Source organism: Nitrospira sp. NS4 (assembly GCF_049546785.1).
Classification (GTDB): Bacteria; Nitrospirota; Nitrospiria; order Nitrospirales; family Nitrospiraceae; genus Nitrospira_D.
On the sequence record NZ_JBMWAN010000004.1, the window covers coordinates 230,687 to 275,000 of the forward strand.

The following is a 44,314-nucleotide window of genomic DNA, read 5'->3' on the forward strand; positions in this document are numbered from 1 at the left end:
GCTCACCCTCCTGCTGGCCGCCGCCGGATGCCAGCGGGAAACCCCTCCGCAGGAAGCGGCGCCGGAGGCGCCTTCCCCGACCGGAAGCTCCGAGCAGGCCGTTCCTGTCCCGGTCGATGACCGGCCGGTGGATGTGCAGGTGACGAAACCGGCCAGACAACTGCTGGTCTACACGATCGCCCTTCCGGCCAATATCTCGCCGCGCTACCAGACAACGCTCTACGCGAAAGTCTCCGGCTATTTGAAATGGATCGGCCCGGACAAGGGCGACCACGTGAAGAAGAATCAAGTCGTCGCCATCATCGACGCCCCCGAGGTCGAAGAGCAGTACCAACAGGCCGTCTCCGACTACAGGATCAAGAAGCTCACGTTCGAGCGGCTGCACAAGGTATGGAAGGAATCGCCGGACGTGATCGCGAAGCAGGACGTGGACGTGGCCGAAGCGACATACCAGGGATCCAAGAACCTCATGCAGCAGCGGGCGGCGATGCGCGAATACACGAAGGTGCGCGCCCCCTACGACGGCATCGTGACGGCGCGGTTCGCCGACCCCGGCGCCTTGATCCAGGTCGCGACGTCCTCTGCCACCAATGCGATTCCCCTCTTCACGATCATGGACCTGGACACGGTGCGCGTCTATGCGAACGTGCCGCAGGACGATTCACCCTGGATCACGCCGGGCACAACCAAGGCCGTGGTGAAGGTGAAGGAATTGCCGGACCGGTCGTTTAAGGGAACCGTCACCCGATCGACGCTGGCGCTCGATCCCTCCACGCGCAGTCTGCTGGTGGAGATCGACCTCCCGAATCCAGACCACGCCCTCCGCCCCGGCACCTTTGCGGAAGTCTCGCTGAGTCTGCGCGAGATCCCGAATGCGCTGGTGCTGCCGCCGCAGGCCATCGTCAGCGGCCCCAAGGGGAAATCCGTCTTCATCGTGGACCGTGGCAAAGCGAAGTCCGTTCCCGTGCAAACCGGCATCACGGACGGCAAGTGGATGGAAATCACCGCCGGCCTGAGCGGCGACGAGGAGGTGGTGGCAGTCGGCAAACGGAAACTCCTGGAAGGAAGCCCCGTTCAGGCGTCTCCTTTCAAGCTGCCGGAAGCCAAGCCCTCGCAGCAAAAATTCGAGCGGAAGTCCGCCGGCACGCCGCCGTCCCCGCCAAGCCAGGAAGGAACGAAACCATGACCTCCCAGACATTGACGTCGCTAGCCCTTCTCACGGCCCTGGCCCTTCCTGCCCTCGCCGGAGCCCAACCGTCCGGATCCCCCGAGGCCCCGGGCGTGGGGCGTTTCCTCGGCTTGCAGCAGGCCATCGAAGCCGGATTGCAGAACCATCCGATCGTGCAGGAGGCCAACGCCGGACTTCTGGCATCGACGGCCAGGACCGATCAAAGCAAATCGCTCTACTATCCGCAGGTCTATGCGAATGCCGACGGATCGGCAGGATCCGGCCGCATCAATCCCCGCTTCCTTATCGGCGGCGGCCTGCTCCAACCCAACTTGAGCACCTATACGGCCGGAGTGCTCGCCAGCCAACGGATCTACGATTTCGGCTTCACGAAGAACCTGGTCGAATCCTCGCAGTACGGCGAGCGGGCACAGGAGCAGGACGTGAACGCGCGCCGCGCGCTCGTCATCGTCTCCATCCAGCGGAGTTATTTGAATAGCCTCAAGCGGCAACGGCTCGTCCGCATCGCGGAAGAAACCGTGCGGGAGCGCGGCATCATCACCGGCCAGATCGAGACGCTGTACCGGCAGCAGTTGAAGTCAAAACTTGACCTGGACCTGGTGAAGGTCGAGCTGGTTAACGCGGAATCACTGCTGGTCCGCAGCCGGAACGACCTGAAAGCCAGCTTTGCCGATTTGAACCGCGCGATGGGCATTGCGGGACCGGACGACTATACGCTGGAAGATGTCATGACGGACGTGAAGGCTCCGCGGGCATTGGGCGACCTGATCGCCGACAGTCTCGCGCATCCGGAACTCAAACGCGCCAAGGAACAAACGGCCTCCGCCGGAGCCAAGAAACGGGCGATGAAAAGCCAGTATCTGCCGACCGTCTCGGCCGTGGCCAGCGGCGGCTATTACGACACCTTCGACACCACCCGCAACGTCGCCACGGGCGGCTGGTGGTCGGCCGGCGGTATGGTCTCCATGCCGATCTTCACGGGCGGCTTGATCGAGAATCAGGTGAAGGAGGCGGCGGCTCAAGAGGCGGCGGCTCAGGCCCAGAGCACCAACATCGAACAGGCCCTCACCCAACAGGTGACCAACGCCTACCTCGACACGGTGACCTTCACCCAGCAGATCAAGCTGGCGGAGGAGCTGGTCAAGACAGCGCAGGAAGCCTTAAATCTGGCGAAACAGCGGTACAAGCTCGGGCTTGGATCAATCGTGGAAGTGACGCAATCCGAAGTGGGGCTCACGGCCGCCCAGACAAAACTGGCCGAAGCCCAGTACGATTACAAGATTGCCGAGGTCACGCTGGCCTACGCATCCGGCGGGGAAGCCCGGTTGGAGATCGATCCAACTATTCGGTAGGCTTGGGCGGAGCCCCTGCGGACAGAGCAGCCAGCGTCGTGAGATTGATGACCACCTCATCGGCCCCGTTGGCCAGCACGCTGTCGATCCAACTGCTCTCCGTTCGCCGCATCGCTTCATGCGGCTGGAAGTAGAGATCGAATCCCTTGGCGGCGGTGGGACGCATGGGGTACCGGCGGTCGTAGATCATCCCGTAGGTGGGAATCCCATAGACGATCTGCCAGTTCCCCAGAATCAGGTGCAGCTCGTCATCTTTCATGTAGAGCCCGCCGGAGGTGACCACGCGCTTCACAGAAGTCTGCGGCAGACTCAGGTAAAACGTCACCCGCTCGTTGGGCTGAGCCCTCGATAGCGCGTCGGCCACATGCACCGACAACAGGGCAATGTCTTCATCCTGAAAGGCCGGGGTAAAGGGCGCTTCGCCTTGGAGCCAGTTCTGCAACCAGATCCGCCGCTCCTGGATCATCAGTCCCTGGAAAATCAGGCGCAGCTTCTCCGGTCCGATGATCGCGGGATGACTGTGATGGGTCGGCGGCCACTCGGGCAGAAAATGCTCCTCCTGCTCCAGCCGCACATAGTTGACGGGATCCTCGTAGATCGTCCGCGACGGCACATGCGGGATGGCGCAGCCGGCGAGAAGCAAGAGCAAAACGAGCAGTGGGCAGTGATGCGTGAAAAGTGATCGGCAAGCCATCGAACATGCTCTTGTCTCTGACGCCTCCCCCCTCTTCACACATCACCCATCACTCATCATGGCTATTCGGAAACCGTGACCGTCATCTCCACGCGCTCGAAGGGATTGTCGTTGCCGTCGCGTTTCATGCTCACAATTTTGTCGGCCACGTCCATCCCGCTCACGACTTCGGCGAACACGGTGTATTGCCAGTCGAGAAAGTTGGCATCCGCAACGCAGATGAAGAACTGCGACCCGGCGCTGTTCGGGTCGTTGGCCCGCGCCATCGAGACGATGCCCCGCTTGTGGGGCTTGCTGTTGAACTCGGCCTTGATCTTGTAGCCGGGCCCGCCCATGCCGTGCGTGGATCGATCGGGGCTCTTGCTGTTGGGGTCGCCGCCCTGAATCATGAATCCCGGAATCACGCGATGGAAGGTCGTCCCGTTGTAGAAGCCGTCCTTCGCCAGCTTCATGAAGTTCTCGACATGTCCGGGCGCGACATCGGGAAAGAATTTTAGCACGATCTCGCCCAACGGTTGCCCCTTGCTCGCCACCGCGATTGTTGCCTTGGTCTTCTCACTGACGTCAGCCATGCCTCTAGATCCTTTCAATTGGTTAGTTTGCCGGTTATTGAACCGCTTAGATGCTCCACCGCGATCGCCTGGACACTCACGGACTCGCTCAGAATCCTCGCGGGCTGTTCAGAACGGCCGTCCAGCAAGGCCGCAACAAACGAGGAGGCGACGCATACGTTCCGCTTTACGTTGAGCCTCTGAGCGCCGTGAGAACGCCGCTGGCGGACTTTATCAACAGTCTGCCGTTATCGGAAACGGAACGGAGGCGGCGCCAGGCCCGCCTCCAGCCCTTGATTGACCGGCACCCACGTCACACTGTCATCGCTGCGAAACACGCCCGAACTGGTCCCGGCATACAGAGCCCCGTCGCTCCCGCCGATCATGGCCTGGATGGACAGGTTGGTGAGCCCCTTGTTGACCGGGGTCCACTGGCGGCCCTTGTCGATCGTCTTGAAGATGCCGTTTCCGGTCGCCACAATCAAACCGTCTTCGATGGTCACAATGCCGCGAATGGAATCGTTGGGCAAGGCGCGGCTGATCGGGCGCCAGGTCGTCCCGCCGTCCGCGCTCCGAAACACACCACCGTCGAACGTACCGGCATAAAGCCCCTGATCACGATCGATGGCCAGGACCCGGATAAAGTTTTCAATCATGCCTTCATGGTCTTTGAGGCCATGCCGCATGCGGTCCCAGCCGGTGGCGTTCTGCTTGAACCGGAGCACCCCTTTCCCCGACGTACCGGCGTAGAGCGTGCCGTCGGCGGACCGTACCAGCGCATGGACCAGAATATCGGTGAGCCCCGTCGTCACGACGGTCCAGCGGTCCCCGGCCTGATTCAGCCGGTAGACCCCGTCGCTGGTCCCCGCATAGACCCCCTCGCCCGTGGCGAGAATGGCTTTGATCTCCAACCGTTTGAACCCGGCATTGATCGATTCCCAGGTCTTGCCTTCATCCTTCGAACGGAAGACGCCGCCGCGAAACGTGCCGGCATAGACGACGCCGTCACGGCCGGTCGCCAGACTCAGGATGAAGGGGTCGGTCACCCCTGCTCCCACAGGCGCCCAGGTGCCGCCCCTGTCGCCGCTGCGAAAAATCCCGTTCCCGAACGATCCGGCATAGACGATCTCCTTGCCGGACAGGGTCAGGGCCTGCACGCTGGCAATAGTCTGGCCGAACGGACCGTCGGGGGCGAAAGCGCCGGTCGCCGGAACTTCTCCATGGGGCGAGGGCATGCCCGACGGCGATGCAGGCGTCTCGGCCCATGCCATGCCGAACAGCAGCGCGCACAACACGGATCCTGCCAGGACGAGTCGCAGGTGTGAATTCATAGCTGTACCATCCTTATCGGACCCTGGTTCCCGCAGTCCCCATCGGCACATCCGGATCCAACGGCAAATCGATGCTGCCGCCGTCCTGTCCCCTTCCGAAGAGCCGGGCTCCCAGAATGCCGATCTCATACAATACCATCATCGGCACCGCCATCAGGAGCATCGTAAAGAGCGTGGCATCCGGCGTGACGATCGCGGAAATGATCAGCGTGGTCAGAATCGCATGCTTGCGATATTGCGCGAACACCTTGCCGGTCACCACACCGGCGCGCGCCAGCAGCGTCATCGCCAGCGGCAGCTCAAACGCGCAGCCGAAGATCAGGAGAAACTTCACGTTGAAATCGATATAGGTCCCCACGCTCAGCTGCGGAGTGATATCCCGGTCCATGCCGAAGCTCACAAAGAAATCGATGACCAGGGGCAGGATCACGAGATTGCAGAACACGAGCCCGAGGCCGAACAAGCCTCCGGCCAGCAGAAACAAGGGGATGGCCCACCGCTGTTCCTTCGGAAGCAGCGCCGGCTCAACGAACTTCCAGCACTGATAAAAAATGACCGGCAGGCTCAGAATGATGGCCGAGAGAAACGAAACTTTAATCGAAGCAAACAGCGCCTCGGTAGGTCCATAGAACACCAGTTGATTCGGAAACGGCCGGTTGAGCCAGGCGACCATATCGGCGGAAAATGAAAACGTGACAATCAGGGCCGTGAGGATCGTGGCCCCGACGACGATCAATCGCCGCTTGACGGTCTGAATATGGGCGGCAAGCGGATTGATGAGTTGGGCCATGGTGCGTAGACCGGCCGCCGGCTGAGCCGGCGGCCCGGGTGGTTCCTTCGTCTTAGACCGGCTGACGTCCTGCCTGATAGACGCGGATCAATTCCGCCATCTTGTCTTTCATCGCCAGTTTCTCTTTCTGTAACTGCTTCTTCACGAGTTCTTCCTGGGGCGTGAGCACGTGGCGCCTCTGCAAATCATTGAGTTCCCCGTCCAACCGATGATGTGTTTCCTCGAGCGTCCGGAACTCATGGCTGGATCGACGCAACTGCTCTGCAATGACCTGTTCCGTCTGCATGGCCACACCTCCAGATTTGGTTAGTGAGCGGGAATAGATCCTCCGTCAATGGCTGACGCACGGTCGTGCCGGGAACCGGTTTCGGCCCTCATCGGCTCCAGTTCCATCAGCACGGCATCTTCGATGGGGTTGGTGTAATAATGGCGGCGCGTCGAGACGTCCACAAACCCGAACCGCCGATAGAGCGAGCGGGCGGCATGATTCGACGCACGGACTTCCAGCACCGCGCGGGTCGCGGTTTGCGCGCAACCGGTTCGCAGGGCCTCTTCGACGAGGCGGGCTGCGATCCCCCGGCGGCGCATGCTTTCTACCACGGCCAGATTCATCAGGCGCACTTCTTCAAACACGATCCAATAACAGAGGTAACCCACAATCGCCCCGCCGTTTCCGGCATCGCGCGCGACCAAAAAGTGGGCGAATTGATTGCCTGTCAATTCAGCTGCCAACATTTTGCTCGTCCAGGGGGCCGAGAAGCAAGCTTCTTCCAGCCGCACCAGATCAGCCAGGTCATCGAGTGTGGCGGGCATGATCTGGAGGGGGCTACTCATGCGACTTCCCGGCTCCTGGACGTTGGAGGGCCGCGCGGGCTGTGGTCTTCAGCGCCACACGGGCCTGCCGGCGGGCCACCGGCGAGAGCCCGCCGGATTGCTCATATTTCACTTCCGCCTCGGCCCGCTGTACATACACCGGTGCCACCTCCTCGCCGGCAATCTCCCCGCGCCGCAGGCGTTCGATCCCCGCCAGGCCGACGCTGACAGCTGAAGCCTTTGACCGGTCCGGAGACGCCGTGATCACCGTTACCGTTGGAGACAGCGCGGCACGAATGTCCGCCTCCATCGAAATCCAGCCTTCCCCGAACATCATGGTTGCGCCAGTGAGACTGTGGGCACAGGCCTGGGGGGGGCCGACCTGATCGGGGACGATTCGCTCAAGCGTCGCACCGTTGCGCCAACGAAACACCGCCCAGTACACCTCCCCTTTGCGGCTCGTCAGGACAGGGCACAGCGGAGACTCGTTGCCTTGTAGATTCCAGGCCATGGCTTCCAGCGTCGGCACCAGCACCAACGGCAGATCCGTGGCGGCCCGCAAACCGAGCAGCGTGGCGGTGCCGACCCGTAGCCCGGTGAAGGAGCCCGGTCCGATGGAGCAGGCCAGCCCGTCGAGCTGCGCCAAGCCGAGTCCCGCCCCGGCCAGGACCGCCTCGATCGCGGGCAGCAGCAACGCCCCGTGAGAGCCGGCAGCCTCTTGGTCCCGCCGCGCCAGGACCGTCGTGTCATCAAGAAGGGCCACGCTCTGCCAGGAGGTCGCCGTATCGACCGCCAGGACTCTCATGAGGCCGGTCCATCCGGAGAACGTTTGAATGACACCTGACCGAGATCTCCGTTCTTCAACTCCTGATTAGGCAGAATTTCATGAAAGGTCACCTGCACACTCCCCTGGCCACGGCCATCCTCCAGAGAAATCTTGAACGGCCGGAGCAAACGCGCATCGGCCCCGCCGTTTGTCGGAAGTCCCGTCTCTCCGATGGGCCGGAAATCCTCGTACCGAATCGAGGCATCGATCTCGCCGTTCCCGTTGAGCCGGTCTTCCTGCACGACCAGCAACGTCCGCCGGTCGAACCACATCCGCCGAAGCAGCTGCGGCCCGGCCTGCCCGGCATCCTGACGAGCGCCATATACGTCCAGCCGGTACCGGTCGCCGTCCTCGGCCAGTTGCGTGGACTCCTCGGTTCCAATCGCGCTCGTGCCCAGGACTCCGCCCATCGCCCACACACTGAGCTGGAACGGCCTGGCCAGCTTGCCCATCTCGCTCATCTCCGACTGGCGGCCGGTCAGGACCCGGCCCATGGTCGGGAGCCGCAGCATATACAGATCGTCCGCCTGCACGAATTCAAACAGCTCCCCTCCGACCGGAGTAAACCCGCGCAACCGCATGTTGTTGGGCCGCCGGTAATACAGGGCGCCTTCGACGCGCGTCGTAATCGGAATGAGGCCGCCGCGCACCTTGGCACTGAAGAGCCCCTTCATCGTGTGGATCGCGGATTCGCGCTGGCGAAGTAAAGTCGTCAATTCCTCAGCCGTCGCCCGCTTCAGCGTGACCTCCTCCTGGGAAGGCACCGTGGCGCAACCGGCAGCCAGGAAACATAAGAGCGTCATCAGTGACGCGTAACGAGCGGCGCGACCGAGCTTACTATGCCAAGACGACATCGAGTGCGTCTCCCACTTCGTTGATCCCGATCAATTCGATGCCGTCCACCGGCTCGATCTTGGCGATGTTCCGCTCCGGCAGAAGGCAGCGTTTGAATCCCATCTTCGCCGCTTCGCGAATGCGCAATTCGGCCTGGCTCACCGCCCGGACTTCTCCGCCCAGCCCCACTTCGCCCAGAACAAGCAACCCCGGCTCGATCGGCACCTCGCGAAGACTGGATGTCACGGCGGCGACGATGCCGAGATCGATGGCCGGTTCATCGATATGCATCCCACCGACGACGTTCACATAGACGTCCTGCCCGGAGAGGTGCATACCCAGCCGCTTCTCCATCACCGCAAGCAAGAGCGAGACCCGGTTCAACTCCACGCCATTCGCCATCCGTTTCGGCATGGCGTAGCTGGTAGAGGACACCAGCGCCTGCAGTTCCACGAGAATCGGCCTGCTCCCCTCGAGGCTCGAGACCACGACCGAGCCGGTGCTCCGTTGTGGCCGCTCGGCCAGAAACAATTCGGAGGGATTGCTGACTTCTTCCAGCCCGCCGTCCTTCATCTCGAAGACACCGATTTCGTTGGTCGAGCCGAAGCGGTTTTTCACCGCCCGGAGAATGCGATAGCTGTGCCCCTTGTCGCCCTCGAAATACAGCACGGTATCGACGATATGTTCCAGCAGCCGGGGTCCCGCAATTGCGCCTTCCTTCGTGACGTGGCCGATTATGAACACCGGCACGCCCGCCCGCTTGGCAAACCACATCAACTGCCCGGCCACTTCCTGCACCTGGCTGATGCTGCCGGGCGCCGAGGTGATCTGTTCGGTATAGACCGTCTGGATCGAATCGACGACGACAGCCGCCGGCTGGATCTCCTGGATGGCTTTGAGCATTTGTTCGAGCGAAGTTTCAGCAAGAATCAAGAGGTTGGGATGTTCGATCCCCAAACGTTGTCCGCGCATCTTGATCTGGCGAGGAGACTCCTCCCCGGACACATAGAGCACCGGCCCCTCCTTCGAAGCCAGCCGCGGTAACGCCTGCAAGAGCAGCGTGGTCTTGCCGATGCCGGGATCGCCGCCGATCAGAATGACGGCGCCGGGAATCACGCCCCCGCCCAGCACCCGGTCGAATTCGCCGATGCCGGTGAGCCGCCGGTCTTCTCCGACCACTTCAATGTCCGCGATCGGGGTCGCCTTGGGCTGGGCGGTCTTCATTGCAGCGGGACGACCCTTGCCGGTCGGCGCCTGCCGCTCTTCCTTCATAGTGTTCCAGCCGCCGCAGTCCGGACAACGACCGATCCACCTGGGCGATTGATGGCCGCAGGCCTGGCAGGAAAAACTGGTCTTGGCCCGCATGTGTCAGCGCCTCACAACAGAAACACGACAGACTTCATACTAATCGAAAGGGGAGGACAAAAGGAAGGCGACGAAGCGACCGGTCCGAGCCTGCACCGGCCGGATAGCCGCGACAGATTGGAGTGAATCCGGAATGAGAGATGACGGCACCAGACATACCCTACCGGACCGCCGATAGGCCGCCTGCTACAGCTTCTTTCGAATCTCTTTCCACTCTTTCGCAATCATCGCTTTGCGGGGAATGTCGCCCTTTGCCGGCTCGGGCACCATCACCGCATCAAGCCGCCGCTGCAGAAAGGCTTCAGCAAAGGCTCTGGTGCGGCCGATGCCTGTCTTGACGGTTTTCCACCCGGCGGCATGCCACTCATCGATCTTCGCCCCCAGCGCCTGCTCGCCCGGAGGAAGCACCACGACATACCCGGTCGGGAACTTGTGGGTCTTCAGCCATTCTCTTGCTGCAGTCTGTTGTTGAAATCCATCCTCCCCGGGCGCCGAAGGGACCACATAGATGACGCGGTAGTAGAACTGCGTCAGTTTGGCGAGCTCGTCGGCCGCATCGGGCATCGGCGTCCGGTCGGACTCCCCCTGGATGCCGAAACCTGGCAAGGGACTTGGCGCCTGCGGCTCTTCCACCAGCGCCGACATTTCAATGGCAATGATCGGATTCCGCCGTTCCCAGACCACCAGGTTCGCCCGGCCCTCCGCCGGTCCGACTCGCGGACTGTCGCCGACTCGAACCTGCACGGCCACAACTCCCTGCGCCTTCGGGGTGTAGGACAGGAAGGCCGTCCCGTCTCCGCCGGTCATCCCCGTGGCTGCCACATGCCCGTTGACCACCAGCTCGAGCGGTTCTCCCCCCATTCCCGCATTCATCACGAATCCCTTTGAAACCAGCCTGGCTTCGATGGTCACAGGCTGATTGGGCGAGGCCAGACCGTCTTTCACGAGCACGGTCGCAGCCAGCTTCTCCGCGGCGGCGCCGTCATACGCGGGCCATGTGAGAATCAGGAATGAGAGAAGGGAGGCCCTGCGGAAGAGGGACATCATGGGCCTCATTACCATAGACATGACTGTGAGAAGGACAGGAATTGCCCAACCAGAACCGGTCACGCCTTCAAGGCGGCCAGGACTTCATCGACGTGCCCCGTAACCTTTACCTTCCGGAAAATCGCCTTGAGCAGACCTTTTTGATCGATCACAAAGGTGCTGCGCTCGATGCCCCAATACTTCTTGCCGTACATGCTTTTTTCTTTATAGACCCCGTAGGCGTTCGCCACGGTCTTCTGTTCGTCGCTGAGCAGCGTGAACGGCAGGCTGAATTTCTTGATGAACTTCTGGTGAGAGGCCTGCCCGTCAAAACTTACCCCCACGACAACGGCCCCGGCCTTCTTGATCGGCGCCATCGAATCCCGGAAATCACAGGACTCCTGCGTACATCCTGGCGTATCGTCCTTCGGATAGAAATACAGCACCACCTGCTTCCCCTTGAAGTCCTTCAAGGACACCGTCTTGCCGTCCTGATCGGGCAATGACAACTCCGGGGCCTTCTCTCCGATCGCCAATTCCTTGTTCATCCTGAGCTCCTCTAATCCGCTCCGCGCTCCAAGTGTCGACAATCCACCCACCCACCCTTGCGCTATCGCCCACCCATTCCACCCATTCCGCCACGCCGATTGGGGTTCTGAGGGGCGGCGACTTTCTTCTCTTCCGACTCGGGATTGCCATACGGCGACAGCGCCGGTGAGTCCCAGATGATCTTATCACCCGGCGCGAAATTCGCCGCCTCGATAAACTGCCTCCGCGCCGCCTCGGTCTCGCCCAGCGCATTGAGGGCCAGGGCATAGTTGTAATGAGCCGGGCCCGACTGAGGCGCCGCCGCCACCGTCTGCGCGAAATACTTCTTGGCTTCGTCGAACTCGCCGGCCTGATAGGCGTGAGTTCCCTGCTCGTTCAAGCTGATGGCCTGCTGAGGGGCGCCGGACTCCAGAGGCAGGGGCACCAGCTGCTTGACTTTGCTCTTGGTGCAGGCGCCCGTCCCAAGCAGCAACACGAGGACGCCCAACAGAGCCAGATAGCTTGTCACCCGCCCCCGCACCATCATGCCCTCAACCCCTGCTGTGTTTCCGCAGCTCTTCTTCGAAGGTTTTCCGATACAGCACCTCCCACTCGGAACTGCCTTCAACAATCCCCCGCGAATAGGAGGAGAGCTTGGCTCTGACCTTCCGGTCGATCTCTTCTTCCTGCGCCAGCTCCGCCGCCAGAATCTTCTTGATGTCCTTCAGCACCGGCCCGTCCGTGCTGTTCATCTTAACCAGGGGGCTTTTCTTCACCGCCTGAAGGATAATGTGCGAGAGATGGCTGACTTTATCTTCACTCAACATATCTGCAACTCGCGTGATGGGTGATGGGTAATCCGTGGCAGGCACTCAGGAGGCGGCCTCAACTTAACACCGTTCACCTATCGCTCCTCACAAGATAATGCCCCGCTCGCGAACCAGCTTTTGCTTAATCATCGTGAACATCTTGTGATAATCGACCTGCCCCTGCTCGATTTGCTTTTCGTACGCCTTGAGCATCTGCCGCACTTCCGCATTCAACCTGTCTTCAATCGACAGCTCACCGGTAATCGCCTGATCAAGGGCGTCGACGAAGGCCTTGCGATCCCCCGCGATCTCCAGATGGCCGTCCTGCTGCAACCGTGTCGCGAGAGATTCGGCCATATGCCGGACTCGTTCTTTCGAGAGCCGCATCGGTTTACACGCGCTCCACACGAATGGTCGGCGCTTCCATGACCCGGCGCAATTGCGTCGCATCGCCGACGATCTTCCCGATGACATTGACGCGATCAGCCGGCACAGGGTCCGGCCCCATGCTCATCGGTGTCCGGCCGAAGAAAATCGCCAGCACCTGCCCCGCTCCCCAGAAGGCCACATCGCCGATCTTGACCTGATTCGTCGCCGTCTCCCGATAATCCTTCACACCGGGAAGCTTGAAATAGAACTCTTCCCCCCACGTATTCATTGGCGCGTCGACCGGCAGCGCGGCAAAGACCTCGCCGGCCGTTTTGGACGACTTCAGTTCCGCTTCGAGTTGAATCCCCCCGACCGTGATGCGAATCCGCCTGGCTGGTTCTGTCATGACGTGCGCCGATCCCGATGTGATATAAGGCAATCGCGGCGGAAACCGCCGACGAAAGCGGACTCTAACCGGTCTCCTCTTCTGAAATCAAGGCGACGGAGTAGCACCGCCATTGCGCATCCTGCTAGAATCCCGGCGGATGTTGACCTCTACCTTTGTCCTGTTGTCAGGTGTCGGACCAGCGACCGAACGCCGTTTCTGGCAGGACGGCCTGTTGACCTGGGAACACTTCCTCCGGCAGCCCCGGATCGCCGGTCTCTCTCCGCACCGTAAACAGTGGTACGACGCCGAGCTCACCCTGGCCCAGACCCAGTTTGATGCCGGCCATCTCCCCTATTTCGCCTCCCGCCTTCCCGGCCGGGAACATTGGCGGTTTTTTCCGCTCTATCCGTCGCGAACCCTGTACCTCGATATCGAAACCACCGGCACCTCGCCCCAGGACGGCGAGGTCACGGTCGTCGGCCTGCATCGCAACGGAGAAACGATCAGCCTGGTCCGGGGAGAGAATCTGACCTTGGACCGGCTGCAAGCCGAACTGGACCAATGCGATCTGCTGGTGACATTTTTCGGATCCAGCTTCGACGTCCCCTACCTGCGGGCGAAATTCCCCCGGCTCAGGTTCCCCCTGCCCCACTTCGACCTTTGCTTTGCCGCCCGCCGTGTGGGACGCCGAGGCGGGCTGAAACAGATCGAGCAGGAGGTCGGCATCGAGCGGGCCTCGTCGTTGCGCGGGCTCGACGGCTGGGACGCCGTTCGCTTGTGGGCCGGCTGGTGCGCCGGGGATGCGGCAGCCCTTGAGTTGCTGCGGGCCTACAATGCCGCCGACACCGCGAACCTCGTCCCGCTGGCCCATCTGCTGTATGACGAAATGCTCACGCGTTTCGGTCCACCCTCAGCCGACGGATTTACTTCACTCGCCAGCCTCCGGCAGGGATCACCCGCATGAGCGCGTGGGTGGGAGCCGCACGGAGCGAGATCGGCCTGGTGCGCCGGATGAATCAAGATTGTCTTGCCGCGATCGATCCGCTCGGTTTCTGGGCCGTTGCCGACGGCATGGGCGGGCATGCCGGAGGAGAGATTGCGGCACAGGCCGCGATTGCGACCGCAAGCGCACACATCGAACAGGTTGCCGCCAACGGCCTCGGTTCGCCGCAGGACACACTGAGGGATCTCATGACCGCGGCCCACCAGACCGTGCGGGACCGGGCACAACGAGATCCGGCCCTCAAGCATATGGGGACCACGCTCGTCGCCCTGTTGCTCACACCCCACCCGACGGCGGTCGCCCACATCGCCCACCTCGGGGACAGCCGCGCCTACCTCTACCGCGACACGATCCTGACTCCGCTGACACGCGATCACACGATGATCGAACGCTATCTCGCCCGCGGGATTCTGACACCGGCCGCCGCCAGGACTCATCCTGACCGTCATGTCCTGACCAAGGCCATCGGGATCTCGCCCACGGCCACGCCTGACATTACTTCACATCCACTTCAGCCTGACGACCTTTTGGTCTTATGCTCCGACGGATTGACCAAGATGATTGAGGACCAGGATATCGCCGCACTCATGGCCCGATCCGGCGGCGATCCTGTTCGGGCCTGCGACGCGCTGATCGAGGAATCCCTCGCGCGCGGCGGCGAAGACAATGTGACAGTCATCGTCGTCGGCCAGCGCCGTTGACAACGTTACAGCCCGCGTGTAGCCTTCCAACGATGCTGGTGACGCACACATTCCCGCTCATTTTCCTGTAGAAGGCCGTTCATGCCGGACAACTCTTGGCCCATCGTGGCCGGTACAGGCTTCCTGTGCTGCATGCTCGCTATCGTCGTCCCTTCTTCCGCGACGGCTCAGTCTTCTCCGCCCGTCCGCCCGCCGGCGAACGCGGCTCCGGCCTCAACCGTCCCCGACCTGAGCGGAGAATGGGACGTGCTCGAAGTGGAAGACGACAAACGCTACAAGGCGACGCTGGACAAAGCCGGCAATGGCCCCTATACCCAGCATGGCGGGCGCTTTACGACGACGAAGATTGCGGATCGCCTCTGGCAAGGGACGTGGCAACAGCCCGGCAATGATCGTGAAGGCGGATTCGAACTCCTGCTGTCGGAAGACGGGACTCAGGCCAAAGGCGCCTGGTGGTACACCCGAGTGGGCACCCACAAGAACATTCCCCCTCGTGAGCATGGAGGGTCATACCAGTGGAAACGGCTGACTCCGGTGCCGCCGGCTCAATGAACCCGGCATTCCATCCTTTCGATTCGACCTTCCCCGCTCCAGTTCCCTGCTCTCAACTCGACCCGGCACATTGTGCTAGAGGTATGATGTTCTGGATTCTCACCATACTTGTTTCCCTTGCGTTTAGCCCGGCTGCGCTGGCCGATGGAGGGCATGATTCCCAAGCCGTCCCCACGCTCAAGAACCAAACGACCACCAGCGCGATTATCACCGATAACACGGTCACGTTGACCTTCGGGCCGATCGACCTCCCGACAAGCCACGATGGGGAACTGGCGGCCTCCATGCCGAAGCATCAGTTTCAACTGCCGAAGGATATGTACATGATCGGGTACAAATCCGCCGTGTTCACGAAGGACGGCCGGGAACTGCCGAGAAATTACCTCCACCATATTCTGATGCTCAACAACGACAAGCCCAACGTGTCCTGCCCGGGCGAGCCGCTCTTCTTTGCCGGCGCGGGGCTGGAAATGACGGAGACCCACTTTCCAGACGGCTATGGCGTCAAACTCGCCAAAGGCGAGCACTTGATGTCGATTGTGGCCTTCTACCACAAGGCGCCGCCGACCAAGGATGTGATGGCCACGTTCACCATGTACATGGCACCGGCTGATAAGCCGGTGAAGGAAATGGACGTCTATCAAGTCGGCGTCAATGTCGTCTGCTATAGCAAGTTCGGCCAGCGCGGCGCCGACCAAACCGACGAAGGGATCGAGATCAAGCCGGGCGTGCAGGTCCATCGCGCGCCGCTCAAGTTCCTCATGGACGGCTGCGTGAAGTTCGCCTACCCGCACGGCCACGACGAACTCCTGATGATCGCGCTCGAAGACACAACGAACCAGCAGACGTTATTGCGAACGGTCCCCGACGTCGATCTCACAGGCGCCTTCAGGGAGTTTCACCCGCACCAGGTCTATACAAGCAGCAGCGGCTTCTCCGTCCTGCAGGCGAACGACTATGAAATGGTGATGGTCCATCATCATCCCCTGCAGAGTACGGCACTCCAGCACGGCATGGGCAACTACCTCCTCTACATGACGCCGGGGGCCTGTCCGTCACCGAAGACCGCCCCGTCTCCACAGTAGGGAGGATCGTTTCAGGGGGAAGGCCCCAGATGGCGTACCGGCCCCCATGGGTCCCTGCCCGTTCCCCTCATACCGTCCAAAATTGTTCGTCCAGGAACATCCACTTCCCCCTCATCCCCCTACGAAAGAAGAGCGGATTCCCCTGCAGTGATGCTGTGATTTTGACGCATGTGTATGGTATTTAGGACCCTGGGCCGGCACGGAACAAGGGTATGCGCCGGTCATGGATCATGCGCGCGAGATCGTGCAGACCCGCCATCCGCGCGCAGAGGAGTCGGAGGACTCTGCATGCCTCTGGGACTCGGCTGATTCGGCTTACCCAGAAACACGGAATTAGTACATGCCGCAACCCGAGCCCGTCACCATCCTGATTGTCAACGAGCAGGCGGACGACATCAAACTCGTCACCATGAGTCTGCGCGGATTCTTCCCTGATTGCCGTGTCGACTCCGTCTATTCCGTTGAGGAAGCCCTGCAATGGGCCGGCCGTGCCGACTGGCACCTGGTGCTGATCGAGGAACGCCTGGGCCTTCAAGGCCATCCCCCGCTCGTATCGGAACTGAAGCACCGGCTTCCCGCGGCAGCCCTCGTACTCCAGACAGAGAAGGCCGATTCAGGCGCCGCCGTGAGCGCCCTTCAAGCCGGTGCCGACTTTCTGCTGCACAGACAGTCTCCCGCCTTTCTGACGGAGTTCGTGCTCTACGCGAAGGAAGCCATTGAGAAACGGGCCCTCCGGACCGCCCTGGAGCGGATTCAAGTCCGCCATGGACGGCTCATGGAGACACTCACCGATGTGGTCTACGAACTGGATGCGGATGGGCGGTTCGTGTATGTCAGCCCGTCGGTGACAGAACTCCTGGGCCATCGACCGGAAGAACTGACTGGCACACTCTGCACGAAACTGATCCCGCCCGATCAACTCGACCGCGCACAACATCGCATCAACGACCGTCGCTCGGGACCGCGGGCGGCCCGCCGGGTCCTCCTCGAACTGCTTCCCAAACCGCAGCCGGGATCGGCCCCGGGCTCGCGCGTGCTCACGGAGATCAGCGCCACAGGCTTGTACGACGCCGGGCGGCGCTTCGTCGGCTCTTTGGGCCTCCTGCGCAACGTCTCGGCTCAGGCCATCCAAGCGCAAAGGATTCAGTCGCTCGAGGCGGCCCTCCGTGAGACCGGCCAGCTGTTGGACATGGCCCATCACGTAACCGGTCTGTCGCATCACTTGCAGGCTCCCCTGACGGCGGTCCTGACTCAATCGCAACAGCTTCTGCAAACCATCCGCGAGACGCAACTCGACGCCCGCCTTGAAATTCTGGCGCTCCACGCCACCGAAGCCGCGCAACGGGGAGAGGAGATCGCACAAACCGTGCAGCAGGCCGCACGGCGCCGAGATACCGTGAATACGATCCTCGACGACGCGCTCGCCACCTTCACTCCGCCCTTGCTCGAGACCGGCCTCGTCGAGCGGCTCTACACCCCGTCCCTTCCGGCGTTTGCAGGGCCGCGCGAGACCTGCGTGCGCCTTGTGGAGCTGTTGCTCGCTCATGCTCTGCGCCACATGGCGGCCGTCGGGTCGATCCATAGGCTGCAACTCTCCACCTGCGCGCTCGATCGCGCCGGAGCCCGCCTTGATCCGGCCCCTTCGCTCCCTGTCGATCCGGCCACGGCAGCCGTGGAAATCCTCTTCCAAGAAACCCAGCACCCGGCGGCCTTCGACACCGACGCCCTGACTATGTCCTCGGACCTCGCCCGCGTGTACGAACTCCTCCCTCCTCTTGGAGCCCGTCTTGATTTCCTGGCGCCGGCGGAAGGGAGGTTGTCCATTCGTCTCCGGCTGCACCTACCTGACCGGATGCCCCCGGCATCGACTCCGACACCGGCCGCCCCCCCGGCGCCTCAACCCTCGACGGCGCAGAAACTGTCGTCGCCCGCGGCTCCGCCCGCTGAGTCACAGCCTCAGCATCCCGCACCCGTTGTCCCTGCGCTCCCAGACCGTCGAACGGCGACGCGCGCGACCGTCCATCTTCCCGCACAGATCACCGTCGGCAACATAACCAGGGAAGGCACCGTCTCAAGCCTGAGCGCGACGGGCGCAGCCGTCGTACTGGCCGGACTACTCCCGCACCTGGACCATCAACCCGCCTATCTCATTTTCAAGACCGAGGTAGGCATCCTGGAACTTCAAGCCAGGGTCCACACACGGGGAACCGCCTCCGGGCAGGAATCCGGTCGGCCGGGCAGCTCACTGCTGGCCTTCCACTTTGCCCCCGCCGGAACGACCGAAAGCAGAGTGCTGGCGTCCTTCGTCGAGGCCGCGAGCGAACGAGCCGTCTCCTTCACGTTTGAAGCCTTGCTCGTGCCTCCGGAAGACGCCGAGGAGCTGCCTCCGCCGACAAATGAACCTGCCCCTCATGGGCTTGATCATCGTGAAGCGCTCCGGGTTCGCGTGGCTCTCCCTGTGCACATCGAGGTCGAACCGGAGGGGACTACCGTGGCAAGAGCCTTCGGCTCCCTGGCGAATTTGAGCCGCGGAGGCGCATGCCTGCAGATGAAACAGGCGCCCGGTCGGATCGGTCAGACCATCCTGCTGCAGTTCCCTCAGACCGGACTCCTGGGGCAGCCACGGATCCACGAACCGGCGGCGCCCGAGGCCGTGCTCCCCGCCCGCATCGTCTGGACCCCACCCGCCGCGCCCTCGACACTACGACCGGACTCGACGGATGCCGGACAGCGCGTCGGCCTCTGCTTTGTCCGGCTGACGCCTTTTGCGGAACGGGAAATCAATCGTGTGGTCGCGCAACATCTCAACTCACCGATGGATCTGGACGGCGTTACGGAAGCGTCGCCCGTCGTCAGCACGCAACGGGAATGCCGGAATGCGCGCGGTCAGGTCATTGTCATGAGAGACGATCATGCCCGGCGCCAACTGTCTCCCAGCACCCCCATTGTCATTATGTCACCGGGGTTTGGGTGCACCCAGACAGACTATGTCGGCCTGGCTCAGTTCCTCGCGCTTAATCGTATGCGCGTGCTGCGGTACGACCACAGCAATCACGTGGGACATAGCGACGGCGATCTCCTCCAGATAACGCTGCGCAGTATGCAAACCGATCTTCAGGCTGTCCTTGAATTTGCCCATACCACCTGGCCTACCGCGCCTATCGCGCTTCTGGCAGAAGATCTCGCCGCGCGCGTTGCGCTGAAAGCGGCCGCACAGAGCCCTGCGGCGGACTTATTGCTGCTTGTCAATCCGGTCGTCGATGTCCAGACAGCCCTGTCTGCCGAGCACCACCGCGACCTGGTCGCCGACTATCGGAAAGGACGCCGCAAAGGAACGGCCAATGTGTGGGGTCTCAATGTCAATGTCGATCAATTGCTCGGAGACCTCATTGCGGGACAATATGACACACTCGCGACGACGGTCACCGACCTCGCCGGCCTCACGGCTCCGATCGTCATGCTGACCACACCCGAGACGGGTCGGACGCCGGCGCACCCTTTTCCCCCGTTCGCCCCCTCGTTGCGCGCACTCGGCACGCCTCCCGCGGTTGTGCCGCTTGCCGCCCCGCTTTCCGTTCCCTCCATGCCGCTGGATGACCGGCATCTGGCCGCCTGGACCACGATCCTCAGACACATTGCCACGGCGCTCTTCCCGAGAGAGGCACCAGGTGAGATTCTGCCGCCAATCAAACACCACGTTGAGCGCCAGCGCCGCCTCGAGGAGGAGCGCCTTCGCATTCATACCCGCGCCTCGCAAGCCACGCGCGACGCCCTATGGGTTGCCCAGTCCGCACAACTCCTTCAACTCAGCCGTCTCCCCGCCTACTCCTGGCTCTTGCAGGAACTCTATCAACAATGCCTTCCCCTGCCTCCCCGCGCGACGATTCTTGAGGTCGGATGCGCATCCAGCGACCTGGCCAGGATCGCCTGGCTGAACTCCATGTATCGCCTCGCACACGCGCCGGGCACACCCCGCCCGCCCCTGCGCTATATCGGCATCGAGCGTCTCATCGATACCGTCTCATCCACAGAGCGCTCCTTCGAGGCCTTCCGGCAGGAACTGAACAACACCGGCACTCCGCTCGCCGCTGCAGCATCCGCCATGACCGCCGGCTGGATTCTCGCTGACTGGCAGAGCGGGCTGCCCTTCATCGATCATTCAGTCGACCGGCTTGTCTATAACTTGTCGCTCTCATTCGTCTCGTCTCCGCAAGCCTCCTTGCGGCATGCCGTCACCGTCTTACGCCCCGACGGCCTCCTGATCCTCACCTGCTTCCAGCCGCACACCGATCTCACCGGCCTCTATCGTGAGCACCTGGCCGCAACCGGTCAGGACGGGGACTCTCCTTCCGGGCAAATTCTGCTCCACTATCTCGGACGCCTGCACGAAGCCCTGCGCCACGGGCTTCTGCACTCCTTCAATCGCGACCGGCTTGCGGAGTTGCTCCGGCATGCCGGGGCCAAACCATTGCGGATCGTACCCGTCCTCAACGGCCAGTTGCTGCTCGCCGTCTCCCGCAAAGGGGAATCGGCTGGCTGAAACCACTTTCCGCATGTATACTGGCTCTGCGCGGTCACACACTTCTCTTCCGTAGTTTTCCTGGGGATTGGCCGCCTTCCTTGGGGTCGGAGGCCCCCCACCGATCGAGACTCGCATGACAGACCCCTCGCCCCAGGCTCCTGACACATCACCGGAAACGCTCACCCCGCTTCAGCGGCTGGCCCGTTTCGCCCGGGATTTGGGCACACACACCGACCGCTCACTCATCGCCCGGCGAATCCTGACGGAACTCTGCGAGGTCACGGCTCGTCCCACCGGCACTCTCTATCTGCTGGACCAGGAGCGGGAGCGCTATACACGCCTGACATCGTTCGGCAAGGAGAGTGCCGCAGCCAATGCACCGGCCATTTCATCGACACACCCTCTCGTAACCCGCCTGGCTCACCGGACGACGGTGCTTGCACTGACAGATCCATCCTCTTTAACCCCCGCTGACGAAGGCACGGTCCCTTCGGTCTTGGAAGCACTACAAGTATCTATCGCCATTCCCCTGTTGAACAAAGGACGATTGCTCGCGTTCGCCCTCCTCGGCCCGTTGCCGGATTCCCCGCAGCCATCCCAGGACGGAATGGAACTGCTCATAGTCCTGGCGCAAAACGCTGCGAACGCCCTGGATTCCATGCTGGTCCACGACGACCTTCGCCAATCGCACACGCTGATGCGCCGGACCGACCGGCTCCGCTCACTCGAAATTATTGCCGGAGGCTTCGCCCACGAGATCCGGAACCCGCTGACGTCGATCAAAACCTTCATCCAACTCGCGCCGGAGCGCCGGGAAGATGCTGAATTCATCCGCGATTTCAGCCGCATTGTCCTGGAAGACGTGTATCGGATCGAACGCCTGATTCAAGAAATTCTGGATTACGCCCGATACATGGAGCCGACATTGACCGACGAAGATTTGAACGAGGTTGTCTCATCGTGTCTCTATTTCGTTGAGATGAAGACCGCCACCAAGCGGATCAAGATTGAAAAAGAGTTGGCGCCTGACCTGCCTCGTGTCATGCTTGATCGTCAACAGGTGCAACAGGTGCTGCTAAACCTCTTACTGAACGCAATCGATGCCATGAATATTCAGGACGGCCGGCTCACAGTTCGCACACACCGGCTGACGAGACCCGGCAATCAGACCTGGGCTCAGATTGAGATTGAAGATAACGGTGCGGGGATTTCAGCGGACAACTTGGCCCATATCTTTGATCCGTTCTTCACGACCAAGCATGCCAGTGGAGAACATGCCGGCACCGGCCTGGGACTGACCATTGTGCACCAGATCGTTCATGAGCATGACGGCGACATTCAGGTTGAAAGCACCGAAGGCGTGGGCACCACATTTTTCGTCAATTTGCCCGCCATCCCGATAACGTAGGAGCGTTGTGGAACATTCACTCATAAAAAAACGTGTCCTCTTGATCGACGACGAACCGCGCGTACGCGCCTCCCTCAAGGTGGTGCTTGAGCCGAATTATGAAATACTCCAGGCGGCCGACGCGCAGGAGGGCCTCGACACGTTTCGCAAGGAAGGCCCGGATCTCGTCTTGCTCGACGTGATCCTTCCCGGCACGGATGGACTGGCCGTCCTGCAGACCCTCCGCGCTGAGAGCCGCATGACCCCGGTCATCATGCTGACAGGAACCAAGTCGGTTAAGACCGCCGTCGACGCCATGAAACTCGGGGCAGCAGACTATCTCTCGAAACCCTTCGACGTGGATGAGCTCCGCATCGTCCTGGACCGCACCATCAACTCGCAGGAACTCGAACGTGAAGTCAAACAACTGCGGGCGCAGGTGGTCCAACGCTACGCATTCCACAATCTGATCGGCAAGAGCCCCGGCATGCAGGAAATCTACGCCAAGATCGAGCAAGTCGCCGACAGCCGCACAACCGTCCTCATCACCGGAGAAAGCGGCACCGGAAAAGAACTGGTCGCCAAAGCCCTCCATTACAACAGCGGCAGACGAGACCGCCCGTTCATCGCCTTGAATTGCGCCGCACTCCCCGAAACGTTGATTGAGAGTGAACTGTTCGGCCACGAAAAAGGGTCATTTACCGATGCAACGGCCAGGCGTGTCGGACAATTCGAACTCGCGAATACCGGCACGCTCTTCCTCGACGAAATCGGCGACCTCAGCGCCATGACGCAAGCAAAGCTCCTCAGAGTGCTTCAGGAACGGGAATTTACCCGGATCGGCGGCGTGCAGCCGATCAAGGTCGATGTCCGGATCGTGGCGGCGACGAATAAAAACCTCGATGAGATGGTCCGCAAAGGCCAATTTCGTGAAGATTTGTACTACCGCATCAATGTCATCTCACTGTACCTGCCGCCGTTGCGTGAACGGGGGGAAGATATTCCGCTAATCGCCAAGCACTTCCTCGCCAAACGGGTAGAGGAGGAAAAGCGCCAGCCTATCGAGTTCGGAAAAGAGGCGGTTGAGTTATTGACCCGTTACCCCTGGCCGGGCAATGTGCGCGAAATGGAAAACATCGTGGAGCAGGCCTTCATCTGGTCCCAAAACTCGCCGCAGATTATGCCGGAGCACCTGCCGACAATCCTCAAGAGCGATTCTCGCTCATCCTCTTTGCGCGACGACACTCTGGCGGGCCGCATGTCGCTCGAAAAAGCCGTGATGGAATTCGAGCGTGAAATTATTCTGGACGCACTCAAACGAACGAATTACGTGCAAACCCATGCCGCCAACCTGCTGGGGATCAGTCGACGCATGCTGAAATACCGCATGGATACCCTTGGAATCGGCCGAAACGATCAGGCCGACGCCCAGGAATCAGACGCAGCCGTGCATGAATGACACAGTATTGCTGTCAATTGAGGGATTTTAGCGACACCTTTTTGGCGAAGAGAGTCAGGGTTCTCAGAAGTATTTCCTTCAAGGCACCTACATATAGACCCAAACTACATAATTACTACTGCCTGTTGTCATCCTGGCTATATACAAGCAATGAGGAACATTTTTTGCTTAAAAATCCAATTATTAGGAACAGATAGTGCGCATGACCCTATCGGCATCCTACAATGCACCCCAGTCCAAGCCCACGGTCCTCGTCGTCGACGACGAAGCCGGCCCCCGCGATGCGCTCAAAGTCATTCTCCGCCCGTTCTTCAATATCCGCCTGGCCGAGAATGCCAGAACAGCCATGAATATCCTCAAGGAAGAGCCGATCGACCTGATCACCCTCGACCAGAAGCTGCCCGATCGTCACGGCATCGATCTGCTCCAGGACATCAAGCACGATCATGCCGACATCGAAGTCATTATCATAACGGGATACGGGAGCTTGAAGTCGGCGATGGAAGGCCTGAAATACGGAGCGGCGGGATATCTTCTGAAGCCCTTTAACGTGGCGGAACTGGTGTCGCTCATCAACCAGACCATTGAAAAGAAACAACGCCTGGACCTTATCCGGACCATTCTTCAGGACCCCTCGTCATCTCTGTGGGGCTCCGAGAGCGACTGCGCCAGAGCCTGGAAATTTCTCAAGACCGCATACTTCGCAATCGGGAATAAAGAGGACGAGACGGCCTGTGACGGGTCTTCGCCCCAGGACATACTCCCGCTCTTGTCTGACCTTTTGGAAGCCAAGGATCGACAACTCCTGAACCATTCGAGCCGCGTCAGCTTCTACGCTACCCTTCTGGCCAATCGTCTGAACCTGACGGGGGTAGAACAGAAGTCTCTCGCGCTGGGAGCCTTCCTCCATGACATCGGCGAAATAGGACCGTTACCGGACCGCAAACCCGGCAGCGGCAGCCTGTCTGCCGTCCAGAGTCCTTACTCGAATGTCCATGCTGAAAACGGTGCCCGGATGATTCTTCCGCTGGGACTTCCCGCGGAGGTCGGCCAAATTATCTCCTGCCATCATGAGCACTGGGATGGAACGGGCTACCCCTATGGGCTCCAGGGAGAAGGCATTCCCCTCCTAGCTCGAATCGTCGGTATCGCCCAGATGTTCGACGAACTGACGGCGGAAACTCCTGGACGCATGCCTCTTTCGATCGACAAGGCGATCCGACAGATCTCACTCCACGCCCATACATACTTTGACCCAAGACTCACCGCGCTCTTTGCTCACGTTGCCGAAGAATGCAAGGCGTCCCTCCCTGCCATGGCCGTTGCCGGCACACCCAACAACACACATTAGCAGACCGCCCCTACAGAGCTTCCCCAGTATCCGCCGTACTCATTGGGCTGTTCCTCTGATTCAAGCTTCGTCCAGCGCTCCGGCTATCAGCTCCGCCGCCGTCTCGCGAACCTTCTTCGTAATCGTTACGCCCCCCAGCATCCGGGCGATTTCGTCCTCTCTGCCCCCCCCCTTCAAATCCTTCACAGTCGTCACAGTCCGGCCGCCGCTCCGGGATTTCTCAACGCAGAGATGGTGATGGGCCTGCGCTGCCACCTGCGGCAAATGCGTGATACAAAAGACCTGATGATACCGCCCCAAGCCTCGCAATCGTTTCCCGATGGCCGCTGCCACGGCCCCGCCCACTCCTGTATCGATTTCATCGAAGATCAGCACGGGAACATGATCACGCCCGGCCAGCACCGTCTTGAGCGCCAGCATCACCCGCGACAACTCGCCTCCGGAGGCTACTTTCGATAACGCTTTAGGGGGCTCCCCGGCATTCGTGGACAAAAGAAACTCCGCCTGATCGATTCCGTCAGCGCCGGGTTCCCCCTGGCCGGCTTGCGGACGCACCTGAACATCGAACACCGTCTGCGCCATCCGCAGCGCGCCAAGCTCCTGACGGACGATCTTCGTCATCCGCCTGGCCGCGTCGACCCGCTTCTCAGACAACTGCTGCGCGAGCTCGTGCAGCTCAACATCCTGCTTCTCGATTTGCCGGCTGAGCTCCTCCCATTTCACATCCGAGCTTTGCAGGCCCTCCAGCTCGTCCTTGATCCGCCGGTGCGTCTCCAAGGCGGCGTCAATGGTCCCGCCATATTTTTTCTTGAGTTTGTGGATGGAGCTGAGACGATCTTCGATAGCCGCCAGGCGCGCAGGATCCGCGTCAAGGCGCTCGGCATAATCCCGCACCTGGCCCGCCACCTCTTTCAGAATCACCCGGGCTTCGACCGCCAATCGACCGGCTTCAGCCATCCCGGAGTCAATTTCCGTCAATTCTCCCAACGCCCGTTCCATCGGACCAAGATTCGCCAGGATACCTTGGCCATCGGCATTCAACCGCTCAAGCACCTCGGCCGTGAGAGCGCCGATTCGCTGCGATGCCCCCAGCCGACGCCGCTCATTCTGGAGCGCCTCATCCTCCCCAGCCTGCAACGCCGCCTCTTCCAGTTCCGTATGCTGAAAACGGAGTAGCTCCTCCCGGCTCGTGCGATCCTGCATCCGGGCAGACAGGCGATCCCGCTCTTCACGGAGGGCCTTCCAGGCACCGTATACCTGTCGATATCGGGCCCGGAATTCCTGGAGACCGCCGAACGCGTCGACCACATCCAGCTGCGTCGCGGAAGAGAGCAGCGACTGCTGATCGTGCTGCCCGTGAATATCGACCAGCGTTCCCCCGAGCTCTTCCAGCGCATGCAGAGAGCACATCGATCCGTTCAGATAGACCCGGTTCCGGCCTGATCGGGAAATGATCCGTCGCACAATGAGTTGGGAGTCGTCGACACTGAGAATACCCTGGTCACGGAGACGGCTCAGGAGGGGATGCTGGTCAGGAATCTGAAAAGCGGCTTCAAGGGAAGCCTCATCTTGGCCGTGGCGAATCTGTTCGGCTGAGGCCCGGCCCCCGACAAGCAGTGCGATCGCGTCGATCAACAGTGACTTGCCTGCGCCGGTCTCGCCGGTCAGAATCGTGAACCCAGCCTCGAACCTGAGGCTGAGTTCTTCGAGTATGGCGAAATTGAGGATGCGCAGCTCAGTGAGCATGGCTGCGGAAGTGGGACGCCCTAGGCAGTACCGGCGTGCTGGGCCAGCAGTGAATCGATCATTTCTTTAAACTGCCGCTTCGGTCTGGCCCCGACGAGCTTTTCAACCAGTTGCCCGTTCTTGAAAAACAGGATCGTGGGAATGCTCATCACCTGGTAACGGCCCGCCACTTCAGGGTTTTCATCCGTATTCAGCTTCCGGACCTTCACCTTCCCGGCATATTCCTTGGCAAGCTCGTCGATGATCGGCGCCACCATCTGACAAGGGCCGCACCAAACAGCCCAGAAATCGACCATCACCAGCTCCGACGCCTTCATCACTTCCGAGTCCCACGTCGAATCTTCGACCTTCAACGCATCACCAGCCACGTCAGGAACCTCCTTCAGAAAAAGACACTGAATCATCTCGCACAGAACGCTGCATCGTACCGCACCCTCATTTAGGGTGTCAAATGAAGTGCTACCACGTCCACTCCTCAGGCACCCCGAACCACCAATCCTCTCGGCGATGTTCCCGCCGGACCTTTTGCTGTCCCCATAAGACAGCCACCGCCTACTCATCGAGCCTGACCGACGATGAGGTCAACGCCTTGGCGATCCTCGGGAGCATATCCGGAGAATCCAGCAACTCCTTCGGCCCTCCGGCCGGGAGGCTCTGCGCGAGTAATTCGACGGCAACCCATCGATCAGCCTCGGCCAGCGAATCGAGGCAGGCATCCAGCGCATGATACACAGAGGGGAGCGCGACATAACTGGAGGCCGACGGCCGTTCACTCACATCGGCCCGGCAGACCTCCATGGCGCGGCGAAAATCTCCCGCCGCTGGAAACCCCTTTGCCCGTTGAAAGTTCGAGAGAGCGGCATGAGGCCCCTGCACGCCTGGCCCCGCGCACCCGAGCAACCGGCACAGGAAGCATACGGTCACGATACCGCCGCCGGCAACGCCGTGTTCCCCAAGCCAACCCGTTTCCATCACACGGGTCCAGGCCTTTACAGGCCGCCGATCCCACCGGTGGAGACACCGGCTTGCGGACGTCCGTAGGGACCAGTCGGCGAGGCCCAGGGCAGTCCGCGCTCCCCCCATAACAATGGGCTGAGAATCGACCGCATAACTTGCGTGCCGAGATTTTCCGTCCAACCAATGCCGGTGAGATTAAACATGAAGCTATATTGCGCCCGATCCGGGAACTGGAGATAGAAGAGGCCGAGCGACCAGCATTTGCAGGGGTTCTGATAAAGCGCCACCACATCGGTTTCAGAACTCTTCCCGTTTTTCACGTCATAGTAGCTCTTTGCTCCGATCGTCCACCCCCACGGCGTCCGGAATCCGCCGCCGGCTGTCACGAACTGGATTTCCTGCGTGGGGGCATACACCTCGTTGAACGAAATCGGATTCCACAAATCACCCCGCCGCACGCGATTGCCCTCACGCGAATACCGCTGCCCCACTTCCACATACCAATTGGTTTCTTCTTGAACCCGCAGATCCGTGTTCCACTGGCTCAATACGCCGCTATAGGGATCGAAGAACGCATCGACCGTCAAATACTGATTGATTGTCGGCCGCTGGAGAGCGACATTGCCGGCACCGCGACCGAAGGCCTGCGCCCCCATCTGCGCCTGCGTGAACTCCGGAGCGGTATTGCCGATGACCGCCCGCATCCACAGGTCGGAGAACTTCTTCCCGTCGATGGCCACCGTCGCCGGCTGCAACGGCTGCGTGATCGAGCCGAACGGCGGGAGGACACCGGGAGTGAAATCCCGGGCCTGTGTTTGGACGGCTCCGACATGATAGCTCTGCGCCAACGTCAGATCCAACCAATTGAAGGTCTTCTTCCCGTCATTCTCCAGCACCCGACTGTGCAATGCATAGGTCAAGAGATTCTTCTTGGGCAAGTCGTCGATCTGATCGATCTGGGTAATCTGCGATTGATCCGTCCCGGGGACATATTCATACATCACCGACGGTTCAAGGGTGTGCAGCAGGGTGCCCCCGCCATCCAATCCAAATCGCCGGGCGAGCTTCGAGGTCGCGTCAACCCCGGCCCAGAATGTTTCGCGATGCTCACTGTCATTCGATTGCACCCCGCGCGTGTAATAAACCTCCCGGAACTTGGCTTGCGGGGTGATCCCCAGCATATGACCCAGATCGATCACATCCGTCGAAAGACTCGGTGCGACGTTGACGCGATTCAACGTGAACCCCTGCTCCCGGTAAAAATTGACGAAGTCCCCCTCCATCCCGAACAGCAAGGGCGACGCGAACAGCGACGTGTTCGGCAGGGTATAGCCCGTCTCGGGAAGACGCTGGAATGTATCCGTTCCGCCGGCCTGCAACGGCTGAAGATATTGGCCCAGGAAATAGAGATTTCCGTAGCCCAGGCGCTGATTCACAAGCAGGTTTGATTCGTTGCTGGGAAGCGCGCGCTGCGCGCCCGAATTGCTCAACTGCTGGAGATAGTCGGGGTCTGTCACATAATTCACGTTCGCTCGCAGCAGCAAGGCCTCCGTAAACTGCTGCGTATGGGTGCCGGCGAGAAGGGCCCGAGCCCGTTTGACCTCAGAGCTCGTCTGATCCACTCCCGTCACATTGGGCAATTGGGTCTGCTGAAGATAACTCAGATGCCACTGGCCGCGTGACAGCCGGTCCAGGACATATCGATACTCAAAATCGCTGCCGTACCCCAGCTTGCTTTGGTAAGAAGGCGTTATCGTGAGATCCTGACTGGGATTGATCGCCCAATAGAAACTCTCTTGCAACTGCGTCCCGAAACGATTGTCCCACCCCACAGACGGCAGCAACAACCCGCTTTGCCTCTTCGAAAGGGGGTAGGTCATGGTGGGAAGCGGCACCACCGGCACATCGGCCACACACAGCCACACGCCCTTAAAGGCCAGACTGTCCCCCACATTCAAATCGAGATCTTTGAACCGAATCCGCCAGGCCGGCACCTCTCCCTCTTGCGCATCGCAATTGGTGAAGTCACCTTCCTTCACCCGGTAATGGTACTCGGAAAACCGCTGCATCTGCCGGCCGGACACGAGCGAATTCGTGCGGGACACATAGAGCTGGCCATGCGTCAGGATACCGGCTTCCGTGTTGACGTTAAATTCCAGCCGCTCCGTCGTGACGTCAGCCTGCCGGTCGATCAGACGCACATGGCCCGTGGCCGTCACGATGCCGGGCAAGACCGCGATCGTTACATGATCCGCTGTGAGCCGCATCGTCCCCTGCTGAATGACGACGGAGCCGTCGGCCTCGTAGATATCTTGATCCTGGCGGTAATCCAGCCGGTCGGCGTTCACATCAAGCGGGAGCGAGCCTGAGGACGATCCGCCAGGACCAAGTTGCTTCGTCTTGCCCCAGGCGGGGAGCGGGAATAACGGGGAGATGAAGATGAGTGCACTCAGCAGCAGAAGCAGTCCCCGAGATATCCGCGACAGGCCACCCACCATGCTAGCCTCGGAGCGGTGACAGCCCACAGCCGCGTATGAGAGCCTTCACCTCACCCACGAGCATGAGCGAGCCGGCCACACAAATCAGATCGGGCCGGGCCGCCCTCGTTTTCGCCAGCGCCAGAGCCTCGGCCGCCGCCGGCGAGTCATGACACCGCGGGATACGACCTCCGATGGCCTCCCGCAGGTCCTGAACCGTTGCAGACCGGGCCATATCCGCCCGTGTCAGCACAACCTCGGACACGAGGGGGAGCAGCGGCTCGATAAACCCGCGGTGATCCTTGTCACGCATCATGCCCCATACGAGAATCAGGCGAGCCCCCGGTCGCGAGGCCAGCCAGTCGCCAAGATACGCCGCCAATACCTGCGCCGCAGCCGGATTGTGCGCCCCGTCAAGGAACACAGCGGGATCCTGCTCCACACACTCCAGACGGCCTTCCCACAGCACCGACGCCAATCCCCGTCGCACGGCGTCATCGCTGACCGCCAGCCCCTTCCCCTCGGCGGCCTCGATCAGCGCCACAGCACAGGCGGCATTGTCCAACTGATGGCGCCCAGCCAGCGCGCAGCTCAAATTCCGCACCGCACGGGTCCGCCCCTGGTAGGAGAACTGCCCGGGCCCGGCCCTGTCCAGGGAAAAATCCCGCTCCAGTGCCATCACGGGCGCGGCGCGTTCCCGCGCGATCTCCCGAATCACCGCCAACGCCTCCCCCGCGATCCGCCCGAGCACCACCGGTACGCCCGGCTTGATGATGCCGGCCTTTTCAAACCCGATCGAGCGCTCGGTGTTGCCGAGATAGTCCTGATGATCCAGCGCGATCGTCGTGACGGCGCAGGCCAGCGGCTCAACCACATTCGTCGCATCGAAGCGGCCTCCGAGTCCCACCTCCAGCACGGCCACATCGACGGCGGCTTCCGCAAAGTAGAGGAAGGCCATGGCCGTGGTCAACTCAAAGAAGGTGGGGACCAGATCGGACGCCAGGACGGCCTGAAGTCGCCCGGTCAGCTCGGCCACCCGCTGCTCAGGAATCATGACCTGATTGATACGGATGCGCTCGCGAAAATCGACGAGATGCGGCGAGGTGTAGAGGCCGACGCGATATCCCGCCGCTTGTAGTATCGCCGCAGTCATGGCGGCCGTCGAGCCCTTGCCGTTCGTCCCGCCGATGTGCAGGCTCCGGACGCGGCGCTCCGGATGCCCGAGCCGCTCCATAAGCGCCCGCATGTTCTCGAGCCCCAGCTTGATCCCGTGTTTCTGGAGACCGTAGAGGTATGCAGTGGCAGCCGAATAGGTCATGCGCTGAACCGGGGAGGGTGCGCCGAACTAGCAGGTTGTCGAAAAACTATCATGGCACCTTGGAAACACAACGCGATGAACACCCACAGCCGGGATGGAAAGACCCCGCGGGATGTTCAAAAAGGCTGTCTAGCAAGGCCGCAGCACGAGAAGAAGCGAAGCGTACTCTATGCCGTACATTGAGCCTCTTCGCGTCGCGAGAACGCCCCTGGCAGCCTATTTCAACATCCTGCTAGAAATGATTGACAAGGGTGCTCAGCGTATCCTTGAGTTGCTTACGCTCGACGATCATGTCGATCATGCCGTGCTCCAGCAGGAACTCCGCCCGCTGAAACTGATCCGGCAACTGTTGCTTGATCGTCTGCTCGATGACGCGGGGGCCGGCAAACCCGATGAGCGCCTTCGGCTCCGCGATAATCACATCACCGAGCATGGCAATGCTGGCCGTCACCCCGCCGAACGTGGGATCCGCCAGAATCGAGATGAACGGCAGCTTGGCCTCGCCTAGTTTGGCAACCGCCGTCGAGGTTTTCGCCATCTGCATCAGCGAGAGAATGCCTTCCTGCATGCGCGCGCCGCCGGACGCCGTGACGAGCACCACCGGCAGCTTCATCTCCAGCGCGCGATCGATCGCGCGGCAGAACTTCTCCCCGACTACTGAGCCCATGCTCCCGCCCATAAAGCTGAAATCAAAGAGACAGAAGATCACCCGGCGGCCTTCCAGCAGGCCCTCGCCGATAACAAGCGCGTCCTTCCGGCCGGTTTTTTCCTGTTGCGCCTTCACCCGGTCCTTATAAGACTTGGTGTCGTGAAAATTCAGAGGATCCTGCGGCGAGAGTTCCGCGTCCCATTCCTTGAACGTGCCGAAATCCACCAGCAACGCAATCCGCTCCGTCACGGAAATCGGGAAGTGGTAATCACACTTCGGGCACACCTTGTTATTCCGATCCACCTCTTTGCGATACACGATCTCCCGGCAATGGTTGCACTTGAGCCACATGCCCTCGGAGGATTTCGAACGCGGCGGGACCTCGGAGCCGGTCGGTTTCTGTTTCTTGAACCAGGCCATAATTGTATCCTTTAGATCAGACGGTCACATCGCATGCCGGCCATCGGAGGCCCGCCCGTTGACGACAGCGCAGAATAACACAGCCATCAGAATGACGCACGTGCTATCCGCATCCCGGCGCGTGCGCTGTCAAAAATTTCCGGGAGAGAGAATGAGCGTATACAGCATCCAGAGCCCGAGACAAACGCTTCCGAGACTCGCCAAACTTTGCACAGCCACGAACGCGCGCCGGCCCGCCGCCAGCGACCACAAGACCGGCAGACTCAGCGTCACCCCGATCGCGATCATTCCGAAAATCGATCCGATGCCGAACACGGCAATATAGAGCAGCCCCTGCCCGATTCCGCTGGTATTCGACAGAATCACCAGCATCAAGGCGGCCGATCCCGCGATGCCATGGGCCATGCCGATCAACAGCGGCCGAAGCGAGCGGGCGGTCCAATGCGCATGCACGTGATCGTCTTGACGCTGATGACTGTGCAAATGCACATGCGGCTCGCCATCATGCAGATGACTGTGCACGTGCCAGCGCTCGTGATATAGCTTGACGGCCAAGGTCCCGCCCAGAAACACCAGCAACGCTCCGACGCCGCATTCGGCCAAGACCGCCAACGGTTCTGGAACCTGCACTCCCGACACCAACACCGCCGCCCCGATCAGCATGAGCGTCAGCGTATGCCCCAGCCCCCACCACAACCCCACAAGCCCCGACGCGCGCATCGACGGCCGTTCCGCAAGCACCGTCGAGACCGCAGCCAGATGGTCGGCGTCCAGGGCGTGGCGCAGTCCAAGCACAAAACCGACGCCGAGAAATGTCAGGAGATTCATCTCAAGCATGAGGCCCGTCACAGAGAAGAAAGGACATCGCCGCAGGCTGTTCAGAAAGACCGGCCAGCAACGCCGCAGCAAGAGAAGAGGCGAAGAGGTACACACCGCACTTCGTGCGATCCGTTTGCCCATCGCAATGATCTTGGCGAACGGAGAAACACCTCTGTGTATCTCCCTGGGCAACCGCCTGCTCACCCGCCACGGGCATGCATTTCCAAGTGTGGATCTTCTCGCAGTTGATCGATGCCGATCAGCTTCCCGTTACGCAAGCCCGATCGCTCCAGCGACTTACGCTCCTCGGCGCCACGATCCCGCCGCGCCTCCCACCCCGCGCGAATCAACGCGCGCATGTGGTCGGGGCTGGCGCCGGCACGCAACGGCTGCCGCAGATCTTGCCCGTTTGACGCATAGAGGCACAAATACCACATGCCATCGGCCGTGACCCGGCTGCGGTCGCAGGTTGCGCAGAACGGCGTCGTCGTGGAGGGAATAATGCCGAAGGTCGTCCCGTCCGGCAGTTGAAACCGCTGGGCCGGAGCCGCGTCGCGGGCCGGCAAGGCGACGATCGGCCCATAGTGCTGCGTGAGTTGCTCCAGAATCGCTGCCCTGGACAGCACCTTGGCCAGGGACCAATCGTTCGCCCCGCCGACATCCATGTACTCGATGAACCGCACCTCGGCCCGATAGTGTTTGGCAAACTCGATCAGCCCGACCAATTCGTCGTCGTTGAATCCGCGAATCGCCACGGTGTCGAGCTTCAAGCCCGTGAATCCGGTTTTCCCGACCGATTCAATTCCTTCAATGACACGGGCGAATTCATCGCGCCTGGTCAACTGGCGAAACCGCTCGGGCCGTAGCGTATCGAGACTGACCGTAACCCGGTGCAGCCCCGCTTCATACAGATCCTGAATTTGATCGGCGAGCAGAATGCCGTTGGTCGTGAGCGCGATTTCCGTGATCCGCCGGTCTTGCAGCAGCAGCCGCACGAGCCGAGACAGATCCCGCCGCAACAACGGCTCCCCGCCCGTCAGCCGCACCTTATCCACGCCCAGATCAGCAAAGTAGCCGGCCAGCTGCTGCATTTCCTCGAAGCTGAGCACGTTTTCGCGCGGCAACCAGACATACTCCTCCTCCGGCATGCAGTACTGGCAGCGCAGATTGCAGCGATCCGTCACAGACAACCGCAAGCTCCGCAGCGGGCGGTGATGGGTATCGACCACCATAGGGAGAGACGCACCCACTGTTGATTCGCTCATGATAATTTCCGGCGATCTTCCAGACGGTTCACGTTTCACGCCTAACGCTTCACGGAGGTCACGGATGCTCTTCCACCCAGACTTCCCCTTCGGGAGTATGTTCCAGCTTCCAAATCGGAGTGATCTGCTTCAATTCGTCGATGGCCCACTTGCAGGCCCGGAACGCCTCGGCGCGATGCTCGGCGCCCGCGATGATGAGCACAATGTTTTCGCCGATCGTAATTTCGCCATAGCGATGGATGATCAGCAGCTCAAGAATGTCGAAATCCTTCAGCGCCCGCTCGCGTATTTCGCGCAGCTTCTTTTGCGCCATCCCCTCGTAATGCTCGAAGGTGATGCTGTCCACGTCGCGCCCTTTCGAGCGGTCCCGGGCAATACCCAGAAACGTCGCAATCCCGCCGATCCGCTTCGACCGGCTCTTGACACGGTCGAGTTCCTGATCGATGGAAAAGTTCTCACGCTGAACCCTGACGAGTTGGCTATCTTCTATCTGATCCATACCTGATCCACCTGCGAATGGAGGGAGTAAGGCAATTTCGTCGCCGTCTGCAACTTTCGTCTCTTCGTGAGCAATCTCGTGATTGACCGAGACCAGCACCTTCTTCTTGTGAATCAACTCGCCGATCATCGGATAGTGAGCGTTGAGAAGCTCAACCAAATCTTTCACTCTGCCGCCATTCGGCAATGCCAGAGAGAGGGATCCTTGATTCCCGGCCAGCGACTTGGTCATGCCGAACAGCTTGATTGTCACCATTTAATCCCCAACCTTGGCCTTAACCTCGGCCTGAGCCTTCTCGCGTGTAGGTCCCAGACTTTCCGCCGGACTTCGACAGCAAACACACGTCGCTGAAACTCATCCCGCGATCGACGGCCTTGCACATATCATAGATCGTGAGCGCCGCAACGGTTGCCGCCGTCATTGCTTCCATCTCGACACCGGTCTGCCCGGTTGTCTTTACGGTTGCAAAAATCTGGACGGCACAGAGTCCATCACGATTTGGTTGAGACTCTTCTTTGAAGGAGATATCGACGCTGGTAATAAGAAGGGGATGGCACATGGGAATGAGATCCGGGGTCCTCTTGGCCCCCATCACCCCGGCCACCTGAGCCACGGCGAGCACATCGCCCTTGGCGATCTTGCCCTGCTGGATCTTCTCCAGCGTCAGCGGCAGCATGAAGACCGTCGCCTGCGCCGTCGCAATCCGTTCGGTCGAATGCTTCGCGCTGACGTCGACCATCCGCGCGCGGCCCGACTCGTTGAAATGGGTGAACTCAGCCATTTTCCTCGATGAATCAGCTGGTTACGACTGCGCCGACCGGTGATTATAGGGGCCGGTGGAAATGGGAGTCAAGGGAGTGCCTGCATGACAACAAGTGTTGTTGGTCTACCCTGCCACCTGCTCTGTATCTATCTCGATCCTGTCCACAGAGAAGATCATCGCCACGCGCTTGGCTTATGTCGGGCTGTGGAATCGATTCGGGAAGTTGACCTTGGCGACGATTAGCCTGGTTAGCGCAATCAAAAGGAAAAAGCCCGCAGCGAACTGCTACAGAACATTCACTAACCATCCACCCGCCAACTTGCTCAGAGTTGTGAGGGAAACGACGGGGCTGGGAGTCATTTCTCCACATCTGGGAAAGCTAAGCACGTGCGGCCTAAGACATCCTGACTTTGAGGTGCGCACGGGGGTATAATGAACGTGGTTGTAGCCCAAGGGGAAAGATCTCTATTGGCTCGGCGGAAAGATCTCCCGCGAAAGGCAGGGAAGATATATGAGTAATTCAGCCAAATTTGATGTGATCCGCCTCTATCTGCGCCAGCAGTTTCCCAAGCATCACATCGCCGACTTTCAGGAAGGCACCAGCCGCGCACAGGTCTTCCGTGTCGATGCGCCGCAGGGGCGTCCCTTACATTACGCAGTCTTGGGCCTCGACTTTCTGCTCGATCAGACCGCCGAAGGCCTGCAACAGACGCTCCTGTCATCCGGCTTGGGAGACAAGTTAAAGGAAGCCGGCGCCTCGCCGGTAACGGTCTCGAAGACAGGCTTCAGCATCGAAGGCACGATCGCCATCCCCTGATCCAGTCCAAGACTCACCACTCTCCTAAGACAGTCAGACCCGGTGTAACGCGCCCAAGCCCCTTCTCCCTCTCTGCCTGCTCGAAAGCCCATTCCATCCAACGTTCCAAGCAAACGGCGCATCAAGCTGCAACCTTGAAAGATTTCTCCTTCTGCCCCTCGCCACCCAGGCCTGAGATGGACTGATCGCGCAGGTTCAATGACCTTTTCCTCTCCGCATCGCTCTCCCCCGCCATGGACCAGGCCAAGAGCCAGACCAATGCGCTGATTGTCGTGAGCCCAATGATCTCGACCATAAGACACCTCACAATTCTTCTGCGGTGAGTTTCGGACCAATTTGCTCCTGCATCTATGCGACTCGTCGGGTCGTGACCGGCACGGCTTCTCTCTCGCGGGAGTCCGGCTTGATGCCGGCGAGGCTCTTTGGCCCCGCCGGACACCAGACTCAAACACAGGAACAGATTGGCCCCGAGCAACACGAGCCACTCTTCCGCACCACGTGTTCGGCAGGTTCATGCCGCCGTGCGATAGACCCACTTGGCCGCATCACGATTCCGCTCGGCCAACGCTTTCGCCTCCCTTCTCGCCGCTGAGAAGTTGATCCCTCCGAAAAACACGGTCATTAGCATCAGGGCCGCGGCAATCATGTAGCCCATCGGAATCTCCGGCCACGTCACGGTTCTTGCCATCACCACAGATGCCGGCTTGGACGTCAATTCGGCCTCGGCCGCCGCCAATTGCGTGAACCGGTCCGCCGTCGCTGTCGTGCGATCGACCGCAGCAAGCAGACTGGCCAATTGATATTGATTTGACGCCCATGCGTCTTCCAGGCCGGTCTTAGCCTGCGCCATATTCATATGCATAATCGCCGTTCCCAGTCGCTCCTGAACCATGGCATACCGGCCGGCGTAGTCCCGGCTTGCATCGACAATCCATTGGCCGAGGGTGGCCTGCCACGTCGATGCGAATCCGCTATCAAGACGTTGCCCCATCCTTTCTGCCACATCGATCATGCCGCGGTTGTAATCCGATAGATACAGATCTGCCGACAAGATGCCGCTGCGAACGCCGCGCCGGGTAAAATTCACGATGGACCGTCCCATGACGGCCTGGACACGAGCCGCATGGTCATCGGGCACGGTCGCCGCGCGTTGTCTGATGATAGCGAACGGATCGCCTGAGGCGGATTGCAGGCTGCGGTGAGCCAGCATGGCCTGATTCCACTCTGAGAGGGCCGATGCCATCATGCGATCGCTCTGGTGCTGGAGAAGCGTTCTCTCGACGATGGCCTGCCCCAAGGCCGGCTGCAGCCAGGTCATTCCGGCGGTCATGACTGAGGGTTGTTCAAATGCGATTGGCTCTGAAGTAGCTACCAGGAACATCCCGCTGGTTGCGAACACGAGCAGGAGCGCTCCAAAGACGATGGCACACATGCCGACGCCGACCACGATGTCGATGCCGTTGTATCGATAAGACATAACAACCTCCTTTCTGAATCGGGCAATGCGGCGCGAGGCAAGCCAGCCAGGCGATCGGTTGCTCGGATCAGCTGAAACGGTGGATGAGGAGGAACGATGACCATGCTCTAGACCTCTCAATAACGGCTGGACAAAACCGATGCTGCATCGAACACCGTGGCCGACGCAACGCACGATCAGAAAAGGACCGCTCTATTGCAGTACTGGAGAGAAGAGCCCGTCTGGTGAAGAGTTTCCACCCGGCAGGTCCATACCGTTGAATCTGAGTTCCACGGAGGACCATAATCACCACCTGCAGAGTGAGGCGGTTACGAGAAGAACAACTCAAGCCTACGCCGCCACAGAACCTCTGTCAAGCAGCGGAAGACTCCGTCGAGCGGTTCCGCCGGCGGGAAAGATCGATGCGGCGTGAGCCGCATCAACAACCTCTTATTTCGAAATTTCCAAGTACCGCCAAGAGACTCGGGCAGAGATCTAACGATACCAACAACTGGTAGGCTTCATCGAAGAAGTCTTCCCGGCACCGCCACAAACCGGGATAACCCCGCTCCCACGACCACCAAGCGAAGAGACCCGGCACGACCAGCCTCCTCACATCTCCCCTTCTCACCACGCCTTATTTGTAGTAATGCTCGCGGACTTTCGCCTGCCACTTGAGGAAAACGGATGCGAGCGCCTTTCTCTCGGCATCCGACGCTGTTGCCTTGGGCATCTCATAGAGAAACACGTCAGATACTCCCAGATCAAAAATTCCGCCTGCCAAACCAGGCTCCTTGAAGACGAGAAGCGGAAGGCCTGCCGAAAATAGAATGCCTGCCTCAAGCTGATTCCACTCCGTCGGGAAAATGATTACGTTATTGACCTCAGTCTGTTTCGGCGTCCCGTGCTTCCGAATCCCCTTCAGCACTCGAAATTGTTCAAACCCAAGGATCACCCCTCCAGAGCAATGCCTGGCAAGCACCACCACCTCCCGGAGAGGAAATTGAGTGGCGAAGTCAGACACCCCGATGGCACGGGGCTCAAGCTCCAATCGATCCAACTCATCAAGAATGAGCTGCTTTGCGAGTTGTTGCTCCGGCGAAAGCGTCGTTGGAGCAGAGACGAAGACCGGTATCTTCATGCCTGCCACCCCCGCTGCTTCTTGCCCCGCGATTCCGGATCCTGACCGGTTTCAAGCTTCGCCACGATCTCTCCGACTAGTCCCAAGAAACCGGCGGTCGTGTCCCAGGCCTGTGTCTCTCGCCGTTCCGCTCCAGGGAGTTCCCTGACGAAATCTGCAACACACCACCAATCCCGATACCGCTCAAATTGCCGCTTTGTCGAATAGACCTCAAATGAAGCCACTCCCTTTTCCAAGACTAACTCTTCGATGTGCTCCAATGTCCTGTTCCGGACAATTTGATCGGTAGCGACCCCCCGAGGCCGTTGGCTTCTCGGATAAGCCAGTAGAAGCAGATACAACTCCGCCAATGTGGCGTGAGCCCAGGCTTTCGTCTCCGACTTATCAACCATCGAATCCAGCAGGGCGGACTGCTCGGCCATACGCCATTCCTCCACCCTCAACTTTTCTCCAAAGACCACGCTCAAGGAGAGGGACTGGCACAACACCCAGTGAAGGATATTTCGTTTCGGAGTATGGGCCCCACCCACCGAGGCCATGGCCGTATCAGTCCGGAGCCGACAGTACACCTGCTCATACTGATCACCGGCCCGCCTGAGGGACTTCACGGACTCGGCGAGATAGCGATTGTGTTCTCGCTCCCTTTCCTCCTCTGCCAACAAACCCGCGATACGATACTGAGCCTGAGATTTACGCTTCTCCGTACTGGCCAGCAACGCCTTCCCCTCCAATTCATATCGCCCGCTACTCGGCAACCAACGCTTCGCCTCCTCCTCCTTGGCAAAGAGCCGCTCAATTCGTCGCCCGTCGAATTGGTTCTGCCTTCCTTTGTTATTATCGATGAACACATCGATCTGGTTCATCGCACAGTTGATGGCCAGCCGGGCTTGCGCATACCGCATATCTTCAAGTTGCTCTTCCAGATCCTGAGGGAGCGCGGCATAACAGACGACGCTGGCCCAATCGTGGGTTTCAGACGAACTGAGGGCGAAGAGTTTCTTGCGCAGACGATGGATCACGATGCGGGGGTCTTCTCCCCAGAGCAAACCGTTATAAAGGACTTCGACCATGTGAACGGAACCGGGGATGGACAAGGGAAACTGAGAGGCCACGACAAACGGCACACCGGACTGATGGAGATCATGCGCAAAGCTGGCCCCATTTTGCTGGATCACTGAACTCACATGGCCGCTTTCACAAGTGGCCATCGTCACGACAGCCGGCAAGCGGGTCACATTCTTCCCTTCCACAACAGGGGGCGTCCTCAATCCGCGGAGTGCCATCGCAAACCGCTCCCCCCCGACGACATCGATCGCGTCGCGCCCATATTGGCTATGAAAGGCTACGCCGTAGGGCTTACCAGGCCTATTTTTGTCTTCCATACCGTGGGCAAGCACATGCACATGGGTATAGACCTCTTTGGCGCAGGCTTCTTCAACTGCGCTGATCGTGGCGCCGGTGATCACCGTCAGCATCCCCTTGGTGTTTTTCAAGATCTCATCACTGTCTTCCGGGTTCACCGCGGCCGCCCACGGATTGATCGCGTGAACCAGGGCCTGCACATGTTGCTTCAGCGGGACCTTCATCCCTCTCGGGGCAGCGGCCACGAACAGGATTTTGGGCTTCTGTGGCCAGGACACCGCCTGATTTGAAACCGTTCGCACTTGCCTCGTTAAACTGATCGGAGCGAGTGTTTGGAGCAGAAACCAGTTACCGTCTCCACCGGGACAGCCTTTCGGCACCTTCGACAACTCAAACGGCAACAAAGCCAGTTCGGCGGCCGAGATCACTAATGAAAGATGGGTCATGACTTCGCGCGTCTCTGAGCGATGATTGAGTTCAGCCACAAGCCCGCGAACAGAAGAGAGGATGTCCGTGACTTTTCCGGCCACCTCATCCAGCGCGCGATACCGGCGATGCAACTCCTCACTGCCCATACGCTGATCGACATAGCGCAGGTTTTCAAGCAGCGGCAAGAAGTCCTGATGCTCGTAGGGCACTTTGATCACGGCCGCTTCGTGATTGCCGCAGAGCCCCAGATAGTCTGTCAACGGCGACAACAGTTGATTGTGGGGCGGGCCCTTCCGCAAAAACTCCAATGCGACAGTTCGAACGGTGCTCATTGGCCCCCCTCCCCCATACGGGTCCCCGGCACTTCCTGTAAATTCCCGTTGTCCTGCGCTTCCCTCATGACCCCGTAGGTCTTCTTGGTTTTTGAATCGACGGCGATGGTGACGACCGTCGAGGGAGTAAGGACAAGCGGCCTCGGCTCCGTAGTGCCGGACAATCCGAGCCTCAGATTGTCGAGGGCTGCCATAGTCCCCGTCTGAAACGCCTTAAAGACCGCCTCAAACTGCTCCTTCTCCGTCAACAATTCCGGCGGCAGCCCGATGAGCCGGATCCAGGTGCCGGTATTGTAATAGTATTTACCCCCGGCTCGCTGAATGGCCCGGCGAAGATGGGTATGCCCTGCAATCAGGTAATCGACCTCCGGCCCGATTAACTTATCCAATTCAACGAAGGTCTCATCACGATCGGTCACAGAGAATGATTGATCCGCCCCCAACTGGAACTGCAACCACTTGCGGAGGAAATCCTCCTTGCCTTGCCCCATGCCCATATAGTCTTTGAAGGACTCCAGCACATTCGCCTGCAGAAACTGGACATTCTGGACCTCGGCACTGTCCTTCGGATCTTTTCCCTCCTCCACACTCCGATACGCCTCCAACAGGAGGGCATCCACGTCCTCGCGTTCCGCGCCGGAATAATCCGCAAAATGGGTATGCAGAAATTGCGCGAGCACTTCGGAGTCCGTTGGAGCATCTGCGTCCTTGTTGAGTTCCTCCTCGGCCGAAAGAAATCCGGTCCAATGCCGGACCTTGTCGCGTGAAAGAAACGTGGCCACACGGAGCAATTTCCCGATCGCCGACAGCTGGCTCGGATCCAACGCCGCCAACACCGGCAACACGGCCTTCGTTTCCGGCTTCAACAGGTCCACCAGAGGATACGTCATTTTGACCTTGTTCATGACGTCGACGACCAGACGAGTGCCGGCATTCGCATCCCACTCCTGCGGAGCCTGGCCTCGATTGACCGATCTCGCCACCTCTAACAACGCGCGATAGTCCACGAGATTCCAGGTATCAACTTCGTTCCCATGGACGCACAAAACGCGCTTCCCACCCACAGTGCAGGCAAATCCGGCCCCGTCGACCGCAAACAGCACGCGACCCCGCGCCGCCTCATTCCCGCCCGACAGCTCATCGAGTATCCACTCCCGAACATGGGGAAGCGCCAATTCCACATCGTGATTCCCCAGAACCAGCACCAATCGGCAATCGGGCGTATGCACAAATTTCTGCAGCGCTTCCCATACGGGCTTAAAGGCCTCGTCCTCGTGAAAGATCCTCGTCAACTTGGCGATCGCGCCGTCACTGTCGAGATAACTCCCTGCCCCATCATCTTCCGCCAGAAAATCGACGATGTCTCCATTCAGCACCAATCCAACCCGGCGCGGCCCCGATTGGGAGAACTTCTCGATGGTATTCGCCAATCGCTGCCCCTTATTGCAAATCTGAAAACCCGTCCTTCCTCCAAGGTGGAGATCGGAGACCACATGAAGCTCATCGAAAATTGGAATCATGAATGCCACCTCACTGACACACACTGCGTTTTTATTTGAAGGATTCCCCCGACACCAGCCCACACAAGTCGTTGCTACAGATTCTGCCAGCAGGCACCTGCGTCTGAATATTCCGAAAACGAAACCCGATCGCTAGCGCCCCCACCAAACTGGCAGTACGTGGATGGCCTGGCAGAAACATTCACCGGGTTGAACAACCTTATCCGAAGAGGCAGCCGAATTCTCAGTGGAAAGATGGAGCGCCTAAGCTTGATCGCCGTCACACGTGTCTCACCGAGCCGCTGAGTTTACAAAAGCGTATGATGCGACAGGTTAACGAAATCAGTTAAAAGAAGCTAGGCGGAAGAAGCTGGGCCGGAGTACTGCCAAGCAGAGGCTCACTCCCTTAATGATCAGGAGAAACTTACTGGACAATTCTGCGAACCTAGCAGCACAACATTGATCATACCTGCAGAAGCTCGGGTGAGTTTTCTTGTTGCGCCCATGGGTCAATTAGGCGCAACAAAATACCGTTCGCCAATCATCACGCCAGCAAAAGGCCACTGACCGTTTGATCAGCTGGCTTTTGGAAGAAAAAAGTGGATCATCCACGTCTTGTGCCTATATCTCAGGCTCTTCACCTTAATGCCTACATTGGATCCCATGATCACCACGAGATCTTCATGACTATCATATGGCAATAAAAAAGCCTGCTAGATTGCTCTAGCAGGCTCTTTTGAAACCCGGCAGCGTCCTACTTTCCCACTGCCTCACGGCAGCAGTATCATCGGCCTTGGAGGGCTTAACTTCCGTGTTCGGTATGGGAACGGGTGTGGCCCCTCCGGCAAGGCCACCGGGAATATTGAATACGTCTTGATATATCTCGCGATGCGATCGGCGTAAAAGATGAGCAGGTAATAACCATTCACGTTTCACACTTTCGTATCACGATGCGCACTGTGCTATGCGCGAAGACCATGTCTATCAGGAGCAAAGGATGTTAAACCGCACGACCGATTAGTACTGGTTAGCTACAGCCATCACTGGCCTTCCACACCCAGCCTATCAAACTCGTGGTCTACAAGTGGTCTTTAGGTAGCATATTGCTACGGGAGAGCTAATCTTGAGGCACGCTTCTCGCTTAGATGCTTTCAGCGATTATCGACACCGGACATAGCTACCCGGCGCTGCCGCTGGCGCGACAACCGGCACACTAGAGGTCCGTCCTTCACAGTCCTCTCGTACTAGTGAAAGCCCCTCTCAACTCTCCTCCGCCCACAACAGATAGGGACCGAACTGTCTCACGACGTTCTGAACCCAACTCTCGTACCGCTTTAATAGGCGAACAGCCTAACCCTTGGGACCAGCTTCAGCCCCAGGATGCGATGAGTCGACATCGAGGTGCCAAACCTCCCCGTCGATGTGAACTCTTGGGGGAGA

39 protein-coding genes, 2 rRNA genes and 1 pseudogene (2 of these 42 cut by a window edge) are annotated in these 44,314 nt (G+C 60.0%); 11 read left to right on the forward strand and 31 right to left on the reverse strand.

Translation table 11 applies throughout. The annotated features are described in order from the left end of the window. Together ACO9S2_RS12955 and ACO9S2_RS12960 are read left to right on the forward strand one after the other, a co-directional pair. A protein-coding gene (locus ACO9S2_RS12955; RefSeq protein WP_423722799.1) for an efflux RND transporter periplasmic adaptor subunit crosses the window boundary here: on the forward strand, positions 1–1,186 show its 3' portion. The gene continues 29 nt to the left of window position 1, outside the view; 1,186 of the gene's 1,215 nt are visible here — the last part of the coding sequence; the start codon falls outside the window, past its left edge; its stop codon occupies positions 1,184–1,186. Continuing rightward, positions 1,183–2,541 (forward strand): TolC family protein, encoded by a 1,359-nt coding sequence (locus ACO9S2_RS12960; protein ID WP_423722800.1) that lies wholly within the window; start codon positions 1,183–1,185, stop codon positions 2,539–2,541. Before ACO9S2_RS12955 ends, ACO9S2_RS12960 begins: the two co-directional genes overlap by 4 nt. Here the strand turns inward: ACO9S2_RS12960 and ACO9S2_RS12965 are convergent. The 14 genes and pseudogenes from ACO9S2_RS12965 to ACO9S2_RS13030 form a co-directional block, all read right to left on the reverse strand. Next, positions 2,531–3,235 (reverse strand): hypothetical protein, encoded by a 705-nt coding sequence (locus ACO9S2_RS12965; protein ID WP_423722801.1) that lies wholly within the window; start codon positions 3,233–3,235, stop codon positions 2,531–2,533. The genes ACO9S2_RS12960 and ACO9S2_RS12965 overlap by 11 nt on opposite strands. 62 nt (positions 3,236–3,297) lie before the next feature. After that, complete coding sequence (locus ACO9S2_RS12970; protein ID WP_423722802.1) at positions 3,298–3,807, reverse strand: peptidylprolyl isomerase; 510 nt, start codon at positions 3,805–3,807, stop codon at positions 3,298–3,300. A gap of 227 nt (positions 3,808–4,034) precedes the next feature. Further along, on the reverse strand, positions 4,035–5,117 hold the full coding sequence (locus ACO9S2_RS12975; protein ID WP_423722803.1) for a hypothetical protein: 1,083 nt from the start codon (positions 5,115–5,117) through the stop codon (positions 4,035–4,037). Positions 5,118–5,130: 13 nt separating this feature from the next. Beyond that, complete coding sequence (tatC, locus tag ACO9S2_RS12980; protein ID WP_423722804.1) at positions 5,131–5,907, reverse strand: twin-arginine translocase subunit TatC; 777 nt, start codon at positions 5,905–5,907, stop codon at positions 5,131–5,133. Positions 5,908–5,959: 52 nt separating this feature from the next. Beyond that, positions 5,960–6,193 carry a DUF465 domain-containing protein gene (locus ACO9S2_RS12985; RefSeq protein ID WP_423722805.1) on the reverse strand — a complete coding sequence of 78 codons (234 nt, stop codon included), beginning with the start codon at positions 6,191–6,193 and terminating at the stop codon, positions 5,960–5,962. 20 nt (positions 6,194–6,213) lie between these two features. Beyond that, positions 6,214–6,741 (reverse strand): ribosomal protein S18-alanine N-acetyltransferase, encoded by a 528-nt coding sequence (rimI, locus tag ACO9S2_RS12990; protein WP_423722806.1) that lies wholly within the window; start codon positions 6,739–6,741, stop codon positions 6,214–6,216. Then, positions 6,734–7,525: a tRNA (adenosine(37)-N6)-threonylcarbamoyltransferase complex dimerization subunit type 1 TsaB gene (gene tsaB / locus ACO9S2_RS12995; protein WP_423722807.1), complete on the reverse strand. Its 792-nt coding sequence runs from the start codon at positions 7,523–7,525 to the stop codon at positions 6,734–6,736. The genes rimI and tsaB overlap by 8 nt, the downstream gene beginning before the upstream one ends. Further along, on the reverse strand, positions 7,522–8,349 hold the full coding sequence (locus tag ACO9S2_RS13000) for a hypothetical protein (protein ID WP_423722808.1): 828 nt from the start codon (positions 8,347–8,349) through the stop codon (positions 7,522–7,524). The genes tsaB and ACO9S2_RS13000 overlap by 4 nt, the downstream gene beginning before the upstream one ends. A 34-nt stretch (positions 8,350–8,383) precedes the next feature. After that, the gene (gene radA, locus ACO9S2_RS13005) at positions 8,384–9,745 is read right to left on the reverse strand and encodes a DNA repair protein RadA (protein ID WP_423722809.1); all 1,362 of its coding nucleotides are present in this window, start codon (positions 9,743–9,745) and stop codon (positions 8,384–8,386) included. Positions 9,746–9,931: 186 nt separating this feature from the next. Further along, on the reverse strand, positions 9,932–10,792 hold the full coding sequence (locus ACO9S2_RS13010) for a hypothetical protein (RefSeq protein ID WP_423722810.1): 861 nt from the start codon (positions 10,790–10,792) through the stop codon (positions 9,932–9,934). Between the two features lie 59 nt (positions 10,793–10,851). Then, a complete protein-coding gene (gene bcp / locus ACO9S2_RS13015; RefSeq protein ID WP_423722811.1) occupies positions 10,852–11,319 on the reverse strand; it encodes a thioredoxin-dependent thiol peroxidase in 468 nt (155 codons plus the stop codon). 62 nt (positions 11,320–11,381) lie between these two features. Continuing rightward, entirely contained in the window at positions 11,382–11,846 is a 465-nt protein-coding gene (locus ACO9S2_RS13020) for a tetratricopeptide repeat protein (RefSeq protein ID WP_423722812.1), read from the reverse strand. 4 nt (positions 11,847–11,850) lie between these two features. Beyond that, positions 11,851–12,582: pseudogene (locus ACO9S2_RS13025) on the reverse strand (DUF507 family protein). Beyond that, complete coding sequence (locus ACO9S2_RS13030) at positions 12,500–12,883, reverse strand: cyclophilin-like fold protein (RefSeq protein WP_423722813.1); 384 nt, start codon at positions 12,881–12,883, stop codon at positions 12,500–12,502. The pseudogene ACO9S2_RS13025 and the gene ACO9S2_RS13030 overlap by 83 nt, the downstream one beginning before the upstream one ends. Before the next feature lie 139 nt (positions 12,884–13,022). Between ACO9S2_RS13030 and ACO9S2_RS13035 the strand changes: the two genes are divergently transcribed. The 8 genes from ACO9S2_RS13035 (at position 13,023) to ACO9S2_RS13070 (ending at position 24,925) form a co-directional block, all read left to right on the forward strand. Next, a complete protein-coding gene (locus ACO9S2_RS13035; protein ID WP_423722814.1) occupies positions 13,023–13,829 on the forward strand; it encodes a ribonuclease H-like domain-containing protein in 807 nt (268 codons plus the stop codon). After that, complete coding sequence (locus ACO9S2_RS13040; protein ID WP_423722815.1) at positions 13,826–14,569, forward strand: PP2C family protein-serine/threonine phosphatase; 744 nt, start codon at positions 13,826–13,828, stop codon at positions 14,567–14,569. Before ACO9S2_RS13035 ends, ACO9S2_RS13040 begins: the two co-directional genes overlap by 4 nt. Before the next feature lie 81 nt (positions 14,570–14,650). Then, positions 14,651–15,121 (forward strand): hypothetical protein, encoded by a 471-nt coding sequence (locus tag ACO9S2_RS13045; RefSeq protein WP_423722816.1) that lies wholly within the window; start codon positions 14,651–14,653, stop codon positions 15,119–15,121. Positions 15,122–15,204: 83 nt separating this feature from the next. Next, the gene (locus ACO9S2_RS13050) at positions 15,205–16,206 is read left to right on the forward strand and encodes a hypothetical protein (RefSeq protein ID WP_423722817.1); all 1,002 of its coding nucleotides are present in this window, start codon (positions 15,205–15,207) and stop codon (positions 16,204–16,206) included. Positions 16,207–16,546: 340 nt separating this feature from the next. After that, complete coding sequence (locus ACO9S2_RS13055; RefSeq protein WP_423722818.1) at positions 16,547–20,746, forward strand: PilZ domain-containing protein; 4,200 nt, start codon at positions 16,547–16,549, stop codon at positions 20,744–20,746. A gap of 115 nt (positions 20,747–20,861) precedes the next feature. Continuing rightward, complete coding sequence (locus tag ACO9S2_RS13060; RefSeq protein ID WP_423722819.1) at positions 20,862–22,136, forward strand: ATP-binding protein; 1,275 nt, start codon at positions 20,862–20,864, stop codon at positions 22,134–22,136. Positions 22,137–22,143: 7 nt separating this feature from the next. Then, positions 22,144–23,574, forward strand: a complete 1,431-nt coding sequence (locus tag ACO9S2_RS13065; RefSeq protein ID WP_423722820.1) for a sigma-54-dependent transcriptional regulator — start codon at positions 22,144–22,146, stop codon at positions 23,572–23,574. Positions 23,575–23,776: 202 nt separating this feature from the next. Beyond that, positions 23,777–24,925, forward strand: coding sequence for an HD domain-containing phosphohydrolase (locus tag ACO9S2_RS13070; protein WP_423722821.1), 1,149 nt, complete (start codon positions 23,777–23,779; stop codon positions 24,923–24,925). A gap of 60 nt (positions 24,926–24,985) precedes the next feature. On the opposite strand, the gene recN is transcribed toward ACO9S2_RS13070, so the two are convergent. The 10 genes from recN to moaC form a co-directional block, all read right to left on the reverse strand. After that, entirely contained in the window at positions 24,986–26,671 is a 1,686-nt protein-coding gene (gene recN / locus ACO9S2_RS13075; RefSeq protein ID WP_423722822.1) for a DNA repair protein RecN, read from the reverse strand. Positions 26,672–26,691: 20 nt separating this feature from the next. Further along, positions 26,692–27,039 (reverse strand): thioredoxin, encoded by a 348-nt coding sequence (gene trxA / locus ACO9S2_RS13080; RefSeq protein ID WP_423722823.1) that lies wholly within the window; start codon positions 27,037–27,039, stop codon positions 26,692–26,694. A 184-nt stretch (positions 27,040–27,223) separates the two neighbouring features. Beyond that, positions 27,224–27,643, reverse strand: a complete 420-nt coding sequence (locus ACO9S2_RS13085; protein ID WP_423722824.1) for a hypothetical protein — start codon at positions 27,641–27,643, stop codon at positions 27,224–27,226. 17 nt (positions 27,644–27,660) lie between these two features. Further along, entirely contained in the window at positions 27,661–30,126 is a 2,466-nt protein-coding gene (locus tag ACO9S2_RS13090) for an LPS-assembly protein LptD (protein ID WP_423722825.1), read from the reverse strand. A gap of 1 nt (position 30,127) precedes the next feature. Continuing rightward, complete coding sequence (locus ACO9S2_RS13095; RefSeq protein WP_423722826.1) at positions 30,128–31,423, reverse strand: bifunctional folylpolyglutamate synthase/dihydrofolate synthase; 1,296 nt, start codon at positions 31,421–31,423, stop codon at positions 30,128–30,130. A gap of 232 nt (positions 31,424–31,655) precedes the next feature. Then, a complete protein-coding gene (accD, locus tag ACO9S2_RS13100; protein ID WP_423722827.1) occupies positions 31,656–32,492 on the reverse strand; it encodes an acetyl-CoA carboxylase, carboxyltransferase subunit beta in 837 nt (278 codons plus the stop codon). A 129-nt stretch (positions 32,493–32,621) separates the two neighbouring features. Further along, positions 32,622–33,329 (reverse strand): urease accessory protein UreH, encoded by a 708-nt coding sequence (locus tag ACO9S2_RS13105; RefSeq protein ID WP_423722828.1) that lies wholly within the window; start codon positions 33,327–33,329, stop codon positions 32,622–32,624. A 182-nt stretch (positions 33,330–33,511) separates the two neighbouring features. Then, on the reverse strand, positions 33,512–34,576 hold the full coding sequence (gene moaA, locus ACO9S2_RS13110; RefSeq protein ID WP_423722829.1) for a GTP 3',8-cyclase MoaA: 1,065 nt from the start codon (positions 34,574–34,576) through the stop codon (positions 33,512–33,514). A gap of 58 nt (positions 34,577–34,634) precedes the next feature. Beyond that, on the reverse strand, positions 34,635–35,330 hold the full coding sequence (locus tag ACO9S2_RS13115) for a molybdenum cofactor biosynthesis protein (protein WP_423722830.1): 696 nt from the start codon (positions 35,328–35,330) through the stop codon (positions 34,635–34,637). Between the two features lie 19 nt (positions 35,331–35,349). Further along, positions 35,350–35,856, reverse strand: a complete 507-nt coding sequence (gene moaC / locus ACO9S2_RS13120) for a cyclic pyranopterin monophosphate synthase MoaC (protein ID WP_423722831.1) — start codon at positions 35,854–35,856, stop codon at positions 35,350–35,352. Positions 35,857–36,349: 493 nt separating this feature from the next. Between moaC and ACO9S2_RS13125 the strand changes: the two genes are divergently transcribed. After that, positions 36,350–36,655, forward strand: coding sequence for a hypothetical protein (locus ACO9S2_RS13125; protein WP_423722832.1), 306 nt, complete (start codon positions 36,350–36,352; stop codon positions 36,653–36,655). 121 nt (positions 36,656–36,776) lie between these two features. On the opposite strand, the gene ACO9S2_RS13130 is transcribed toward ACO9S2_RS13125, so the two are convergent. The 7 genes from ACO9S2_RS13130 to ACO9S2_RS13160 form a co-directional block, all read right to left on the reverse strand. Next, on the reverse strand, positions 36,777–36,950 hold the full coding sequence (locus ACO9S2_RS13130; RefSeq protein WP_423722833.1) for a hypothetical protein: 174 nt from the start codon (positions 36,948–36,950) through the stop codon (positions 36,777–36,779). 216 nt (positions 36,951–37,166) lie between these two features. Beyond that, positions 37,167–38,132, reverse strand: a complete 966-nt coding sequence (locus ACO9S2_RS13135) for a hypothetical protein (protein WP_423722834.1) — start codon at positions 38,130–38,132, stop codon at positions 37,167–37,169. Between the two features lie 616 nt (positions 38,133–38,748). After that, a complete protein-coding gene (locus ACO9S2_RS13140; protein WP_423722835.1) occupies positions 38,749–39,261 on the reverse strand; it encodes a hypothetical protein in 513 nt (170 codons plus the stop codon). Next, on the reverse strand, positions 39,249–41,375 hold the full coding sequence (locus ACO9S2_RS13145; protein ID WP_423722836.1) for a CHAT domain-containing protein: 2,127 nt from the start codon (positions 41,373–41,375) through the stop codon (positions 39,249–39,251). The genes ACO9S2_RS13140 and ACO9S2_RS13145 overlap by 13 nt, the downstream gene beginning before the upstream one ends. Next, positions 41,372–42,895, reverse strand: a complete 1,524-nt coding sequence (locus ACO9S2_RS13150) for a metallophosphoesterase (protein WP_423722837.1) — start codon at positions 42,893–42,895, stop codon at positions 41,372–41,374. Before ACO9S2_RS13150 ends, ACO9S2_RS13145 begins: the two co-directional genes overlap by 4 nt. A 720-nt stretch (positions 42,896–43,615) precedes the next feature. Continuing rightward, positions 43,616–43,732, reverse strand: a 5S ribosomal RNA gene (rrf, locus tag ACO9S2_RS13155). A gap of 138 nt (positions 43,733–43,870) precedes the next feature. Further along, positions 43,871–44,314: ribosomal RNA gene (locus ACO9S2_RS13160) — 23S ribosomal RNA — on the reverse strand (it continues 2,563 nt past the right edge of the window).

Bases quoted from the DNA above. Each gene is read 5' to 3' on its own strand.
- ACO9S2_RS12960 (WP_423722800.1), top strand. From the start codon at position 1,183: ATGACCTCCCAGACATTGACGTCGCTAGCCCTTCTCACGGCCCTGGCC.
- ACO9S2_RS12965 (WP_423722801.1), bottom strand. From the start codon at position 3,235: ATGGCTTGCCGATCACTTTTCACGCATCACTGCCCACTGCTCGTTTTG.
- ACO9S2_RS12970 (WP_423722802.1), bottom strand. From the start codon at position 3,807: ATGGCTGACGTCAGTGAGAAGACCAAGGCAACAATCGCGGTGGCGAGC.
- ACO9S2_RS12975 (WP_423722803.1), bottom strand. From the start codon at position 5,117: ATGAATTCACACCTGCGACTCGTCCTGGCAGGATCCGTGTTGTGCGCG.
- tatC (WP_423722804.1), bottom strand. From the start codon at position 5,907: ATGGCCCAACTCATCAATCCGCTTGCCGCCCATATTCAGACCGTCAAG.
- ACO9S2_RS12985 (WP_423722805.1), bottom strand. From the start codon at position 6,193: ATGCAGACGGAACAGGTCATTGCAGAGCAGTTGCGTCGATCCAGCCAT.
- rimI (WP_423722806.1), bottom strand. From the start codon at position 6,741: ATGAGTAGCCCCCTCCAGATCATGCCCGCCACACTCGATGACCTGGCT.
- tsaB (WP_423722807.1), bottom strand. From the start codon at position 7,525: ATGAGAGTCCTGGCGGTCGATACGGCGACCTCCTGGCAGAGCGTGGCC.
- ACO9S2_RS13000 (WP_423722808.1), bottom strand. From the start codon at position 8,349: ATGACGCTCTTATGTTTCCTGGCTGCCGGTTGCGCCACGGTGCCTTCC.
- radA (WP_423722809.1), bottom strand. From the start codon at position 9,745: ATGCGGGCCAAGACCAGTTTTTCCTGCCAGGCCTGCGGCCATCAATCG.
- ACO9S2_RS13010 (WP_423722810.1), bottom strand. From the start codon at position 10,792: ATGATGTCCCTCTTCCGCAGGGCCTCCCTTCTCTCATTCCTGATTCTC.
- bcp (WP_423722811.1), bottom strand. From the start codon at position 11,319: ATGAACAAGGAATTGGCGATCGGAGAGAAGGCCCCGGAGTTGTCATTG.
- ACO9S2_RS13020 (WP_423722812.1), bottom strand. From the start codon at position 11,846: ATGATGGTGCGGGGGCGGGTGACAAGCTATCTGGCTCTGTTGGGCGTC.
- ACO9S2_RS13030 (WP_423722813.1), bottom strand. From the start codon at position 12,883: ATGACAGAACCAGCCAGGCGGATTCGCATCACGGTCGGGGGGATTCAA.
- ACO9S2_RS13035 (WP_423722814.1), top strand. From the start codon at position 13,023: ATGTTGACCTCTACCTTTGTCCTGTTGTCAGGTGTCGGACCAGCGACC.
- ACO9S2_RS13040 (WP_423722815.1), top strand. From the start codon at position 13,826: ATGAGCGCGTGGGTGGGAGCCGCACGGAGCGAGATCGGCCTGGTGCGC.
- ACO9S2_RS13045 (WP_423722816.1), top strand. From the start codon at position 14,651: ATGCCGGACAACTCTTGGCCCATCGTGGCCGGTACAGGCTTCCTGTGC.
- ACO9S2_RS13050 (WP_423722817.1), top strand. From the start codon at position 15,205: ATGATGTTCTGGATTCTCACCATACTTGTTTCCCTTGCGTTTAGCCCG.
- ACO9S2_RS13055 (WP_423722818.1), top strand. From the start codon at position 16,547: ATGCCGCAACCCGAGCCCGTCACCATCCTGATTGTCAACGAGCAGGCG.
- ACO9S2_RS13060 (WP_423722819.1), top strand. From the start codon at position 20,862: ATGACAGACCCCTCGCCCCAGGCTCCTGACACATCACCGGAAACGCTC.
- ACO9S2_RS13070 (WP_423722821.1), top strand. From the start codon at position 23,777: ATGACCCTATCGGCATCCTACAATGCACCCCAGTCCAAGCCCACGGTC.
- recN (WP_423722822.1), bottom strand. From the start codon at position 26,671: ATGCTCACTGAGCTGCGCATCCTCAATTTCGCCATACTCGAAGAACTC.
- ACO9S2_RS13085 (WP_423722824.1), bottom strand. From the start codon at position 27,643: ATGGAAACGGGTTGGCTTGGGGAACACGGCGTTGCCGGCGGCGGTATC.
- ACO9S2_RS13090 (WP_423722825.1), bottom strand. From the start codon at position 30,126: ATGGTGGGTGGCCTGTCGCGGATATCTCGGGGACTGCTTCTGCTGCTG.
- ACO9S2_RS13095 (WP_423722826.1), bottom strand. From the start codon at position 31,423: ATGACCTATTCGGCTGCCACTGCATACCTCTACGGTCTCCAGAAACAC.
- accD (WP_423722827.1), bottom strand. From the start codon at position 32,492: ATGGCCTGGTTCAAGAAACAGAAACCGACCGGCTCCGAGGTCCCGCCG.
- ACO9S2_RS13105 (WP_423722828.1), bottom strand. From the start codon at position 33,329: ATGCTTGAGATGAATCTCCTGACATTTCTCGGCGTCGGTTTTGTGCTT.
- moaA (WP_423722829.1), bottom strand. From the start codon at position 34,576: ATGAGCGAATCAACAGTGGGTGCGTCTCTCCCTATGGTGGTCGATACC.
- ACO9S2_RS13115 (WP_423722830.1), bottom strand. From the start codon at position 35,330: ATGGTGACAATCAAGCTGTTCGGCATGACCAAGTCGCTGGCCGGGAAT.
- moaC (WP_423722831.1), bottom strand. From the start codon at position 35,856: ATGGCTGAGTTCACCCATTTCAACGAGTCGGGCCGCGCGCGGATGGTC.
- ACO9S2_RS13125 (WP_423722832.1), top strand. From the start codon at position 36,350: ATGAGTAATTCAGCCAAATTTGATGTGATCCGCCTCTATCTGCGCCAG.
- ACO9S2_RS13130 (WP_423722833.1), bottom strand. From the start codon at position 36,950: ATGGTCGAGATCATTGGGCTCACGACAATCAGCGCATTGGTCTGGCTC.
- ACO9S2_RS13135 (WP_423722834.1), bottom strand. From the start codon at position 38,132: ATGTCTTATCGATACAACGGCATCGACATCGTGGTCGGCGTCGGCATG.
- ACO9S2_RS13145 (WP_423722836.1), bottom strand. From the start codon at position 41,375: ATGAGCACCGTTCGAACTGTCGCATTGGAGTTTTTGCGGAAGGGCCCG.
- ACO9S2_RS13150 (WP_423722837.1), bottom strand. From the start codon at position 42,895: ATGATTCCAATTTTCGATGAGCTTCATGTGGTCTCCGATCTCCACCTT.